This is a genomic window from Gluconacetobacter aggeris, from assembly GCF_014174395.1.
GTDB lineage: Bacteria > Pseudomonadota > Alphaproteobacteria > Acetobacterales > Acetobacteraceae > Gluconacetobacter > Gluconacetobacter aggeris.
The window spans coordinates 56321-113991 of sequence record NZ_JABEQD010000011.1; the positions used below are offsets into that span (position 1 = coordinate 56321).

Genomic DNA, 57671 nt, shown 5'->3' on the forward strand with positions numbered 1-57671 from the left:
GCAGGGGGCGCCCGCTCCGTAATCGCCTGAAAAGCTTCGATCTTGGAAAAAATGCACCGCAAGCCAATTTTCCTGCATCGGGTGGGTTGCGTCCCCTCTCGTGATGTCATAGAAGCTGCCTCGTCCAACGTCCCGTTCGTCTAGAGGCCTAGGACACCGCCCTTTCACGGCGGTAACACGGGTTCGAATCCCGTACGGGACGCCATTCTCATGGCAAAAAAATAAGATCGGGCTGCTGGCCGGCTCCGGTCCTATTGTTGGATATTTGTAATATCCTTGATAAATATAGTCTCACGCTCATGGTGCGAATGTGCACTTCAGGATACTGCCAGTCTTTTCCGCTCTCTTTCCTGTAGATCGTCGACGGGACGTCGATGGGCTACGTGGGCTGGCTGTTTTGCTGGTGGTCCTGTTTCATGCGGGATGGCTGCGCGGCGGTTTTGTCGGAGTTGACGTTTTTATCGTAATTTCTGGATATTTCATGGGGCGTTCAGCCCTGTTTCAGGTGCCCTTTCGGCCTGTCGATTTTATTTGCCGGCGTGTCTACCGCCTGTTGCCCGCTCTGCTTGGTATGATTGTTGTGGTTTCTGCAGCAATGTTGTGGTGGGTTCTGCCTAGCGATCGTGCTGACATTGCGCTCAATGGCGCTTATGCGCTTGTATATTTGTCAAATATTTTTGCGGCCAGGCATGTTGGGTATTTTGAGGGGCAGAGTATTGCTTACCCGTTCCTGCATACTTGGTCTTTGTCGCTGGAGATGCAGTTTTACACCATTATATTTCTGATGGCGCTTTTCCTGCCATATGTAAGGCATCGTGGCTGGGCAATCGTGGGTATTTTTATTCTGTCCCTCATTTTTGATGTGGCTGAGCATCTGCATGGGGGCGGAACGGCATATTATAATATTTTCGACCGGATGTGGCAGTTCCTGCTTGGAACGATGATCTGGCTTTTGCCGCCGTTGCGTTTGTCTTCCCTTGTCGCAAATCTGGTCGCTGCCGCGGCTTGCCTGACGATCGTTCTGGCGGGGATATTCTATTCCATCAGCTTTGCTTGCCCATCTCCTCTGTCGATATTGCCCTGTGTGGCGACTGCGGCGTTAATCGTCATGCCTCAGACCTTGGTCTCGCGTCATGCCTTGCCAATTCTATCTCCGCTCGGTGTGATGTCCTATTCCGTCTATCTATGGCATTGGCCGGTTATTGTTTTGGCTAATTATGTAACGGCTTTTTATGTGCATGGATGGGTGATGGCCGGTGTGCTGATCCTGTCGCTGGTTGCAAGTTTTTTCAGTTATGTCTGTATCGAGCGTGTAGGGCTGGTATATGAGAAGCGCGCCTCTCCCGAAACGAGGCTGCGTAAGCTCGTAATGTTGGTGGGAAAGAGTGTGCTTATTGCTTTTGGACTGTTCATCGTATCGGCGGTTTCACGTATTCGGTGAGATCGTTTGGCCGCTGGCGGTGTTTTTTATCATTATTTGAATGGTGTGCAGGCGGCCCGGGCGCGCGGGAAATTTTCTTTTATGGCATGGACTGTAAAATCTCTTTCAGGGTTGGGTAGGCATTGCCGAGGTTTGTATATAGCTTAACCGTGTCATTCTGCGATTATATGGCCTCAAAACATGACCCTTTCCCTCGCCCGGCGCCGCTTGTTTCAGACGATTGCCGGTGGGCTGAGTCTTCCTCTCGGCAGTGCGGGCCGGGCAGCGACGCCGGATGACTGGTCGTTGTATTGTCAGCGCTTTGTTGCATCGGACGGCCGGGTTACTGACAATGGCAATGGTATGCAGTCCCACAGCGAAGGGCAGGGATATGGACTGCTGTTCGCTCAGGCCTTTGACGACCGTGCCACTTTCGACCGTATGTTCGTGTGGACTGAGCAGACTTTGAAGCGTCCGGATGATGCGTTGCATGCATGGCATTATCTGCCTGATGCTTCGCCTCATGTTCCGGACCAGAACAATGCCACGGATGGTGATCTGCTGATCGCCCTGGCACTGGTGTTGGCGGGCCGGCGTTGGGGGCGTTCCGACCTGATCGAATCCGCTCGAGCGATCTATGCTGCGCTGCGGGCGCAGGTCGTGGTCACGGTCGGGCATCGCATGCTGCTTCTGCCCGGGCTTTATGGATTTTCGTCGTCGAATCATGTGGTTATAAACCCTTCTTATTATATCATGCCCTCGTTGATGGCTGCGTCGGATCTGGATGATCATGATATCTGGCAGCGGGTTATCCATGATGGGCTGGATCTGCTTCGGCAGGGGCGGTTTGGGCGCTGGAACCTGCCGCCGGATTGGATGCAGGTGACGAATGAAGTCGTCACGATTGCCCGCGGTCATCCGGCGCGTTTCTCCTATGATGCAGTGCGTGTGCCGCTTTATTTGCAATGGGCCGGATTATTGGACGCGGATTTAAGAAGCGGGTTTATGCGCTACTGGAATGCCTGGGGGGTGGGGGGAATGCCGGCCTGGGTGGATCTGCGTAGTGGTATGACTGCGCCCTATAATGCGCCACCAGGTTTCTATGCGGTTGGAATCGCTAGTGGTCTTTTGGATATGCCCGGTGCCGGAAATGTGCCTTTCCCTGCCTTGGCTGCGAGTTCGAACTACTATTCGGCTTCGCTGACGCTGTTATCTTCGCTGATTTTGGGCGGCTTGGCATATGGTGTCGTTCAGCAGAAGGGCGCGTTCTGAGGGGGTGTCGGGAAATGCGGATCGCCGCCTGCGCGCATTTGCAAACAGGCTCTGAGCGATTTTCAGCGACGGGTATTCAAAATCTGTGATCGTTATGAGGGTAGGGTCAAGCGAGGGTCAAGCGCGGTTTACCTTTCTCACATGGCGTATTCTCTGGTTGTTCTGAAATATTTTGTAGCAGACCGAGGTGATCCGGGCGGACAGCCTGTCGGCTGAAGCATGCGGGCATTCAGCTTTCTCGGGTACGGTTGCCAATCTTCGTGCCATGCTGGCGAACAATTTTTTTGTTGCATTCAAAACGGATAATTTTTTTGCGTTTTCTGTGAAGCGTCTGCTTCGGCTTTATTGTCTAATTCTTTCTTTTTTGATGAATTTTGGTGCACGCCATTTGATTTTCTTGGTATAGAAAAGTCTTGATCGGCGACGTGACGAAATTTCATAAGCATGAGATAGTCGGGTTTGCCCCATTGTAGCGAAGCTGGGAGAGGGTGGGATGACTAGTGACGCAGGGCCTGAATTCCCTCTGATTGCCGATGCCATGCCCAAGGTTCGGGAGGGGCATAGGGATGACGGTGTCGATATTCCCGGGTTGCGGGCCGCAGTCGATTCACCGGGGCTGCCATATTGGTCGTTTGATAATATGGATCGGATTCCCGGCCGTTCGATGGCCTCCGGTGTGACTGACAAGGTTGTGTCGGAAGAGCAAGGCGCGCCCATGGCCTTTTCCCCGGCCAGCCGTGTTGCCGTCGATGGTCTTTCCGGACGGTCCGCGCCTCGGCCATCTTCCGCGCCATTCTCGTTGTTTGGCGGCGCTTTCACGACGCCTTCGCCCTCTGCTGCGCCGATGGACTCAGGTAAAGTGCCTTCGGCCGCCCGGCAGGAATCTGGTGATGATTTTGCAGCCTTTCGTGCGGCCCCGCAGGTGGGTATAGCGTCTGTTCCCATGTCGGCATCGGAGGCGCGTCGTATGCGATTGGCCGACATGTTTAGGGTGCTTGGCGGCGTAGCCACGGGCCGTCAGGCAGGATCGGGCCTGCATGGTATATTCCGCTGACAGATAATTCCGGGACAGATAGATTTTTTCATGATCGGCCATGCTGTGACTGACGCCTTTCGATGCCCCTGATCTGTTGCGTTTCGCCGAAGGGCGGCGTGGGTAAAAGCACGATAGCTGCCAATCTGGCGGTTAATTTGGCTCGTCTGCGCTCCCATCGCATCATCGCGGTGGATTTGGATCCCCAGAATATGCTCCGGCTTCATTTGGGTGTGCCGCTGGGAGAGGGGCGGGGTTTCATGCAGATGCTGCGTCAGCCGCAATTGTGGCAGCATGCTCTGCAGGACACGGCAGAGGGCGTCATGGTGCTGCCATACGGCACAATGGATATGGCGACTTCGCTTCATGCCTCGGCGGAACTGGAGAATTTTCCGGAGCTGTTGGCCGAGCCCCTGCGCCAGATCGCAGCCGATCCTCACGCTCTGGTTATTGTTGATACGGAACCGGGCCCTTCTGCTGCATTGCGGGCGCTTCTTCCGCGCATTGACCTGCTGTTGACGGTGCTGGCGGCGGACGCGGCTTCGATGGCGTTATTTACAGACATCGAGTCCGGCAGAGCCTACGGGCTGGGGCACGGTGGGCGCCAATGTTTTGTTATCAACCAATTCGATCCGATGACCCGCCTGGGGCCGACGATCGTGCGCAATCTAAGTGCACAGATGGGTAACCGGCTGGTGGGGGTGGTACATCGGGATGAGCATGTCGGCGAGGCGCTGGCTGCACAGAAGTCACTGGCCGCTTATGCCCCGCGGTCGCAGGCCAATCATGATCTGACCTTGATCTCGCATCGTCTGACCGCCCTGGTGAGGAGTTGATAAGCATGGTGAGCGGCATTCTTTCGGGTGCTCGCGCGCGGATGGATGCGATCGGCCGGGCCTGTCAACCTGTCATAGAAGGACGATATAGCCACGCCATTCTTGGTAGCTTCGTGGTGCTGGGCGGGGCTTGTCTGGCAATGGCCAGCATGGCACTGCTGTCCGACGACGCGCAATTGATTGTCGCGGTGGCGGGCATTGCGTTGTTCTTCTTGGTCAGTCGTTTTCCGGGCCGCGAGGCGACGCTGTTTTTGCAGGTCATGTCGCTCGTCGTCTCCGCGCGCTATCTAACATGGAGACTGACGGAAACGCTCGCATTCAGTTCTCTGTTCCAGATGATTCTGGTTCTGACTCTGTGCGGCGCGGAACTTTACGCTCTGATGATGCTGCTGCTCAGTTATTTCCAGACGATACGGCCGCTCAACCGCAAGCCGGTACCGATGCCTGCCGATTTGGCATGCTGGCCCATAGTCGATGTCTATGTTCCGACATATAATGAGGATCTGGATATCGTCCGTGCTACCGTGCTGGCCTGTATAGGAATGGATTGGCCGGCGGGAAAATTGAACGTGTACATCCTGGATGATGGACATCGTGACAATTTTCTTGAATTCGCGCGCGAGGTCGGGGTCGGCTATATTTCCCGACCTAATAATATACATGCCAAGGCCGGCAACCTGAATTATGCGATGACGCAAACAAGTGGTGAATATATTGCCATCTTCGATTGCGACCATATACCTGTGCGGGCGTTTCTGCAGGCGACGATAGGATGGTTTATAGTCGATCCGACCCTGGCCATGATGCAGACGCCGCATCATTTCTATTCTCCGGATCCTTTCCAGCGGAATCTCGCCAACGGACAGAACGTGCCGCCTGAAGGCAATATGTTTTACGGCTTGCTGCAAAATGGAAATGATTTTTGGAACGCGACCTTTTTTTGTGGATCTTGTGCCGTGCTGCGGCGCACCGCATTGGAGCAGATTGGCGGGATCGCGACTGAAACGGTAACCGAGGATTGCCATACGGCGCTGAAACTACAGCGCCGGGGATGGTCCACGGCATTTCTGGCCATGCCACTTGCCGCGGGTCTGGCAACCGAACGGCTCATTCTGCATATCGGCCAGCGCATGCGGTGGGCGCGTGGAATGTTGCAGATTCTGCGGCTGGATAATCCGCTGTTCGGACCCGGTCTGAAGGTTGCTCAGCGGCTATGTTATTTTTCTGCCATGGCGGGATTTCTGTTCGCTATTCCGCGTCTGATCTTTCTGGTCTCCCCACTCGCCTATTTGCTGTTCAACCAGACCCTGATCGCGGCATCACCCGAGGCGCTGCTGGCCTATGCCTTTCCGCATTTTTTTCATTCGATCGGGACGTCGGCGCGCGTGCAAAAGAACTGGCGCTATTCGTTCTGGAACGAGATTTACGAAACGGTGCTTGCGCTCTTTCTTGTGCGAGTGACCATTATTACCTTGCTGTTTCCCAAGCACGGTAAGTTCAATGTGACCGAGAAGGGTGGAACGCTCCAGAGTGCATATACGGATTGGCGGGCTCTTTACCCGAATATTCTCCTTTGCGCGGCCTTGGTAGCAGGTCTGGCATGGGGACTGCTGCGCTTGGTCCTGATGCATAATGACATCATAACATTCAATGCATTGTGGATGAACGAACTGTGGATTTCAGTCAGCACGATAACCGTGCTTGCTGCTATCACCGTGGGGCATGAGACGCGCCAGTTACGCCGCAACGCGCGCATTCATGCCGTACTCCCCGTGACGATAGGCCGTGATGACGGGCGGCTTGTCAGAGGGATGACGGTTGATCTCTCGCGCGGAGGATGCCGAGTGTATCTGGATCCTGCGGATGTGAAGTCGTTTAGAACTGGTGCAGAAATAAAAGTGCACGTCGAATTACATGAGGGGCCTATTCCTGCCCGGGTTGCGACAGTGCACGACGGAGTGATGAGCTTGGAATGGCAACCCGCTACGCTTCGTGATGAAGCACGGAGCATCCGCTTCGCCTTCGGACGTGCCGATGCATGGGTTAACTGGTCCGACTATCCCCCCGACCGTCCGCTCCGCAGTCTGTGGCTTGCGGTCAGTTCCATTCGCAACCTGAGGGTTCGACGTGACAAGCCGGCGAGCGCCCAGCGCCATAGGGAGGCGATCGCGGCGCGGCTGCGCGCCAGCCAAGCCGTGGGCAGAAATGAGCGGCGCGCCGTAAGCCTGAGACCGCGTAAGACTAACATTACGATGATCGGCTTGCTCGCCCTGGGTTTAAGCATCAGCGGGGCTCAGGCTCAGACTTCTCCTCCGTCTTCGGACGTGCCTGCGACGGGAGGTGGGGACGACACGCTGCCCTTGCCGAATGCGGGAGAGCATGCCGCAAATCCTTCGGTTGGTGGGGCTCCGCTGATCATGGGTATCCCCAGACCGACAGCCACAGCATCCACTGCCGTCGGAAATGTAGAACTTCCCGGCACGTCTACGCGGACATGGACCTTGCAGGAACTGGGCGCTCCCGCATCCCTGCGCATGACGCCTTTTGCCTCGATCCAGGGCCTCGATTTCGACCTGCCGCACAGCCAGCTTGTGACCGACGCTCATGTCACGTTCAGCGGTGCTTTGTCGCCTTCCTTGCTGCCGCAGAGCAGCAGTATTACGATCCGACTAAATGATCAGTATGTTGGAACGATTCCTGTCAATCGCGATCATCCGGAATTCGGGCCGCTGACTTTTGCGGTTAATCCGGCCTTTTTCATGGGCAAGAATACGCTCAACTTTACCTTTGCAGGCCAGTATTCGGAAACGTGCGGTAACGAAATCAGCCCTGCTCTATGGGGTGAGATTTCGGGGCAGTCTACCATCAGCATTACGACAGCTCCTTTGCCCGCGCGGCGCATCCTGTCCGCTCTGCCTGCGCCGTTTCTCGATACGGCGATGAACGAGCGCGCCGTTGTTCCTATCATCATGCCCGCAAAGCTCGATACGTCGTCGCAGCAGGACATTGCGGTGTTGAAAGCGGCATCCGTGGTTTCGTCCTGGTTCGGCAGGATCGTGGACTTCCATCATGTCACCTTTCCGGTTTCGGAGGAGGTTCCGCTGGGGGGAAATGCGGTGGCGATCGGTGTGCTCAACCGCCTGCCGCCCGTAATAGCCAAAGCCGTAAATGTTGTTGGCCCCACGGTGGCGGAAATTGCCAATCCGAGCGACCCGTTCGGTACAATCCTGGTGGTGAGCGGAAGGAATGAAGCAGAACTGCTGACCGCGGCGCGCGGGCTTGCCTTCATGTCCAACACATTTGGCGATATATCGAGCCTGACGGTTGCCCCTGTCACCTTGTCGCATCGGAAACCATACGACGCGCCAGCTTTCCTGCCGACTGATCGGTTGGTCCGGTTTGGCGAGCTGGTCAACTTTGGCAACCTGCAGGGCCATGGTTATGTTCCGGGCACGCTGGCGATACCTTTCCGGATCTCCCCGGATCTCTATACATGGCGCGGCAGATCCTTCGAGGCCGATTTCCAGATTCGGACGCCGCTGGGCAGCATAATCGACATGGCCCAGTCCCGAGTGGATGTAAGCCTGAACGACGTTTATCTGCGCAGCTATTCCTGGGCTTTGCCGGATCGTCTGCCGAGCTGGATCAGCCGGTTTCTGCCACATGCTTCACAGATCCATAAGGATAAGGTGAACCTGCCACTGTGGAGCGTTTATGGCCAGAATCAGTTGAAGTTCTATTTTGACGGACGCCCGTTGGCGCGGCGGGACTGCAGTGCGATTCCGCAAGATCTGACCGTTGGAATCGATCCGGATTCAACTCTGGATTTCCGGCGGGCCTATCATTTGGCGACGATGCCCAATCTGGCCTATTTCGCGAATAGTGGCTTTCCCTTTACCCGCATGGCCGATCTATCGCAGACAGCGATCGTATTGCCTTCCCGGCCTGGGACCGCATTCCTGACCGCCTATCTGGACTTGATGGGCATGTTCGGTTCCTTCACCTGGTATCCGACCGAAGGGATAACGATCGTGGGACCAAATGGCCTGGAGGCGGTGCAGGATGACGATCTGATCGTCATGGCTACGCTGCCAGGCAGCGATATGGTGTCATCCATTTTGGCGGGTACACCATATCGGCTCGAAAATGGCCAGCTACGCCTTGCGGAACATTCACTCCTGGACGGCATTCGCTATGCTTTTCCCGAAAGTAAATCGTCCCAGCCCGATACGGCGGCGCTGGAGGGGTCAGCATCATTGGGCGGAGGTGGCGCGCTGATCGGTGCCCAGTCGCCCTTTGCGGCCAATCGGTCTGTCGTAATGATGCTAGGTGGTACGCCGCAAGGGTTGGAGGACCTGATTCATACGATACAGGATACCACCCTGCAAAAAGGGGTGCAGGGCGACCTTACCGTCGTCAACGGGCAAAAGATCATCGCTTCACGCAGTGGCAAGACCTACACGATCGGTTCATTGCCCTGGTGGCTATGGTCCGACTGGTTCCTGCGCGAGCACCCTTTGCGCGTGATCTTTCTCTCTATCGCGGGTTCGCTGGTCGTCGGTCTGTCACTGCATAAGGGATTATCGTTGCGCGCGGCGCGGCGGCAGGCCTATCTGGATGCAAGTGGCAGCGGGAAGAATGCATGACGGTTAGCGGTCGTCTAACTGTTCGCCTGGGGCTGCTGCTGATAGGCGGCGGGACGGTTGTGTCCGTGCCGGTTCACGCCCAGGTTCAGAATGCGGGGCAAGGGGGCGGGCTCCCGCCGCCGCCGGCCGCAAGCTCGGCCGCGGCAGGTGCTTCGGCCGGGTCGTTGGTGTCGTTGCTGATCCAGCGGGCGCAATATTGGTATGATCAGGGGCGTTACGGCAACGCGCAGGATGCGCTGAGCCAGGTCAAGCAAATCGCCCCCAATGATCCTCGCGTTATGGCGTTGACCGGCCAGTGGGCTCTACGGCAGGGGGACATTGGCGGGGCGCAGCGCGTCGCGGCTTCCCTTCGGATATTGGCTCCGGACGCGCCCGAAACCATACGGCTCGATCAGGCGCTCCATTTGCAAGATACGTCGCAGGGTGAATTACCCGCGATCCGTGCCCTGGCACAGGCAGGACGAACGGCTGCGGCTGCGGCTGGCTACCGGCGCCTGTTTCCTAACGGGCCGCCTCCGCAATATGCCGTGGAATATTATCAGACCCTCGCTGGAGCCGTGGGGTATCGTGATCGGGGGCGCGAGGGGCTTCGTGCGCTGGTTGCGGCCAACCCGAACGATATGGCTGCCCAACTCGCCTATGCGCAGGCTTTGACATGGCTCCCCGCCACCCGTCAGGACGGGCTGGCGCGCTTAACGAAGCTGGCATCGATATCCAGTCTCTCCGCGGATGATCTCGCGGCCGTGCGGCGAGACTGGCGGGAGGCGTTGCATTGGCTGCCCGAGGTGCCGGAAAGCACCCCTTATTTCGATGCTTGGCTGAAGGTGAATCCCAGCGATAATGAAATCAGCCGTCTGCGGCAGCGGGCATCGGCTGCCGAATCCGAACATGCGGTGCTGGAGCGCACTCAAGCCTATCAGGACCTGTCCGCCAGTGAAATCACGGACGCCGACAAGCATTTCAGCAATGCTCTAGCTCAGGCGCCGAACGATGCTGATGCTTTGGGCGGACTGGGATTGGTGCGTATGCGCCAGGGGCAGATGGCGCAAGCCCGGGATCTACTGGAAAAGGCAATGCAAGCCGATCCCTCTTCGGCGGCAAGGTGGCAAAGCGCGCTGAATGCCACGAAGGTTTCCGGCTCATACGAGCAGGTGCGTCGACTGATGGAGCAGGGGCAGTATGATGCCGCAGGCCGGGCAGTCGACGCTGCCCTGCAAGTCGATCCATCACAAACCATGCTGGTGGCGCTGCGAGGCGAAATCGCACGGCGGCGCGGCCGGACGGCAGAGGCTGAAGCGTCATATCGTCAGGCGATACGCACCGAGCCTGACAACGTGGTGGCGCTGGAAGGTTTATACCAGATCCTGCGCGAATCCGGCCGCACGCAGGAAGCTGATATGCTGATCGCCCGGATACGGCGTCTGTCACCGGCATTCGAACAGCAGATGGCGGGGAACGAGCTGATCGCACAGGCGGAACGGGCGACGACGCTTGACGACCGTATTTCCCTGTTGCGGCAGGGGCTGGAGGACCGGGGGAATGATCCCTGGCTGCGCCTCCGCTTGGCGCAGGCTCTTCTGCAGGCCGACCAGCGGACCGAAGCGCGAGAGGTGATGGCTCCGCTCTTGTCGCCAGGTAGAGCGGCGTCCGTGGCGGAATTGCAGGCTGGGATCTATTTTGCCAACCAGGCGAATGACTTTTCTGCCGTGCGACAATTGCTGCAGCGGCTGCCGCGCGGGAGCCGTACGCCCGATATTCGGCGCATCGCGGACAGGGTTGAGGAACTGCAACTGGTCCAGGACGCGCCACCGAATGCGGAAGAGGCCCGATTGTATTTCATGCAGATCGCGCGCCGCGGCAATGATCCTGATGGCGAGCGAGGCCGGATGATCGCCACTGCTCTGCTGGATCGCGACGATCCAAAAGGAGCGAGCGCTGTCTTGCAGACTTTCATGAACGCAGGTTCGCTGACATTTCGCCAGCGGATTGCCTATGCTGGTTTGTTCATGCGCATGCAGGAACCGGAGCGCGCGCGCCATCTCCTTGAAAGGATAGAAGGTTCCAGCCTGACCTCGGATGACAGCGTTGCGCTGCGGAATATCCAGGCAGGGCTTGCGATCATGACGGCCGATCGCCTGAATGCCGAAGGGCGCCGTGCCGATGCGTATGACGCGTTGGCACCGGCCCTGACGACCGACCAGCCGGATCCGGCGGCGCGCCTGGCGTTGGCGCGCCTCTATCAGTCGGCGAACCAGACGCGTAAGGCGCTGTCGATCGCCCGTGCGGTCATCACGCGATATCCTAACGATCTGGATGCCCGGCTGGCAGTGGTGCGGCTGGCATTGCAGAACGATGGCTTCGCATTGGCTGAAGAGCAGCTTCGCTTCATGACGGAGGAGGCGCCCGCCGATCCGCGTACCTGGCTGGCTTCAGCGACGCTTCATCGTGCGGGCGGTAACTGGACTGCCAGCCTCAGCGACCTTGCCAGAGCCCGTGATCTGAGAATGCAGCAAATCGGCAATCAGGAGCGGGCGGGGGGCGGACACGATGGCGGCGTGTTGATCGACGGCGAGAGTGCCCGGATCAATCCCTTCCGCAACACGGCACAGGCCACGACAGATGGCGGAGTCGGAACGCAGGATCCAATCCTGCGTAACATTGATAGCGATATCGCGAGCACAACGCAGGAATTCGCTCCCTTCGTTGATGCTGGACCGATCTTTCGGGGACGTTCCGGCACGGGCCTGAACCAGTTGACCGAGGGTGATCTGCCGATCACAGGCTCCTTTGCGCTTGGCACAGGGCGGATGTCGCTGAATGTGACGCCGACCGTTCTGGCATCGGGTGTTGGCAGCATGGATTACGTGGAGGGGCTGCGTGAAATCGGGACTGCGGCGCTAACGAAGGAATATGGCGCCGTGGCCAACCGCTTCCACGCTGTGGGCGTGGGAACAAATCTGGCCTATGCATGGAAATGGCTGAAGGTGGACGTTGGATCGTCTCCCCTGGGTTTCCGTGAGACGAATGTACTGGCCGGGGCGGAGGTCAGCCCGCAGATCACTAACCAGCTGCGTATTCGGGTCGCCGCCGACCGGCGGGCAGTGACCGATAGCGTGCTGGCCTATGCTGGCCTGCATGATGGTTTGAAGGGCAGCAATTGGGGAGGGGTGGTCCGCAATCGTTTGAACGGGCAATTGGAATACGGGGATCCGCTGCTCAATTTCTATGTTCGTGGAGGCTTCGCCTATATCCAGGGGCATAACGTCCAAGACAATGAGGAATATGAATCTGGCGCTGGTGGCAGCGTTTCGGTTTTCAAGGATACGACAAACGAGGTTCGGCTGGGCGTGGACCTGACCTGGTTTAAATATAACAACAACCAGTATCTGTTCAGTCTCGGCAATGGTGGATATTTCTCTCCACAGTCTTATTTCGCGCTGCTTGTGCCGGTGCGCTATTCGGGCCACTCCGGAAATTGGCTGTGGAATGTTAATGGTTCGATCGGTTATCAGTCCTATAGTTCGCGTTCCTCGTTGTTCTATCCGACCAGACCGGAGTTGCAGGAGCAGTTGGATATTGCTGATCCGACTGCGGCCGTAGCAGGGGGCGTATCCGATTCCGGTTTGGTCGGCGGTGCGAGCGGTCACCTGTCTTATCAGGTGACGTCGGCGCTGCGCGTTTCCGGTGATTTTCAGTATCAGAAGGCGGGGCCGTGGAACGAGACGACCGCCGGCCTTTCGCTTCATTACTCTCTGCTTGGGACGCCATGATGTTTTCTGACGTGTTATTTCTTCGGACATTTGCGGGTAGTTTCGACGAGCAGGTGGGGGAGGTGGCGCGTGACCGCTTCCTGCGTGTTGTCGGTACCCGGATGGCCGAACGGCTGTTGCTTCCCCCCTGCGCGACGATCGAGGCATTGGAACTTGAGTTGAACGCCGCGTTAGCGCTGATACAGTGGGGCACGGCCTCGCTGCACATGGATCGGGACAGTCGGCGGCTGCTGATCCGTCATGCAGGGCTGCCCAAGGTTGGTGGATTGGGTGCGCCCGCCGGGACCTGGCTTCTGGCGTGCCTTGCCGGGCTATATGAAACGTGGATTGGGCGACAGCCCGATGCAACGCCTGGTTGCGTGATTTCGTGGGATGCCGGTCAGGATTGCAGCGACGGAACTATTGTTCTCGAATATGGAATGGCGTAAAAATAATCCTTCGCAGTACGGTGACGGCTGCGCCATAAGATATGGAAACGGATCGGTGCGCCCACCTTTCTGTCATTGACCTTGTGAAGGAAAGTTTCTTTGGCGCCGCTTCTTCTTGGTTTGACCATTCTGCTGGTTGGCGATAGCCACGTGACGTTTAAAAACACGCTTCTGGCCACGCTTCCGGACGAACTGACGCGCCAGGGGGCCAAGGTCATCAGCTATGGCCTCTGTTCTTCGAAGCCGGAGGACTGGGTGGATGAAAAACCGACCAACACGTGTGGATCCACCATGCGGGTTGGCGTCGAGCCCATTACCCTGTCGATGCAGCCCGGGGATGTGCCGCCCAATATTCCGGCCCTGCTGGAAAAATGGCATCCCAATGCGGTGATCGTCGTCTTTGGCGACGCGATGGCCGGGTATGGGCAGAAGGATATGCCGACCAATTGGATTGACGATCAGGTCCATGCATTGGTCGATCAGGTCGGTTCAACCAACTGCATATGGGTCGGGCCGACTTGGGGGGCGTATAACCCCCGTTACGGCAAGACCGACCAGCGGACGCTTCAATTGGCTGCTCTTTTGAAAAAAGACGTTCAGCCTTGTCATTACATTGATTCGACAACCCTGATGTCTCGCGGGCATGTTGAAACTGAAGACGGTATCCATCTGACAACCACCGAATATCAGAAATGGAGCGCCGCCCTGTCAGCCCAGATCATACCGCTATTAGTTCATAAATCCTGATCCAGCCCCCGCCATGCCACGAGGCCTTGCAGATAGTGCAAGGCCTCGTGGCATTTCGTTGCGATCTGTTGTTCGCACCGGACGGTAATCACTCGGAGTGTCTTCCCTAGGGCGGCCCATTACGTGCTTCACGCGGGCATAAGATAATATTGTATTCTTGATATCCGGGCCAGCCCCGTTGCCTAGGAACGATAACGCGGCGGTGGAGACTATTTCGCCCTCCCATGACACCGGATGGCGACGATCAGTCTATCTGAGGCGTTATCCGAAGTCATATCAAGACTTTAGCGTTTGGCTGCTGAACGTCATGACGATGAACTTGTCGGGTGGAGGTCCCCCCCGTTCGGATTGACCAGCAGAAACAGGCCAAGCGAGTCGCTTAATTTATATGGCTTATCCTTGGGCGCAGCCTTCCGGGCCGCGACGTCCGTCAGCATGGATACCCCCACGCCTGGCTTGATACCCCCATATCTACCCCACCTCTACCTGCGCTTCATGGGGTATCGCGGCGAAAACATCGGAACACCCCGCGTCCCACAGGGGCCGGTTTTCCTCAGTTTCGTCAATACATGCGATCATTGGTGAATATCTGGTGGAGGTCCGGGCGGGAATCGAACCCACATTCGCGGATTTGCAGTCCGCTGCATCACCATTCTGCCACCGGACCCGACATGGTGCGTTGGCTATATCCACGCTCTTGCGGTGTTGGTCAAGCCGTTGTGTGCAGGGAGCCTGCTAGGCAGATGGTGCGCGGGGACATAAAACGGGCTCAGGCTAGGGAAATGCCCCAGGGAACCACCGAAGATGGGGCCCGTGCCGGGGGTTACGTTGCGAAGGGAACGCCATGAACCAGTCCGCGCCTGGAGATGCCATCCTCGATTACGATGCCGCGCGGCAGCGGATGGTGGATGCCCAGATCCGCCCCGTGCAGATCAATGATCCGCGAATCGTTGCCGCCATGCGGGTGCTGCCGCGCGAATCCTGTGTTCCGGCTTCGCTGCGGACCATCGCCTATGCCGACCAGAGCCTGGATCTGGGCCGCGGCCGGGTGCTGACCGAGCCGCGCATCGCCGGCCGCATGGTCCAGATCGCCGAGCCCGTGGCCGGGCAGCGCGCGCTGGTGGTGGGGGCGGGGACCGGATACATCGCGGCCCTGCTGGCGCGTCTGGGCCTGAAGGTCGTGGCGCTGGAGTCGGATTCGGCCCTGAGCGCGATCGGTAAGGCATTCTGCGCTGCCGAGGCGCCGGATGTGGTGTGGCGGGACGGCAAGCTGGCGGCGGGCGCGGCGGGCGATTCGCCGTTCGACCTGATCCTGATCGACGGCGCCGTGCGTGCTGTGCCGCCGGCCCTGGTAGATCAGCTTGCACCGCATGGCAGGATTGTCTGTGTGATCTGGCCCGAAGGTGGCGTGGCGGCGGCCAGCATCGGGGAAGCCTCCGCCACCGGGCTGGCGACGCGGCCGGTGTTCGATGTCGCGCTGCCGCTGCTGCCCGAACTGGAACCGGCGCCGGCCTTTGCGTTCTGAACCCTGACACCGTTTGATATATTCTTTACCTGGAAATGCGATACCCAACCCTGGGTAGCATTTCCGGGGAGAGACGAATGAAGCGCGGGTGCGGAATTGGGGCTGGGATGGCTGCCCTGTTGTGCAGTTCGGCCGCGTGGGCGCAGCGCTATGACGGCAGCGGGTCGCCGACCTTCGTACCCCATACGTTGCAGGAGGCCCTGGCCGCGGCCTACCTGACCAATCCCACCTTGCAGAAGGAGCGCGCGACCCTGCGCGCGACCGACGAGCAGGTGCCCACCGCGCTGGCCGGCTGGCGGCCCACCGTGACCAGCAATGCCGGCATGACCTATTTTTCCGGCGTCAGCACCATGGCCGCGCAGAACGGCTATGCCGGTTACAGCCGCAAATATGATGTTCCCGGCTATACGGCTGGCGTCACGATCTCGCAGCCGCTCTATTCCGGCGGGCGGACCACGGCCAGCACCCATAAGGCAGTCAATGCCGTGATGGCCGAGCGGGCGCAACTGATCGCGACCGAACAGCAGGTCTTCAGCGATGTCGTCAGCGCCTATGTCGGCGTGATCGAGAACGAGCAATTACTGCAGCTCAATATCAACAACGAAAAAGTGCTGCAGGAACAGCTGCGTGCGACCTCGGAGCGATTCCGGGTCGGCGAGATTACGCGGACCGATGTGGCTCAGGCCGAGGCCGCGCTGGCCAGCGCCCGTGCCTCCCGCCAGGAGGCCGAAGGCACGTTGCAGACGGCTCAGGCGACCTATGCCCAGATCGTCGGCATGTCGCCGCCGCCCAATCTGGTGCCGCCGCAGCCGCTGGTGCTGCCGGCGCGTTCGCAGAACGAGGCGATCGCCCAGGCGGTGCAGAACAATCCGAACGTCATCGGTGCCCTGTTTACCGAGGCATCGCAGAAGGACGCGGTGGGCGTGGCCATGGCCGCGATCATGCCCCAGATCTCGGCCGAGGCGAGCTACGAGCACGGGCTCAACCAGAGCAGCGGCCGCTCCCTGATGGACGACAAATATGCGACGGTGAACATCCAGTTCCCGCTCTATCAGGGCGGGTCGGAATATGCCGCCGTGCGGCAGGCGCGCCAGCAGGTATCCGAGGCGCATCGCGCGGTGGATATCGCGCGCCGCGCGGCGATGCAGCTTGCCTCGTCCAACTGGCAGCAACTGGTGGCCTATACGGCGGCGATCAAGAGCAACCGGATCGCCATTGAATCGAACATCGTCGCCCTGGATGGTGTCGAACGCCAGGCGATCGTCGGCACCAGCACGACGTTGGAAGTGTTGCAGCAGCAGCAGACCCTGCTTCAGGCACAGGTGGCGCTGGTGCAGAGCCTGAGCAACCTTGTGACCGCATCCTATGGGGTGGCGGCCGCCATCGGCCGGCTGACGGCGCAGGATCTGAAGCTGGATGTGCCGCGCTATGACGAGACCGCCTATTACAAGGCGGTCAGGGACCGGCTATGGGGGATAAGCGACCAGGCGGAGAACCAGCCGGGGCGCTGATGTCATTCCGGCCTCTGCCGGGCAACGGTGACCAGGGGGCGAAATGGCCAGGATGGTGTGCCGAAGCATGCTCTTGCTGGTGCTCGTGATGCCGGCGGCCCCAGGGGCGGTTGCCGCGCGGCCCGCCCATCGTCCCTTCGATACCAATATCTATGTCGCCATTCCGCCGCAGGCCGTGCCGGCTTCATCGTCCGTTACGGCCACGACGTTGCCGGATGGCGGGGGAGAACGGCTGGACGTCGTGGGCAAGCGGACGGTTTACGCAGCGGCGCCGGTGCCGGATCATCGGGTCCGCAAGCCGGCGGGGGACGATGGTTTCGACATTCCGCTCGGTCCGCTGGGGAAATTCCGTCTTGGGGGCGGTGGGGGGCCGGACCCGCATCATGATCCGGTGACGGGGACCTACCTGGCGCCGTTCGGCGAGGCGTATGAGGGATCGAGCCCCCTGATGACCCGCTGACGCCATTCCCGCCCGCGCGGCGTTTCTTTCGGGGCGAAGTTCGCTATAAGCGGCAGACCGTAAGGGCTCGCCCTGTCGGGCCGATTTTCCTTCATGCTCAGGTCTGGTTTTGCGATGCTGAACAAGTCTTTCTCGCCCGGCGAGATCGAACCCGCCCTCTATGCGGAATGGGAGCGCGAAGGCGCGTTCTCGGCCGCGCCGGGCAGCAACGCCCAGCCTTATACCATCATGATCCCGCCGCCGAACGTGACCGGCACGCTGCATGTCGGCCATGCGCTGACGATGACGTTGCAGGACACGCTGATCCGCTGGCGGCGGATGCAGGGCCGCGACACGCTGTGGCAGCCGGGCACCGACCATGCCGGCATCGCGACCCAGATGGTGGTGGAGCGCACCTTGCAGAAGGAGGGCACCAGCCGGCAGGCGCTGGGGCGCGAGGCCTTCGAACGGCGCGTGTGGCAGTGGAAGGGCGAATCCGGCGGCGGCATCACCACCCAGCTTCGTCGCCTCGGCGCCTCGCTGGACTGGCCGCGCGAGCGTTTCACCATGGATGAGGGCCTGTCCAAGGCGGTGCTGGAGGTGTTCGTCACCCTGTATCGCGAGGGGCTGATCTATCGCGACCGGCGGCTGGTGAACTGGGACCCGGCGTTCCGTTCGGCGATTTCGGACCTCGAAGTCGATAACCGCGAGGTGCAGGGTAGCCTGTGGTATATCCGCTATCCGGTCGCCGACGATGCGGAAGGGCGGACCATTACGGTTGCGACCACGCGCCCCGAGACGCTGCTGGGTGACATGGCGGTGGCCGTGCATCCGGAGGATGAACGCTATACCGGGCTGATTGGCCGGTCGGTCGTCCTGCCGCTGACCGGGCGGCGGATTCCCATCGTGGCCGACAGCTATTCCGACCCTGAGAAGGGCAGCGGCGCGGTCAAGATCACGCCCGCGCATGATTTCAACGATTTCGAGGTCGGTCGCCGGCACAGCCTGGCGATGCCCAGCGTGCTGGATGAGGACGCTCGGGTGACGCTGGCGGAGATTGCCGACGATCTGCACGCGGTGGAGGGGCTGGCGGACCCGGCCTTCACGCGCGGGCTCGAAGGCCTGGGGTGTGACGAGGCGCGCAAGGCAGTGGTGGCCGAGCTGGAGCGGCTGGGCTGGCTGGAGAAGATCGAGCCGCACCGCAACCAGGTGCCGCATGCCGAGCGCAGCGGCGCGGTGGTCGAACCGCGCCTGACCACGCAGTGGTATTGCGATGCCGCCACCCTGGCCGGCCCCGCCATCGCGGCGGTGGAGACGGGGCAGGTGCGCTTCGTGCCCCAGCAGTGGGAGAACACGTTCTTCGCCTGGATGCGCGATATCCAGCCCTGGTGCATCAGCCGCCAGCTCTGGTGGGGGCATCGCATTCCGGCCTGGTACGGGCCGGACGGGCATGTCTTCGTGGCGCATGACGAGGCGCAGGCCCAGGCCGAGGCCCGGGCGCATTACGGGCGGGACGAGGTGCTGACCCGCGACGAGGACGTGCTGGATACATGGTTCTCGTCCGCGCTGTGGCCGTTCTCGACGCTTGGCTGGCCGGAGAAGACGGCGGACCTTGCGCGCTACTACCCGACCGACGTGCTGGTGACGGGCTTCGACATCATCTTCTTCTGGGTGGCCCGGATGATGATGATGGGCCTGCATTTCATGAAGGATGTGCCGTTCCGTACTGTGTTCATCCATGGGCTGGTGCGCGATGAGCGCGGCCAGAAAATGTCCAAGAGCAAGGGCAACGGCATCGATCCGCTCGACATGATCGAGCAGTACGGTGCCGATGCCATGCGCTTTACCGTATGCGCGCTGACCGGGCTGGGACGTGACGTCAAGCTGGGCCAGAAGCGGATCGAGGAATACCGGTCGTTCGTGACCAAGATCTGGAATGCCGCGCGCTTCTGCGAAATGAATGGCGTGGCCCCGGTTGCGGATTTCCGGCCCGAGAGCGTGACCTCGCCGCTGGGCCGCTGGCTGCTGGACGAGGCCGCCCGTGCGGCGGCCGATGCCGATGCGGCGCTGGAGGCCTATCGTTTCGACGAATATGCCGCTGTCTGCTACCGGTTCGTCTGGAACTGCTTCTGCGACTGGTTCCTGGAATTCGCCAAGCCGGTCTTCACCGGCGCGGATGAGGCCCTGGCGGCGGAGATCCGGGCGGTGGCGGCGCATGTGCTGGGACTGATCCTGCGCCTGTTGCAGCCGGTGATGCCCTTTGTGACCGACGAATTGTGGGTGCAGTTCGGCTTCGGTGCGCGTGGCAGCCTGATGACGGCGCCGTGGCCGGTGCCCGAGCGCCCGGCGGATGCGGTCGACGCGGTGGCGGAACTGGACTGGGTGATCCGTTTCATCTCCGCGATCCGGACCGTGCGGGCGGAAATGAACGTGCCGCCTTCGCGCCTGGCGCCGGTGCTGCTGCGCGATGCCGACGCCCGGACCATCGCGCGGGCGACCCGCTGGGCGGAGGCGATCGGCCGCATGGCGCGCGTATCGGCGGTCGAGCCGCTGACCGGCGAGATGCCGCGTGGTGCCGCCCAGCTTGTGGTGGACGAGGCGACGCTGGTGATTCCGCTGGCGGGCATCATCGATCTGGATCAGGAGCGGCAGCGGCTGGAGAAGGAGCGTGGCCGGCTGGATGGGGAGATCGTGAAGGTCGAGCGCAAGCTGGGCAACGCGGATTTCGTCGCCCGAGCCAAGCCTGAGATCGTCGAGGAAAATCGCCAGCGGCTGGCGCAGTTCCGGGATGAGCGCGTGCGTGTGGAGGCGGCGCTGGGATACCTCGCCTGAGGGGCAGACCGAAACACGCGTCGGATTGGCGTCCGGCGGGCATGTTCGGTCAGGCTCCGCGGGTGGTCACGTTCCCTCCATCACGATCGCTTCTCTTTCAATCCCTGGCGGAGCATCACATCTTCGAACGGTGCGGTGCGAATCCGCAGCAGGAGAGATGAGATGACGAACGGAACGAAGGGGCGTGACCCATCCTGGCAGACCGCCTATCTGGCGGGTGGCTGCTTCTGGTGTACCGAAGCCGCCTTGCGCGAACTGGCGGGGATCGAGGACGTGACGCCCGGCTATGCCGGTGGTGATGTCCCGAATCCGAGCTATGAGCAGGTATGCACCGGCCGGACCGGCCATGCCGAACTTGTCCGCGTGACGTTTGACCCGAATGTGCTGTCCTATGCCGATCTGTTGCGGATCTTCTTCACGATTCACGACCCGACGACCCTGAACCGGCAAGGAGAGGATGTCGGCACGCAATATCGCTCGGTCATCTTCTACGCGACGCCGGAGCAGGAGCGGGTGGCGGGTGAGGTGCGGGACGAGATCACGGCGACGCAGCTGTGGCCCGATCCGATCGTGACCGAGATCCAGAAGCTGACGCAGTTCTACGAGGCAGAGGCCTATCACCACGATTATTTCGCCAAGCACCCGGAGCGCGGCTATTGCGCGGCGGTGATCGCGCCCAAGGTGGCGAAGGTGCGGCGGATTTTCTATGACCGGCTGGCGCTGGCCCGCCAGTAACGGGGGATCATTCGGTCTCGTCGTCCAGAAAGAGCTGGTCCGCTTCCTCGTCGTAATCGAACAGTTCGGCGTAGCGGGCCCAGCCGATCAGGGTTTGCAGGGTCTGTTTGGCATAGTCGGGAGACATGCTGTCTTCCAGTTCCTCGCGGAACCGTTCGGCGCTGGCGCGGTGGTTGGGCCGTTCGTCCAGCACGGCGCGGATCACGCGCACCAGCGGGACATTGTGCAGCAGGCTATGCCAGAGGATCTGCCGCCGTTCGTCGTGGCTGCTCTGGACGAAGCGGGCGCCTTCGGCCGTCAGCAGGATGTCGCCATCTTCCAATTCGGCGAATTCCAGCAATTGCAGCGATTCGCCCAGCGGAAACAGATCGTCCAGCGCCAGTTGCAGGCGTGAGGCGAGGAGCGGCAGGTCGGCGCGCCCGTCCAGCGGATCGGCGGCCAGGGTTTCCATCATCCCCACCATCGTATTCATCGGCAGTTCGGGCAGGGCGACCTGTACCGGTGCCGCCGCCTGTGGCGCGGCCTCGCCGAGGGGGAGTTCGGCCTCGGACACGATCGGTGCCCGGCGGGTCATCAGGGCGTAGATCTGGTCGACCAGTTGCCGGAAGGCCGGGTCCTCGCGGTTGCGGGGGTGGGCGAAGGGAACCGCGAGTTCGTGCGCCACGCGGCCTGGATTGGATGAGAAGACCAGGATGCGGTCGCACATCAGCACCGCTTCCTCGATATTGTGGGTGACCAGCAGCATGGATTTGACCGGCAGCTTGCGCTCGGCCCACAGCTCGATCAGGTCGGTGCGGAGGTTTTCGGCCGTCAGCACGTCCAGTGCCGAGAAGGGCTCGTCCATCAGCAGCAGGTCGGGCTGAACCACCAGCGCCCGCGCCAGCCCCACGCGCTGGCGCATGCCGCCCGACAATTCCTTGGGATAGGCGTTCTCGTAGCCGCCCAGGCCGATCAGGTCGATCGCGTCCTCGGCCAGACGGTCGCGCTCGGCCGCGGCGATGCCCTTGGCTTCCAGCCCCAGTTCCACGTTCTTCTGCACGCTCAGCCAGGGGAACAGGGCGAAGGACTGGAACACCATCGCAATGCCGGGCACCGGTCCCGAGACCGGGTTGCCCTTCCACAGGATGCTGCCCTCGGTGGGGGGCAGCAGGCCGGCCACGATGCGCAGCAGCGTCGATTTGCCCGACCCCGACCGGCCCAGCAGGCCGACGATTTCGCCCGAGCGCAGGGTCAGGTTCACGTCGTCCAGCACCACCAGGTCGGCGGCGCCGCCCTTGTGATAGGCCTGGCGGCAGCCGGTGACGCGGATCAGCTCTTCCTGGTCTTCGATCTGGGAGGAAGGCGAGAGGGTCATGGCGCGGTCCCGAACGGTGATCAGACGAAGGCGAAGTGGCGGCGGGCGTAATCGGCCAGCGGGCGCCACACCGCGCGATTGAACAGCAGCACGAAGGCCGCCATGACCGTCATGCCCAGCCCGACATGGGCGGTGTCGCCCGCGACCGTGGCGCGGGCGATATAGGCGCCCAGCCCGTGGGCGGCCAGATGGTCGTCGCCCCAGCTTGCGACCTCGGCGGCGATGGCGGCGTTCCACGCGCCGCCGGAGGCGGTGATGGCCCCGGTGACGTAATGCGGCAGGATGCCCGGCAGGGCGACCCGCAGCCACCAGAGCGGGCCGCGCACCTGCAGGCTGCGCGCGACCTCCAGCAGGTCGGCGGGAAAGGAGGACGCGGCGGCCACGACGTTGAACAGGATATACCACTGGGTGCCCAGGATCATCAGCGGGGTCAGCCAGATATCGCTGCTGAGGCGGAAATGGACGATCAGCACGACGAAGATCGGGAAGAAGAGATTGGCGGGGAATGCGGCCATGAACTGGGCGACGAATTGCGTGCGCCGGGCGCGCACCGGATCGAGCCCCAGCCAGATGCCCGCCGGTACCCAGACCAGCGAGGCCAGCAGCACCATGGCGACCACCCGCAGCAGCGTCAGCCCGCCCAGCCCGACGACATGCAGCAGTTCGCGCAGCGAGAAGGTGGCGTGTGCGTAGAGCCATACCTGCCACAGGGCGAGCAGGCTCAGTCCGGCCAGCAGGGTGCTCCATCCCAGATCGAGCAGGCGGGACGGCACGACGATACCGCGTCGTGCCTCGTGCGGGCGGCGGCCGAGGGGCAGGCCGCCGATGGCGGTCAGGCCCTCGCCGATGGCGTCGGTGATGCGGCGCAGCAGGGCGGTGCGCCGCAGCAGCACCAGCATCCAGGGATCGGAGGCCGGCGCGCTATCGGACGATGCGGTGCCGAAGCGCGCGGACCAGGCGACCAGCGGCCGGAAGAGCAGTTGGTCGTATGCCAGGATCACCACCAGCATCGTCAGGATGGCGTAGAGAACCGCCCACAGATCGCGCTGCGCGATGGCGGTGCCGACATAGGAGCCGATGCCGGGGAGCAGGATATCGGTGTTTCCGACCGTGATCGTCTCGGAATAGACCACCATGAACCAGCCGCCGGACATCGAGACCATGGCGTTCCACACCAGGCCGGGCACGGCGAAGGGCACGTCCAGCCGCCAGAATTTCTGCCATGCCGTCAGGCCGAAGCCGCGCGCGACCTCTTCCAGGTCCGGCGGCACGGCACGTAGCGACTGGTACATGCTGAAGGCCATGTTCCAGGCCTGGCTGGTGAAGATCGTGAAGATCGCCGCCAGTTCGGCCCCCAGGATGCGCCCGGGGAACAGGCCCATGAAGAAGACGACCGTGAAGGTGAGGAATCCCAGGATCGGCACCGATTGCAGCACGTCCAGCACCGGCACCAGGATCAGCGCGGCGCGGCGGCTCTTGGCGGCCCAGACCGCATAGGTGAAGGTGAACAGCAGCGACGCGCCCAGGGCCGCGAACATGCGCAGGGTCGTGCGCACCGCGTAGCCGGGCAGCCAGGCGGGATCGAGATGGATCACGGCGGCGTTCGGCGCCGCGATGGGCGCCAGCATGTGGCGCCCGGCCGTGGCCAGCAGCACGGCCAGCCCCAGCATGCACAGCAGGGCGGCCAGATCGAACAGGTTAGGCCGGCTGTCGCGGGATAAAAAGGCGGGAAGCCAACGCGCCGTCATGACCCTCTTTCCTGTCTGCCCAATGCCTCCGGCCCGTCAGGCGGTGCCGGTGCTGCCGAAGCCGCCGGACGCGCGGGCGGTCTCGTCCAGGCTCTCGGCCTCCTGCCACGCGACGCGGACCACCGGGGCCAGCACGGCCTGGGCAATACGCATGCCGCGCGTGATCGCCAGCGGGGCGTTACCCGTGTTCAGCAGGATGATGCCGATTTCGCCGCGATAATCCTCGTCGATCGTGCCGGGCGTGTTGGGCAGGGTGATGCCGTGCTTCAGCGCCAGGCCGGAGCGGGGGCGGACCTGCAGTTCATAACCGGGGGGCAGGGCGACGCACAGGCCGGTGGGCACCAGCATGCGGGCGCCGGGTGCCAGTTCGACCGGTTCCTTTACCGCCGCCAGCAGGTCCATGCCGGCGGCGCCCGCGGTGGCGTAGCCGGGCAGCGGCAGGTCGGCCGCGTGGGGCAGGCGGCGGACGGCGACGGAAACGATGGGGGCGGTCATGAAATACTCCGGCCGGAAGAGAAATCGGGGGTGAAGAAGGTGGCGATCCGATCGGCCAGATGCGCGGCCACGTCCTGCTTGTCCATGCGGGGCCACTGTTCGGCGCCGTCGCCGGTGATCAGGATGATTTCGTTTTCCATGCCGCCCATGATGCCGGTTTCCGGCCGTACGTCATTGGCGACGATCCAGTCGCAGCCCTTGCGCTGCCGCTTGGCCGCCGCGTGCTGCGCGACCGTATCGGTTTCGGCGGCGAAGCCGACGACCAGGGCGGGGCGATTGGGGCCGGGGGTGGACAGTTCGGTCAGGATATCGGGGTTGGGGACCAGCGTGAGCGTCGGCGGCGGGGCGCCGGCCGTCTTCTTGATCTTGCTGGTCGCTTCCCCCGCCACGCGCCAGTCGGCGACGGCGGCGGCGCAGACGGCGATGTCGCAGGGCAGGGCGTCGCGGCAGGCGGCCAGCATCTGCCTGGCCGTTTCGACCCGGCGCAGGGTGACGCCCGTGAGCGGAGGCAGGTCGACCGGTCCGCTGACCAGGGTGACGCGCGCGCCGAGGGCGGCGAGGGATTCGGCGATTTCGTAGCCTTGCCGGCCGGACGAGCGGTTGGCGAGATAGCGTACCGGGTCGATCGGCTCGTGGGTCGGGCCGGCGGTGACGAGCGCGTGCCGGCCGGCGAGCGGGCCGGTGGCGGGGACGACGGGGGCCGGGCCGGCGAGGTGGCGGAAAATCGCCTCGGCGATCACGGGCGGTTCGGCCAGGCGGCCGGGGCCGGTCTCGTTGCAGGCCATCAGCCCGATTTCGGGGCCGACCACCATGACGCCGCGCGTGCGCAGGGTGGCCAGATTGGCCTGGGTGGCGGCGTGGTCCCACATCCGGACATTCATCGCCGGGGCGATCAGGACCGGCTTGTCGGTGGCCAGCAGCAGCGTGCTGGCCAGGTCGTCGGCCAGTCCGGCGGCCATGCGGGCCATGATGTCGGCCGTGGCCGGGCAGACCGCCAGCAGGTCGCCGGACCGCGAGAGCGCGATATGGCCCATCTCGTTCTCGTCGGTCAGCGAGAACAGATCCTCATACACTTTCTCGCCGGTCAGGGCCTGGAGGCTGAGCGGGGTGACGAACTGTTTGCCTGCCGCCGTCAGCACCGTGCGGACACGCAGGCCCGCCCCCGTGAGCAGGCGGATGAGTTCGAGCGTCTTGTAGGCGGCGATTCCCCCGCAGACGATCAGCAGGACCGTGCGGCCGCCGACCGGGGCGGGGGCGGCATGCATCGTCAGATCCGCCAGCCGGAATGGATGGCCGCGATGCCGCCCGAGAGGTTGCGGACCGTTACATGTTCCAGCCCGGCATTGCGCATCATGGTGGCCAGGGTCTCCTGGTCGGGGAACATGCGGATGCTCTCGGCCAGATACTGGTAGCTCTCGCGGTCGCCGGCGATGGCGGCGCCCATGCGCGGCAGCACATGGAACGACCAGGCGTCATAGATCGGTGAGAGGGCCGCGACCTGCACGCGGGAGAATTCGAGGCACAGGAAGCGCCCGCCGGGACGCAGCACGCGCCGTGCCTCGCGCAGGACGGCGTCCTTGTCGGTGCAGTTGCGCAGGCCGAAGGCGATCGACACCCGGTCGACCGAACGGTCGGGCAGGGGAATGGCCTCGGCATCCATCACCGCGAAATTCAGGCTGGAAATCAGCCCGCGCTCCAGCGCCCGTCCGCGCCCGACGGACAGCATGCTGGCATTGATGTCGGAAAGGATGGCCCGGCCGCCGCCGGCGCGCAGCCAGCCGAACGAGATGTCGCCCGTGCCGCCCGCCAGGTCCAGCAGCGTGAGGTCCGGATGGGCGCCCAGCTCGGTCACGAAGATTTTCTTCCAGGCCCGGTGGATGCCCAGCGACATCACGTCGTTCATGATGTCGTAACGGGTGGCGACGCTGTCGAACACGGCGCGCACCATGGGCTTCTTCTCGGCCAGGGGCACGTCGCGGAAGCCGAAATCGGTCGTCTCCGCGCCGGAGGGGAGGGCGACGGCGGCGGCGTCGATGGCGGAGGGCGTGGTATTGTCGGTCATGGTTCAGGGATATAACCTCAGATCCACTCATGCCGGAACTCCCTGAAGTCGAAACAGTGATGCGTGGGATGCGGTTGCATCTCGACGGGAAGACGATCGCCCGGGTGGCGGTGCGTCGCGACGGCATGCGCACGCCCTTTCCGACCGACCTGGCCAGCCGGCTGGAAGGCGCGCGGATCAGCGGTTTTGCCCGCCGTGGGAAATATATCCTGATGCGGCTGGACCGGGGCGAGACCATGCTGCTGCATCTGGGCATGTCCGGGCGGGTGCTGCTGTCGCTGCCCGGCCAGGCGCCGAAGCCCGGCCGGCATGAGCATCTGTCGTTCGAAACAACGGACGGCACGCATTTCGGCCTGATCGACCCCAGGCGCTTCGGTACCGTGGACCTGATGCCCACGGTGGATGAGGAAAAGCATCGCCTGCTGGCCCGACTCGGTCCCGAGCCGCTGGGGAACGGATTTTCGCAGGACTGGCTGCATCATGCCCTGGCGCGGCGGCGGACCTCGATCAAGGCGGCGCTGATGGACCAGTCGGTGGTGGCGGGGATTGGTAACATCTACGCGTCCGAGGCGCTGTTCCGTGCCGCGATCCATCCGGCCCGGATGGCCTGCGGGCTGGATGGGCCCGAGGAGGCGCGCCTGGTCGAGGCGATCCGCGTGGTGCTGGAGGAAGCGATCGCGGCCGGTGGATCAAGCCTGCGCGACTATGCCCAGCCGGATGGGGAACTGGGCTATTTCCAGCATGCCTGGCGCGTCTATGGCCGTGCGGGGCAGGGGTGCCCGGATTGCCCCGGCGGCAAGGCCTGCGGCGGCGTGGTGCGGATCGAGCAGGCGGGGCGCTCGACCTTCTTCTGCCCTCTGCGCCAGGTCCATCCGGCCGGCGCGCCGACGGCGGCCGGGTGACCGGCATGGCGGTATTTCCAGCCGTGCGGAAGAGTTGTCTTGACGGGGGTGGAAGGCTTGGACTAGATCGCCACCCTGATCTGGATGTCCGAGGCCTGCTGGCGACGGACCTCGTAACCATATTTTTTTGAACTGAGAACCATGGCGAACACTGCTTCCGCGCGTAAGCGCATCCGTCAGAACGAGCGCCGCAACGCGCGCAACACGGCGCGCGTCTCGCGCATGCGCACCTTCGTGAAGAAGGTCGAGGCGGCGATTGCCTCGGGCAACAAGGAAGAGGCGACCAGCGCCCTGCGCGCGGCCCAGCCGGAAATGCAGCGCGCCTCGGGCAAGGGTGTGATCCACGCCAACACCGTTTCCCGCAAGATTTCGCGTCTGTCGGCCCGCATCAAGGCCCTCGTCGCCGCCTGACCGGCCGGCGCCGGCCGGTATTGCTTCAAGGCCGGCAAATAGACGTACAGAACTAGGCAGAAGGTCGTTTCTCTCGTTCAAGGAGAGGGGCGGCCTTTGCTTTTATTGTGCGGGTTCCGCCTGACTGCTTCAGGTTATGGTGACTGGTCGTGTTGCGCGTGGCGCCGGATTTTCCCGGCCCCGCCGACCCAGTTTTCCGTTGCCTCGGTCGGGTCGGTGACCTATCTTCGGCTTCTTCATTTCGTGACGACTGAGCAGGACATAGTGGCCGCGCCTTTTTCGGTGTCGGGCAAGGGGAGGCGTGTTCTCCTTGCGTGACGGCTGGTGGCGGGTGGATTGCGCGGGCGTTCGGTATGAGGGGGGCGGAAAACGTAGGGATGGATCTTCCGCATTGTCGGGAGGTTACCGTCTCCAGGGGGCCGGGATTGAGCATGACGGGCGAACTGAGTGGATATGATGCCGTCGCGGAAGCCCGCTCGGTCCGGAATGTTCTGGACATCCACTGGTCGCGGATCTGTTCACGCCTGCAGACCGAGGTTGGCGAGGTCGAATATCGCACCTGGCTGAAACAGATCAGCATCGGCCCGGTCGATGGCGACGAGATCACGCTCAATCTGCCCACACGCTTCCTGCGCGACTGGGTGCGCACCCAGTATGGCGACCGGCTGAGCGCGCTGTGGAATGCCGAGCTGCCGTCGATCCGCCGTGTGGAATTGCAGGTGGGCCGGCCCGAGCCGGTTGCCGAGCCCGAGGGGGCAGCGGATGACGAGGTCGGTTCGGCCGATGCAGCGCCCGCCGCTGGCGCGGTGGACGAGCGGGTGGCCGAGGCGCGGAGCGAACTGAACCGTCACGATCTGGCCGCGCCGCTGGACCCGCGCTTCACCTTCGATACGTTCGTGGTCGGCAAGCCGAACGAATTTGCCTATGCCTGCGCCCGCCGGGTGGCGGAGCGGCCTTCCAGCCCTGGTTTCAATCCGCTGTTCCTGTACGGTGGCGTGGGCTTGGGCAAGACGCATCTGATGCATGCCATCGGCTCGGAGCTGACGCGGGGCGGCAAGGTCTCGGTCGCCTATATGTCGGCCGAGAAGTTCATGTACCGCTTCATCGCCGCGATCCGCTCGCAATCGACGATGGAGTTCAAGGAGCAGTTGCGGTCGGTCGACGTGCTGATGATCGACGATCTGCAGTTCCTGATCGGCAAGGACAACACGCAGGAAGAATTCTTCCATACGTTCAACGCACTGGTCGATGCCGGGCGGCAGATCGTCGTGTCGGCCGACAAGTCGCCGTCCGACCTGTCGGGGCTGGAAGACCGGCTGCGCACGCGTCTGGGCTGCGGCATGGTGGCCGATATCCACGCCACGACCTTCGAATTGCGGATCTCGATCCTGGAATCGAAGGCGGCGGCGTCGGGTGTGCCGGTGCCGGCCAAGGTGCTGGAATTCCTGGCGCACAAGATCACGTCGAACGTGCGTGAGCTGGAAGGCGCGCTGAACCGCCTGATCGCCCATGCCAACCTGTTCGGCCGTCCGGTGACGCTGGAAGCCACGCAGGACGTTCTGCACGATATCCTCAAGGCCCATGACCGGCGGGTGACGATCGAGGAAATCCAGCGCAAGGTGGCCGAGCACTGGAATATCCGGCTGACCGATATGTCCTCGGCCCGGCGCGCGCGCGCGGTGGCGCGCCCCCGGCAGGTCGCCATGTATCTGGCCAAGCAGCTGACCAGCCGGTCCCTGCCGGAGATCGGGCGCAAGTTCGGCAACCGTGATCATACGACCGTCATGCATGCCGTGGCGCGGGTGACCGAACTGATGGAGCGGGACAGCGCGTTTGCCGAAGACGTTGAACTGCTGCGCCGCATGCTGGAAAGCTGAGGGGCGGGTTCCAGCGGCCTGTATGGCGTTGCAGCCCGGTGGGCCTTTGCGCCCCCTGCGCGGGCTGCTAAAATCACGGGACCGAAGGTCATATCTGGCGGTCCGGGCGTATGGCCGGGGCGGCCATGATCCCGGTGGCGAACGCCGGGCAAGGAGAGTCTGTACCTATGAAGCTGAAGGCTGACCGCGCGACGTTGCTGAAGGCTCTGGCGCATATCCAGAGCGTCGCCGAGAAGCGGAACACCATTCCGATTCTCGCCAACGTCCTGATCAATGTCGCGGATGGTCGGCTGACGCTGACGGCGACCGACATGGAAATCGCGGTGGTCGAGGAAATCGGCGCCGAGACCGCCCGCAATGGTGCGGTGACCGCGCCCGCCGCCGTGCTGCACGAGATCGTCCGCAAGCTGCCCGACGGGGTGGCGGTCGAGCTGGATCACGCGGGTGGCGATGCGCCGCTGGCCCTGCGGGCGGGGCGCTACACCACCAGCCTGAATGTGCTGGATGTGGACGATTTCCCGTCGATGACGGCGGGCACGCTGCCCAACCATTTCACGGTGCCGGCGGCCGTGCTGCGCGGGCTGATCGACCGCACGCGTTTCGCGATCTCGACCGAGGAGACGCGGTACTACCTCAACGGCATCTACCTGCATGTTGCGGCCGGGGACACCGGGCCGATGCTGCGCGCGGTGGCGACCGACGGCCACCGCCTGGCGCGGGTCGAGACCGAGGTTCCGTCGGGGGCCGAGGAGATGCCGGGCGTGATCGTGCCGCGCAAGACCATCGCCGAGTTGCGCAAGCTGCTCGACGAGGGGGCGGAAGACGTGGTGGTGGGCCTGTCCGATACCCGCATCCAGTTCTCGGTCGGGCCCGTCACGCTGACCTCGAAGCTGATCGACGGCACGTTCCCGGAATATGACCGCGTCATCCCGCGCGGCAACGACCGTATCCTGCGTGTGGGCAAGAAGGATTTCTCCGATGCCGTGGCACGCGTCGCCGCGATCAGCCAGGAACGCTCGCGCCCCGTCAAGCTGTCGATCGGCCGCAACCTCCTGACGCTTTCGGCCGTCAGCCCCGACCAGGGAACGGCGAAGGAGGAACTGGACGAAAACCATGTGACCTACGACGCCGAACCGATGGAGATCGGCTTCCAGGCCCGCTATCTGAACGACATCACCGATCAGATCGAGCGCGACGTGGAATTCGCCTTTTCCGACAGTTCCGCCCCGACCATCGTGCGTGATGTCGCCAGCCCGTCGGCGCTTTACGTGCTGATGCCGATGCGGGTCTGATCGCGGAGACGCTGGCCGCATCATGGCGCGCCTCGAGCGGCTGGCGCTGACGGATTTCAGGAACTATGCGCGTCTGGTCTGGCGGCCGGACGCGCCGGTCAATGTCATCACCGGCGAGAATGGTACCGGCAAGACCAACCTGCTGGAAGCGCTGTCCCTTCTGGTGCCGGGGCGGGGACTGCGCGGTGCGCGCGGTGCCGAGATGGCGCGGTACGGGATGCAATTATGGGGTGTGGCCGCGCGCTTCATCGCTCCGGATGGCACGCCGTCCGACCTGTCCACCGGCAGTGACCCGGCGCGGCCCGAGCGCCGGGCCTTCCGGCGCGATGGCGAGGCCGTGCGCGGCCGGGGGGCGCTGGCCGATTCCCTCTCCGCCGTCTGGCTGACGCCGCAGATGGACCGGCTGTTCCAGGACGGCCTGCCCGGGCGCAGGCGGTTTCTGGATCGGCTGGTGCTGGCGCTGGAGCCTGGACATGCGCGGGAACTGGCGGCCCATGACCAGTCGGTGACCCAGCGCAACCGGCTGCTGGCCGACGGGCGTGCCGATGCGGGGTGGCTGGCGGCGCTTGAGGATTCGATGGCGCGGCATGCCGTCGCGGCCACGGCGGCGCGGCTGGTGCTGACGGACCGGCTGAATGACGAGGGGGCGCTGGGGGCGCCCGAGGGTTTTCCTTCCGCGCGGCTCGAACTCCTGTGCCCGATCGCGGAGCAGCTGCGCACCCGCCCGGCGCTGGCGGTGGAGGATTGGCTGCGCGACCGGCTGGCGGCAGGGCGGGCGGCGGATGCGGCGCGCGGCGGAGCGGGCATGGGCGCGCATCGGGCCGACATGGCGCTGTCGGACCGGGCCAGCGGCCGACCGGCGGCGCAGGCCAGTACCGGCCAGCAGAAGGCGCTGCTGCTGGGCGTGGTGCTGGCCCATGCGGCGCTGATGACGCGGCATCGGGGCGAGGCACCGGTGATCCTGCTGGACGAGCCGCTGGTGCATCTGGACGAGCGGCGGCGGGAGGCGCTGTTTCGCAGTCTTGAGGGATTTGACGGCACGGTGCTGATGACCGGCACCGATGCCGACCTGTTTCACCCGCTGCGCGATCGCGCGGCGTTCTGCACGCTGTCGGACGGAGTGCTTCGGCCCAGTGGGGGAATTCCCCCGGCCGATGCTGGTTCGATGGACCCGAAGCCTGTATGATCGCGGCGTTCGACCACGATCCCTGTCTGGAGCATCTGCCCGGTATGTCCGATCCATCCAATCCCGTTCAGAAACAAGATGCGGACATGAGCGGGACCTTGCCCGACGATTCGGACTATGACGCCGCTTCCATTTCCGTCCTGAAGGGACTGGATGCCGTCCGCAAGCGGCCTGGCATGTATATCGGCGATACCGATGACGGGTCCGGGCTGCATCACATGGCCTTCGAGATCATCGACAACGCGGTCGATGAGGCGCAGGCCGGATTCGCCACCAGCTGCATCGTGACGCTGAATGGCGATGGCAGCGTGACCGTGCGCGACAACGGACGCGGCATCCCGACCGACATGCATGCCGAGGAGGGGGTCAGCGCGGCCGAGGTCGTGCTGACCAAGCTGCATGCCGGCGGAAAGTTCAACCAGAATTCCTACAAGGTGTCGGGCGGCCTGCACGGCGTGGGCGCCGCGGTGGTGAACGCCCTGTCCGAGTGGATGGAAGTGCGGATCTGGCGCAACGGGCAGGAGCATATGATCCGCTTCCAGCATGGCGAGCGCGATGCCCCGCTGGCGCTGATCGGGCCGAGCGACGCGCCGCGCGGTACGCAGGTCACCTTCAAGCCCAGCATCGGGACCTTCACGAAGATCGAATTCGAGTTCGCGATCCTGGAACGACGGATGCGGGAACTCGCCTTTCTCAATTCCGGCCTGGAGATCATCCTGCGCGACGAGCGGCATACGCCGACGCGCGAGGAGAATTTCCACTATGAAGGCGGTCTGGCCGCGTTCGTGTCGTGGCTGGATCGGGGCAAGACCTCGATTGTCGATCCGCCGATCACGGGCAGCCTGCAGAACGAAGAGAACGGTATCAAGGTCGAATTCGCCCTGTCGTGGAACGACAGTTTCCACGAGACCATGCTGTGCTTCACCAACAATATCCCGCAGCGCGACGGTGGCTCGCACCTCGCCGGTTTCCGGCAGGCGCTGACCCGCGTGGTGGGCAAATATGCCGAGAGCAACGCCAGCAAGAAGGACAGCCAGGCGTTGGTTGGCGAGGACATGCGCGAAGGCATGACGGCCGTGCTGTCGGTCAAGGTGCCGGACCCGAAATTCTCGTCGCAGACCAAGGACAAGCTGGTTTCGTCCGAAGTGCAGCCGGTGGTGCATGCGGCGGCGGCCGACATGATCGCCCACTGGTTCGAGACCCATCCGAAAGAGGCCCGTGGCATCGTCGCGAAGGTGATGGACGCGGCGGCGGCGCGCGAGGCGGCGCGGCGCGCGCGCGAGCTGACGCGGCGCAAGGGCGTGCTGGATGTGTCGTCGCTGCCGGGCAAACTGGCGGATTGCCAGGAGCGCGATCCGGCAAAGTCGGAACTGTTCATCGTCGAGGGTGACTCGGCGGGCGGCACCGCCAAGCAGGGACGTGACCGGCGCTTCCAGGCGATCCTGCCGCTGAAGGGCAAGATCCTGAACGTGGAGCGTGCGCGCTTCGACCGCATGCTGGGTTCGGCCGAAGTCGGCACGCTGATCACTGCGCTGGGCACCGGCATCGGCCGCGGCGAAGTCGATCAGGGCGGGTTCTCGATCAACAAGCTGCGCTATCACCGCGTCGTCATCATGACCGACGCCGATGTCGACGGCTCGCATATCCGCACGCTGTTGCTGACCTTCTTCTTCCGCCAGATGCCCGAACTGATCGAGCGCGGACACCTGTATATCGCCCAGCCGCCGCTCTATCGCGCCAAGCGGGGCAATGACGAACGCTATCTGAAGGACGATGCGGCGCTGGAGCAGTATCTGCTGGACAAGGCGCTGGCCAACGCATCGATGCGCTATGCCGACGGGCGCGCGCTCCAGGGCGAGGCGCTGGCGGCCGAGGTGATGTTCATCCGCGATGTGACGCGGGCGATTCAGCGCCTGTCGGTTCGTGCGCCGATCTGGATTCTGGAACAGGCGGCGGTGACCGGTGCGCTGAGTGCCGACACGCAAGTGGTGCAGGGCCGGGTTGCCGATCTGCAGGCGCGTCTGGATACGGTGTCGCAGCCGAACGAGCGGGGCTGGAAGGTCGCGGCCACGGCCGAATCCGGGCTTGAGATGGCGCGCAGCGTCCGGGGCGTGGGCGAGGTCTATCGTCTGGACCCGGCCGCGCTGCGCAGTGCCGAGGTGCGATGGCTGGCCGAGCGCGCGGAGCGGCTGGGGGCCGATTTCGTCACCCCGGTCGAGCTGACCCTGGACGGGACGACGCGTTCCGCCGCCGGCCCGGCCTCGTTGTACGAGCGCATTCTGGCGCAGGGACGGCGGGGCCTGTCGATCAACCGCTTCAAGGGGCTGGGCGAGATGAACGATGCCCAGCTCTGGGAGACGACGCTGGACCCGGCCATGCGCACGCTGCTGCAGGTGAAGGTCGGAGATGTCGAGAATGCCGAACAGGTGTTCTCGACCCTGATGGGCGATGTCGTCGAGCCGCGCCGTGATTTCATCGTCGGCAATGCGCTCAAGGTTGCCAACCTGGACGTCTGAGACCCTGGCTGGAAGGGGGGGCGGCGGCGCGTTCGCTCGCCAGCCCGCGTTCAGCCAGGCTCCGCCCCATCGGCCGGCTTCCCTTTTCCCCGTTTCGTGGAGAGCAGTGATGCGTCTGTCACGCCGATTCCCGGCATTGGGATTTTCCGCGCTGGTGCTGGCGGCCATGCTTGGCGTGTGGGCGCCCGTGGCGCGGGCGGCGAACGATCCCGCGCAGATCGTGCATGTTTATGGCGTCTATAATCACGGGTTCCGCGCGCTGACGATTGCCGCGCGCTATGCGGTGACGCCGAACGGTTATGCCGTGCGGTCGACGATCCGCAGCGGGGGCCTGCTGGGGCTGCTGGTGCGCATGAACATCACCTCCCAGGCGACGGGGCAGTTCCTGCCCGATGGGGTGCGGCCGCTGACCTATGACAGCGCGGGTTATTCGCGCGGGGCGGACCGGCATGTGGTGCTCGATTACAGTGGCGGGCAAACGCACATCGCCCTCCAGACTCCACCGGAGCCCAGTCGTGACCCGATTCCCGCTGCCGATCTGGCGCCGGCGATGGATTCGCTCAGCGCGCTGATGCGGTTGCAGCAGACGGTGCGGAGCCATCATCAATGTGACGGATCGGCCACCGTGTTCGACGGGGCGCGCCTGCTGCGGATGGATGCGCACACGGTCGGCATGCAGGACATGGCGAGCGATTCCCGTCAGCCCTATCGGGGGGCGGCGTTGCGCTGTGATTTCAGCGACGTGCAGATCGCCGGGTTCCGCAAGACCGATGGGCCGGATTCGGCGGCACGCAAGCCGATTAGCGGTTCGGTCTGGTTTCAGGACGTGCCGGGTGACGGGCTGACGATCGTGCGCATCGCCTTCGACCATCCGAAGCTCGGGCACCTGACGGTGCTGCTGCTGCCGAATGCCGCGTAGGGCTAGGCTGCACTCCGGAACCTGACCGGACGCGCGCGCTGGCTTGCCGCCAGCGCGCATTTACGGACAGGTTCTCAGGCGGGGATTAACTGGTCGGCCAGATGCGGGATTTCGGCGATCGAATCGCCTCCCGCCGTCGCGCCGGCTTCCATGTCCGGGCGGCCATAGCCCCAGCGGGCGAAGATCGCGCGGACGCCGGCTCCTTCGGCGGCCGCGATATCATTGTGATGATCGCCGACCATGACGGCGCGTATGGGCGTTCCATGCGCCTGCTGAATGGTGCCGAGCAGGTGGATGGGGTTGGGCTTGCGGGCGGGGAAACTGTCGCCGCCGCCGATCGTATCGAAGATGCCCGCCAGCCCCAGCGCGTCGATGATGCGGGTGGCGGCGGCGACCGGCTTGTTGGTGCAGATCGCCAGCCGCCAGCCCTGCGCCCGCAGCGTGTTCAGCGCGTAATCCGTGCCGGGGAAAAGGCGGGACTGCTCGGTGGAGCGGGGCGTGTAATCGGCCATGTAGCGCTCCACGGCCTGATGCGTGTCGATCGCGGATGCCTCGGGGCCGGCATGGGCCAGCAGGCGGCGCACCAGCGCGGCCACACCGTCGCCCACCATGGCGCGCACCAGTTCCGGCGCGATGCCGGGCAGGCCGTAGCCTTTCAGCAGCCGGTCGGCGCTGGCGGCGAGGTCCGGCAGGCTGTCCAGCAGCGTGCCGTCCATGTCGAAAACGGCGAGGCGGGGGAGGGTGTCTGATGGCATGGGCTTCTCCTGGAAGCGGTCCTGTCGGCCTGGATGCAGTAATTCGTAAACCTAAGTGATGGCCTGCGATCACCCCTCTATTTGACAGGGCCGATGCTCGCCCGCTACCCGCATGACATGAATGCCCAGTCTCTGTCCGCGACGCCAGCGGACCCTGCCGCCCGTCGTCCCGCCACGGCCGTCATCCTGGCGGCGGGGATGGGGACGCGCATGAAATCCGACCAGCCGAAGGTGATGCACCCGCTCGCCGGCCGGCCGATGCTGCGTTACCTGCTGGATCACGCCGCCATGGTGTTCGACCGGATCGTCGTCGTCGCCGGTCCGGGCATGGAGCAGGTCGCGGCCCTTGCCGCGCCGTATCAGGTCGTCGTGCAGGCCGACCGGCTGGGCACCGCCCATGCCGCGGCCCAGGCGGCCGATCTGTTCGGCGACGGCGATGTCGCGGTGCTGTATGGCGACAATCCGCTGATCACGCCCGAGAGCATGCGCAACCTGGTGGCCTGCCGGGCAACCCCCGGCGTCGGGCTGGCGCTGATGGCGATGCGGCCCCGTGACCCGGGCCGTTATGGCCGCATCGTCAGCGAGGACGGGCTGGTGCGGCGGATCGTGGAATGGGCGGACGCGAGCGAGCAGGAACGGGCGATCGACCTGTGCAATGCCGGCGTGCTGTGCGCCGAGGCCGGCAGCTTCCGGCGCTGGCTGTCCATGGTGCGCAACGACAATGCGCAGGGCGAATATTATCTGGGCGACGTGGTGGCCCTGGCCGTGGCCGAAGGGCAGCAGGTCCGCGCGGTGGAAGCCCCTGAGGACGAGCTGCGCGGCATCAATTCCCGCGCCGAGCTGGCCGAGGCCGAGGCCTGCGTCCAGAAGCGGCTGCGCGCGGCGGCGATGGATGCGGGCGTGACGCTGGTGGCGCCGGAGACAGTCTTCCTCTCGGCCGATACCGTTTTCGAGCCCGATGTGCTGGTTCAGCCCCATGTGGTGTTCGGGCCAGGGGTGCGCGTGCGTCGCGGGGCGGAGATCCGTGCCTTCAGCCATCTGGAAGGCTGCGTGGTCGGGCCGGGGGCGCTGATCGGGCCCTATGCGCGGCTGCGGCCGGGCAGCGATGTCGGGGCGGCGGCCCATGTGGGCAATTTCGTCGAGCTGAAGGGCACGACCCTGGGTGCCGGGGCGAAGGCCAACCATCTGGCGTATCTGGGTGATGCGGCGATCGGCGCCGGCACCAATGTCGGGGCCGGAACGATCACCTGCAATTACGACGGTGTGTTCAAGCATCGTACCGAGATCGGCGCGGATTGCTTCATCGGGTCGGACGCGATCCTGGTTGCGCCGGTGGCGATCGGCGATGGGGCACTGATCGCGGCGGGCAGCGTTATTACCGAGAATGTGGAGGCCGGCGCGATGGCATTCGGGCGCGCGCGGCAGGAAAACAAGGACGGACGGGGGGCGGCGCTGCGCGACGCCCTGCGCAGGAAGAAGGAGCAGGGGTGATGTGTGGCATAGTCGGCGTCGTCGGCGGCAGGGACGCTACACCGATCATCTTCGACGCCCTGAGGCGGCTGGAATATCGCGGATATGATTCCGCCGGAATCGCGACGCTGGTGGATGGGCGGATCGAACGGCGCCGGGCAGCCGGCAAGCTGGACAATCTGGCCTCCGTGCTGGCGCGCGCGCCGCTGGCCGGGGTGACGGGGATCGGCCACACGCGCTGGGCCACCCACGGCGCCCCGACCGAGAACAATGCCCATCCGCACGGCACACCCCGCGTGTCGGTGGTGCATAACGGCATCATCGAGAATTTCGAGGCGTTGCGGCGGGAGCTGGAGCAGGCGGGCTACGTCTTCGTGACCGAGACCGACAGCGAGACCGTAGCGCAACTGGTCGATTTCCATCTGGCGCGCGGCCTGTCGCCGCGCGAGGCGGCGTTCGCCACGCTGCGCCGGCTGGAGGGGGCCTATGCGCTGGCGATGATCTTCGCCGGGCATGACGACCTGCTGATCGGCGCGCGACATGGGGCGCCGCTGGTGGTGGGTTATGGCGAGAACGAGATGTTCCTCGGCTCCGACAGCCTGGCCCTTGCGCCGCTGACGCGCCGCATCGCCTATCTGGACGATGGCGACTGGGTGATGGTGACGCCGGAGGGCGCGGAATTCTTCGACGCCTCGGGCGAGCGGGTGGAACGCGCGGTGCGCACCACCGCGCTGATCGCCGGTTCGGTCGGCAAGGATGGTTATCGCCACTACATGGACAAGGAACTGCACGAGCACCCGGTGGTGATCGGGCAGACCCTGCAGCGGCTGATTGACCCGGCGACGCGGCGGGTCGTGCTGCCGGACCTGCCGTTCGACCTGGCGTCGCTGCCCCGTGCGGCGGTGACGGCCTGCGGCTCGGCCTTCTATGCCGGGTTGATCGGCCGTTACTGGCTGGAGGCGGTGGCGGGCCTGCCGGTCGATATCGATGTGGCCAGTGAGCTGCGCTATCGCGATCCGCCGCTGACGCCGGGCGGGCTTGGCCTGCTGATCTCGCAGTCGGGCGAGACGGCGGATACGCTGGCCGCGCTGCGCGGCATGCGGGCACGCGGGCAGCATATCCTGTCGGTCCTGAATGTGGAACAGAGCACGATGGCGCGCGAGAGCGATGTCGTGCTGGGCACCGTCGCCGGGCCTGAAATCTCCGTGGCCAGCACCAAGGCCTTCACCGCGCAGCTTTCGGTGCTGGCGTGCCTGACGATCGCGATCGGGCGGGCACGCGGCACGCTGTCGCTGACGCAGGAGCAGGAACTGGTGGCCGAACTGCTGGACCTGCCCAGCCGTGCGAACGAGGTGTTCGACCAGGCGCCCGCCATCCGTGCGATGGCGGCGGTCGTCGCCGAGGCCCGCGACGTGCTGTATCTGGGGCGTGGGTCGGCCTTTCCGGTGGCCATGGAAGGGGCGCTGAAGCTGAAGGAGGTCTCGTATATCCATGCCGAGGCCTATGCGGCGGGCGAGATGAAGCATGGCCCCATCTCGCTGATCGACAGCACGGTGCCGATCGTGGCCACGCTGCCCTCGGGCCGGCTGTTCGAAAAGACGCTCTCCAACCTGCAGGAAGCCCGTGCGCGGGGTGGCCGTCTGCTGGTCTTCACCGATACGCAGGGGGCGCCGCGGCTGCGCGATCTGGCCGAAATCGTGGTTGCGCTGCCGACGGTGAGCGAATTCACCGCCCCGGTGCTGCAGACGATTCCGGTGCAGATGCTGGCCTATGAAGTGGCCCTGCTGAAAGGGACGGATGTGGACCAGCCGCGCAACCTGGCCAAGTCGGTCACCGTCGAATAGTCGATTGCCCCGAGGGGGAGCGGCTCTGGCCCATCCCTGCAGGGTGTTGTCTTCGGTCGCTGGAGGCAACATCCTCTCGCCGGCTATACGCCGGGCCTGCCCGGCGGTGGGAAGGGAGCGATGTCCATGACGAAGGTGGCAACCGGTGTGCGGCCGCGGGTTCTGGTACGGGGGGCCGGCGTTGCGGGCCTGACCAGCGCGGTGACGCTGGCCGAGCGCGGCGCCGACGTGGTGCTGCTGGAGGTCGGCACGCGCGAGGGGGCCGGGGCGTCGTGGATGGCGGGCGGCATGCTTGCGCCGTGGTGCGAGGCCGAATCCGCGCCGCCTGAGGTGACGCGCGATTCGATCGAATCGGTCGATTGGTGGGCGGCTCATGTGCCGGACGTGGCGCGCAATGGCACGCTGGTCCTGGCCCCGCCGCGCGACGTTGCTGATATTACGAGATTTTCCCGGCGGACCAGCCATTTCGACCTGGTGGATGGCGATCGTATTGCCGAACTGGAACCTGATCTGGCCGGCCGGTTCGACAAGGGGCTGTTCTTTCCCGAGGAGGGGCATCTCGACCCCCGTAAGGCCCTGGCGGCGTTGCGCGAGCGGTTGATCGCGCTGGGGGGCACGGTTCAGCTCAACGCGCCGGCCGATCGCATGGCCGGTGATCCGTGGCATGGGGCGCGGCCCGACTGGGTGGTGGATTGCACCGGGATCGCCGCCGAAAAGCGGTTGACCGGATTGCGGGGCGTGCGGGGCGAAATGGTGCTGCTGCGCTGCCATGAGGTGACGCTGCATCGCCCCGTTCGCATGCTGCATCCGCGTATTCCGGTTTACATCGTGCCACGGGCGGACCATCTGTTCATGGTGGGGGCGACGATGGTCGAGAGCGAAAGTTTCGCCAGCATGACCCTGCGCTCGATGGTGGAACTGCTGACTGCAGCCTATGTGCTGCATCCGGCCTTCGGCGAAGCCGAAATCGTCGAGACCGGGGTTGGCGTGCGGCCCGCCTATCCGGACAATGTGCCGGCCGTGACCGTCGAGGGGCGCACGGTCTATGTGAACGGCATGTATCGCCATGGTTTCCTGCTGTCGCCCTCGCGGGCGCGGCGGGTGGGCGACATCGTGTTCGGTGCCTCTGCCGCCTGACGTTCCGGACGGAGCGATGTGCGTTATGCGGGGGCAGGGAGGAATGACATGAGGATACTGGTGAACGAGGAGCCGCGCGATATCGCGACGGCGACCCTGGCCGGCCTGCTGGACGAGCTGGGCTATGGCGACGCCAGGGTGGCGACGGCGGTGAATGGTGCGTTCGTGCCGGCAGCGCGGCGCGGTTCATTGACGCTGGACGAGGGCGCGCGGGTCGAGATCCTGGCGCCGATGCAGGGGGGATAGACCCATGCTGTTCTATGGTGCCGAACTGTCATCCCGGCTGATGCTGGGCACCGCCCAGTATCCGTCGCCCGAAATCCTGGCCGATTCCGTGCGGGCCGCCCAGGCGGGGGTGGTAACGGTGTCGCTGCGGCGCGAGTCGATCGGTAGTCGCGCCGGACAGGCCTTCTGGTCGCTGATTCGTGACCTCGGCGTGCCCGTGCTGCCCAATACGGCCGGTTGCCATACGGTGAAGGAGGCCGTGACGACCGCCCACATGGCGCGCGAGGTCTTCGAGACCGACTGGATCAAGCTGGAGGTCATCGGGGAATCGGACACGCTGCAGCCCGACATGTTCGCGCTGGTCGAGGCGGCCCGAATCCTGAGCGAGGACGGGTTCAAGGTCTTTCCCTACATGACCGAGGATCTGGTCGGCGCCGAGCGGCTGATGCGGGCGGGCTGCCAGGTGCTGATGCCCTGGGGGGCGCCGATCGGGTCCGGCAAGGGGTTGAACAATGTGTTCGGCCTGCGGGCATTGCGGGCGCATTTCCCCGATGTGCCGCTGGTGGTGGATGCGGGGATCGGCCTGCCGTCCCACGCGGCGCAGGCGATGGAACTGGGCTATGACGCGGTGCTGATCAATACCGCCGTGGCGCAGGCGGGCGATCCGGCCCGGATGGCGATGGCGTTTCGCCTGGCGGTCGAGGCCGGGCTGATCGCCCGCGCCGCCGACCCGATGGAACAGCGCGACATGGCCGTGCCATCCACCCCCGTCCTCGGCCGGGCGGTGCTGGCATGAGCCTGCCATCGCGGATCTATCCGGTCGTCGACCGGGCGGAATGGGTCGATCGGCTGGGTGGGGCCGGGGCACGGCTGATCCAACTGCGGATCAAGGATCTGGAGGGCGCTGAGCTGCTGGCCGAAATCCGCACGGCCCGAGCATGTGCCGCGCGCCATGGCGTGTGCCTGGTGCTGAACGATTACTGGCAACTGGCACTGGATGAGGGGATCGATTTCATCCATCTGGGCCAGGAGGATCTGGACGAGGCCGATCTGCCCGCTATCCGGGCGGGGGGACTGCGGCTGGGGGTCAGCACCCATTCCACGGGCGAACTCGACCGGGCCCTGTCGGTCGGCCCTGATTATGTCGCCCTTGGCCCGGTCTGGCCGACGAAGCTGAAGCAGATGCCCTGGGGGCCGCAGGGCGTCGAGCGGCTGAGCGAATGGAAGCGGCTGGTCGGGTCGGTGCCCCTGGTGGCCATCGGCGGGATCACGCTGGGGCGCGCCGCGTCCTGTATCGCGGCAGGGGCGGACTGCGTTTCCGCCGTGTCCGACTTCATCGGCCAGCCGGACCCGGAAGGCCAGGTCCGGGCATGGCTGGCGGCCACCGCGGATGGTGCCGTGTTTCAGAACGGCAGCATAACGTGACCAGCCGGAGCCGTTGCCGCTAGGCAGCCGGTATGCTTTTTCGGGGCAGTGGCACGGGCGGGGGAGAGTTGCCGCGTCGCGGGGCCACGGCCATCGGAAGGTCATACTCTCATGCCATGATGGCCGGCGTGGGATGACAGAGAGGTGTTGACGGATGGCGGTGACAGGTCTGGCAGCGGTTCTTCTGGCGATCGCCGCACTTCTGGTGGTCGTCAGCGCGGTGCAGCCGGTCGCCCGACGTCTGGAGATCTCGGAGACGGTGCTGCTGGCGCTGGCGGGCATCGTGCTGGGCGGCAGTGCCGACCTTGTGCTGCGCTCGTCCTATACCGACCTGTTCAACGGCGCCGCCGAGACCCTGCTGGACTTTCCGCTGAACAGCGAAGCCTTTCTGCTGATCTTCCTGCCGGCGCTGGTGTTCCAGGGGGCGCTGGCCATCGATGTCCGCCGCCTGGCCCATGAGACGGCGACCGTGCTGCTGCTGGCGGTGGTTGCGGTGGTGGTCTCGACCGCGACCATCGGGCTTGCCCTGTTTCCCTTCGCCGGCCTGCCGTTGTCAGTCTGCCTGCTGCTGGGGGCGATCGTGGCGACCACCGATCCGTCGGCGGTGGCGGGAATCTTCCGCGATATCGGGGCCAGCAGCCGGCTGACCCGGCTGGTCGAGGGCGAGGCGCTGCTGAACGACGCGGCGGCGATCTCGATCTTCTCGCTGCTGCTGGCGGCGGTGACATCGCATCACCGCATTGCGCCGGGCAGCGCGCTGCTGGAGTTCCTGGTCTCGTTCACTGGTGCCATCGTCATGGGGGTACTGTTCGGACGGCTGACGCTGCTGATGATCACCACCATCGGCGCGGCGCCGGCGGCCGAGATCACGCTGACCGTGGCCCTGCCTTATATCGTCTATATCCTGTGTGACGAATTCCTGGGCTTCTCGGGCGTGGTTGCCGCCGCGTCGGCGGGGCTGACCATGTCGGTCTACGGGCCGTCGACTTTCCGGCCCCAGACATGGCGCTTTCTCAACGAATTGTGGCAGCAACTGGTGTTCTGGGCCGGGTCGCTGGTGTTCGTGCTGGCGTCGATGCTGGTGCCGCGGCTGCTGGTGGGCATGACGCGCTGGGATTGCGTGCTGATCCTGCTGGCGACGGGGGCGGGGTTGCTGGCGCGCGGCGCGGTGGTGTTCGGCCTGCTGCCGCTGCTGGCGGCCACGCGCCTGTCGCCGCCAGTGCCCACGCCCTTCAAGGTGACGATGGTCTGGGGCGGACTGCGGGGGGCGATCACGCTGGCGCTGGCGCTGGCGGTGACCGAGAACCATCATGTTACGACCCCGGTGGCGCATTTCATCGGCATCATCGCCACCGGGTTCGTGCTGATCACGCTGTTCGTCAACGGCACCACGCTGCGTTATCTGGTGCTGTTCCTGAAGCTCGACCAGCTTTCGCCGATCGATCAGGCCCTGCGGCACCAGGTGCTGGGCATCGGGCTGGGCGAGGTGCGCGATCGCACCAGCGAAGTGGCCGAGGAACTCGGCTTCTCCCGCGCCGTGTCGGACACCGTCATCAGCCAGCTTGGCCGGCAGGTGGAGGAAGAGGAGCAGGCTAATACCTTCGATACCGCGCTGGGCGACCGGCAGCGGGTGACGCTTGCGCTGATCGTGATCGCGAACCGCGAACGCTCGATCCTGCTGGACCTGTTCCGCATCCAGGGCCTGTCGCGGCCGGTGATGGAGACGCTGCTGCGCTCGGCCGAGGCGATGGTCGACGGTGCCCGGCTGGAAGGTCGATTCGGCTATGTGCGCGCCCTGCGCCGGCGCCTGCGCCCGTCTCTGCGGTTCCGGATTGCGCAGGCGATCCATCATCGCTTTCATTTCGACCAGCCGCTGATGTCCTGCATGAGCGAGCGGTTCGAGATGCTGATGATCAGCTATTTCGTCTCGCTGTCGCTGATCCGCTTCATGCGCACCCGCATGGAGCCGACGCTGGGCAGTCGCATCGGCGAGATCGTCGGCGAGGTGCTGGAACGGCAGCGCAAGCTGCTGAACGAGGCGCTGCAGACGCTGCGGCTGCATTACCAGGGCTATTCGGAGGCGCTGGAAATGCGCCTGCTGCAACAGGTCTCGCTGCGGCTGGAAGGCGAGGAATATGATTCCCTGCTGTCGGAATCGCTGATCAGCGACGAACTGCATCGGGAGCTTCATCGCGATGTCGAACGGCGGCGCGGGCATCTGGGCGCCCCCCTGACATTCAATATCAAGGCCGGGATCGAGGCGCGGATGCGTGCGCTACCGGTCTTCCGAGGCCTGTCGGACGAGGTTCTGCATACGCTCGCCCCGCAATTGTCGATCCATTTCACCTCGCCGGGCGAGCGGCTGTACCGGCGCGGGCATCGGGTCCGGGCCGTCTATTTCATCAGCGCGGGTCTGGCGGAGACCCATTACCCCGAACATGACGTCCGGTTCGGTTCCGGTGACGTGATCGGTGCGGAGGAGGCCCTGTCGCGCATGCCGGCGCGGGCGGTCACGCGGTCATTGCAGTTCGGCCAGTTCCTGAGCATGAGCCCGCGGCGTTTCCGCCGGCTGGTGGCGGATTATCCGGAAATCCTGGCCAATCTCGATGAGCTGACCCGGGCGCGGCACACATCGGAACGGTCCGGGGTGACGCTGTTGCCGGGCGAAAGCGCGGTTCTGAAACCGTCCGACGATGCGATTGCGCTGGCGACGGCCGATCTGTCGGATGCGCTTCCCGTATCGACCGAGGAGCAGGAGCACCGGCCGGTGCCCCCATCCTGAACGAAGGGGCTGGCGGCGGGGCATGGTCGGTTCGATACTGTTCTGATATCGGTACTGCGGGCTGGCGGTGGACTGCCTGCCCGCGACCCGGTTTGTCTGGTCCGGAGGGTTTGTATGCTGACATTGCAGGTAAACGGCGCAGCGCATCAGGTGGATGTTCCCGATGACATGCCGCTGCTGTGGGTCCTGCGGGATGTCCTGGGGCTGCCGGGCACGAAATTCGGCTGCGGTATCGGCGAATGCGGGGCCTGCACCGTCCATGTCGATGGCAAGGCCGTGCGGGCCTGTTCGCTGCCGGCCTCTCTGGTGGGCGACCGGCCGGTCACGACGATCGAGGGACTGGCCGAGGACGAGGTGGCGACGGAGGTCACGAAGGCCTGGCTGGATATCGATGTGGTGCAGTGCGGCTATTGCCAGCCCGGCCAGATCATGGCCGCCATCGCGCTGTTGAAGGGCAACCTGCATCCTTCGGATGACGAAATCGACCAGGCGATGTCGGGCAATATCTGTCGTTGCGGCACCTATCGCCGGATCCGCGCGGCTATCCGTAACGTGGCCGGAGCGGTCTGATGCCTGTCGGAACGATTGCGATTTCGCGCCGCCGCGCCCTGCTCGGGGCGGGCGGCCTGCTGATGGCGGCGATGGTGCCGCTGGAGCGATCGCGGGCCGCGACGCGGATCGTCGAGGACCAGACGGGTCCGTTCGCCCCCAACGCCTTCGTGCGGGTCGCGCCGGATGGCAGCATCACGCTGATCCTGCCGAATGTCGAAATGGGGCAGGGGATCTATACGGGTGAGGCGATGCTGATCGCCGAGGAACTGGACGTGGGGCTGGACCAGATCCAGATCGAGGCGGCGCCGCCGGACGATGCCTATATCACCAAGGCGCTGGGAACGGAGGCCACCGGCGGATCGACCTCGACGATCGCGACCTGGACCAGCCTGCGCGAGGCCGGCGCCGTGGCCCGCACCCTGCTGGTCCGCGCGGCGGCCAACCGCTGGATGGTCGATGCGGCATCGTGCCAGACCGAGGCCGGGATGGTGCGCCACGGGCCCTCCGGGCGCACCCTGAGCTATGGAGAACTGGCGATCGAGGCCGCTGCCCTGCCGGTTCCGGCCGGCCCGGTCGCGTTGCGCGATCCGTCGACCTTCCGCCTGATCGGCCATGCCCAGCATCGGCTGGACGGGCCGGCCAAGGTCGCAGGCACGGCGACCTTCGGCATCGACATCCGGCAACCGGACATGAAGGTCGGTACCGTCGCGGCCTGCCCGGTGATGGGCGGCGTGCTGCTGCATGTCGATGACAGTGCCGCGCGGAAGATTCCCGGCGTGCGGGACGTGCTGACGATCGGCAACGCGGTCTGCGTGGTGGGCGACCATTTCTGGGCCGCGCGCAAGGGGTTGGAAGCCCTGGCGATCACCTGGGACGAGGGCGTCAATTCCACCGTCTCCACTGAGACGGTCTATCGCGGACTGCATGAGGCCCTGCAGGGGCCGGCCATCGTCGCCCACACCAAGGGCGACGCCAAGGGGGCCATTGCCGGGGCGGCGACGCGGGTGGAGGCGGTCTATCAGCAGCCGCTGCTGGCGCATGCGCCGATGGAGCCGATCAACTGCACCGTGCATGTGACGCCCGAGCGATGCGATATATGGGTGGGCACCCAGGTGCCGATGCGGGCCCGCGATGCGGCGGCCGAGATAACGGGCCTGCCGAAGGACAAGGTCTTTCTGCATAACCAGTATATCGGCGGCGGCTTCGGACGGCGGCTGGAGCATGAATATGTCACGCAGGCGGTGCAGTTTGCCCGCCAGGTGGCGTACCCGCTCAAGATCGTCTGGAGCCGCGAGGAAGACCTGGCGCTCGACCGGTACCGTCCGGCCTATGTCGACCATCTGGTGGGCGGGCTGGACGCGCATGGCAAGCTGGTCGGGTTGTCGCACCGCATCGTCGGGCCGGCGGTGGTTGCGCGCTGGGCGCCCGAGGCGCTGCTGCCGAATGGTGTCGATGACGACCTGCTGGCCGCGACGGTCGAGACGCCTTATGCGATCCCCGCGAGGTTCCTGGATTATGCGCGGCGCGAGGCGCCGGGGGTCGTGACCGCCTGGTGGCGCGGGGTGGGGGGGACGCGCGGCGTCTTCGTCATTGAGAGCTTTATCGACGAACTGGCGGCCAGCGCGAAGGTCGATCCGGTGGAGTTCCGCCGCCGCATGACGGGCGACCATTCCCGCGCTCGTGCGGTGCTGGACCTGGCGGCCGAGAAGGCGGAATGGGGCAGCAAGCTGCCGGAGGGCGTCGGGCGCGGCGTGGCGCTGCAATATGTCTTCGGCTCGTACCTTGCCACCGTGATGGAAGTCGAGGTCTCCCAGATGGGCACCGTGCGCGTCCGCCGTGCCGTCGTCGCCGTGGATTGCGGACGGGTGGTCAATCCCGACCAGGTCGTGTCGCAGATCGAGGGGGGACTGATCTTCGGCCTGAGCGCCGCCCTGTTCAACGAGGTTACGCTGGAGAAGGGGCGGGTGCAGGAAAAGAATTTCAATACCTACAGGGTCCTGCGCATGAACGAATCCCCGGCCATCGAAGTGCATCTGATCGACAGCACCGAGGACCCGGGCGGCATCGGCGAAACCGGGACGGCCGCCGCCGCTGCCGCCGCGGCCAATGCGATGGCCGCCGCCACGGGCCGGCGCTATCGCCGGTTGCCTCTGACGGGGGCGCAGGCATGAGCCGCCCGATCATGATGCGCCTCGGGCGCCGGGCCGCCGGCATGGCCGTTCTGGCCGGGATGGTGCTGACCTGCGTTGCCGCGCGGGCACAGGATGCCGATCTGGCGCGGCGCGGCGCCTATCTGGAACAGGCGGCGGATTGCGAGGTCTGCCACACGAAGCCGGGTGGCATCCCCTTCGCCGGGGGGCGCGCGTTCGATCTGCCGGGGATCGGCACCATCTACGCGCCCAATATCACCCCGGATCATGAAACCGGGATCGGGCGCTATACCGATGCGCAGTTCGATGCGGCCGTTCGTCGCGGCGTGGCGCCCGGATGGCGGCATCTCTATCCCGTCATGCCCTATGCGTCCTATGCCAGGATGACGGAGGGGGATGTTCGCGCCATTCGCGCCTATCTGATGACCCTGCGGCCGGTCCATGCGCCGGCACCGGCCAATCAGGTGCGCTTTCCCTATAATATCCGGCTCGCGATGATCGGATGGAACCTGCTTTATCGCCCGTCGGGGCCTCTGGCGGACGATCCGGGGCGTTCGGCGGCGTGGAACCGGGGGCGCTATCTGGTCGATGCCGCGGGCCATTGCGGCGAATGCCATTCGCCCCGCAACATGCTCCAGGCGCTGTCGGTGACGAAATCCTATGCCGGGGCGCCGATCGATGGCTGGCTGGCCTATAATATCTCGTCGGATGTCGATAGCGGCATTGGCGCGTGGAGCGACCCGCAACTGGCGGCCTACCTCTCCACCGGGCATGCCGACGGGCGTGGTACGGCCGTAGGGCCGATGGCGGAGGTGGTCAGCCACAGTCTGCGTTATCTGACGCGGGAGGATATCGCGGCGATGGTGACCTATCTGCGCAGCCTGCCCGCGCGGCGCTCGGACGAAACCGTTGGTGTCGTGTCACCGGAGACCCTTGCCCAGGCGGGCCCGAATCACAGCAATGGCGGGCGGCTGTTCGCCGGTGCGTGCGCCGGATGCCATCTGACGGATGGGTATGGGCGGCAGGTCGATTTTGCGGCCTTGTGGGGCGCGCGCAGCCTGGGTGAGATCGACGGGCGGAATCTGGTCCGGACCATGGTGGAGGGCGTGACGCTGCAAAGCGCGCATGGGGCGATGATCATGCCGGCGTTCGGGCCCGAATATCGCAACCAGGATCTGGCCGACATTGCGAACTATGCCATCGGTCATTTCGGGAACCGGGTCGGCCATGTGACGGCCAAGGACGTCGCCGCCACCCGGGCAAGCGTCCCGCCATCCTGAGCGGGACGAACTCACGACGACGGCTCAGGGCCTGCTCTGTGCGGGCCTGCCGGATCGTCTATAGAAGGTGGAAAGACCGACCGATGGTAGCGGCGGACGGATTTGAACCGCCGACCAAGGGATTATGATTCCCCTGCTCTACCGCTGAGCTACGCCGCCATCGTGTCGGTGACGTGGGAAATATCCCCCCGTCCGGGTAAAGTCAACCCACGGATCGTGTTTGAAGTGAAGGCTCCCATCATGGTTAAAGAAGCGCCTCGTCCCCATTGATATGACGCCATTCATGCCGTCGGCATTCCGCATTGCCCCTACGGAAAGAGTGAACCCGGATTCGTGAAAAGCACCTTCATCGACCTCCTGACCCAGATTCGCGAGTCCTTCGACTGGCTTCCCGCCACCGTGGCCTCGGTGCTGATGCTGTGCGCGGCGGTGCTGATGGCCGAGATCTGCAGCCGGATCATGACCAAGCTGGTGCTGCGCATTCCGGGGCAGAAGAGGGGCGCGTTCGTCCGGTCGTTCACGACGGCGATGCAGCGCCCGGCGCGGGTGATGCTGGCGATTATCTTCGTTGGGACCGCGCTGCCGGCTTCGGGTTTTTCCTATCGTACGATGCAATGGACCGGCCATGGGCTGCTGGTGCTGTTCGTGCTGATGGTGGGCTATGCCGCGATCGTGGCCATGCGCATCCTGTCCGATGCCTATCTGGCGCGGATCACCGGCAAGGACGACCGCGACGATATCCTGCTGCGCACGCACATGACCCAGGTCCGCGTGCTGCGGCGCATGGCGGATATCCTGGTGGGGCTGCTGACGATCGGATCGGCGCTGATGACGTTCGAATCGGTGCGGGAATATGGGTTGAGCCTGTTTGCGTCGGCGGGCGCGGCCTCCGTGGTGGTCGGCCTGGCGGCCCGTCCGCTGCTGACCAACCTGATCGCGGGCATGCAGATCGCCATGACGCAGCCGATTCGCATGGAAGATCTGATCATCATCAATGGCGACTGGGCGTGGGTGGAGGAAATCACCGCCACCTATGTCGTGCTGCGGGTCTGGGACTGGCGGCGGCATATCGTGCCGATTTCCTGGTTCCTGGAAAATCCGTTCCAGAACTGGACCCATAATTCGGCGGCATTGATCGGGGTGGTGTTCCTGTATGTCGATTTCCATGCGCCCATGGACCGTATCCGCGTGCGCCTGCGTGAGATCGTGCATGCCAGCCCGCTGTGGGACGGCAAGGTGTTCGATGTTCAGGTGGCCGATTGCAGCGCCCAGGTCATGACCGTGCGGATCATCGCCAGCGCGCGCTCGGCGATGGTGAGCTGGGATCTGCGGTGCGAGATCCGGGAAAAGATCATCGTCTTTCTGCGGGACGAGTGCCCCGAGGCCCTGCCGCGCGAGCGGCTGGCCCATGTCTCGTCCCTGGCGGGGCAGGAGGCCCTGATGGTGGCGCCCCTGATCGATCGGCCCCCGCCGGGAGCCTATACCGGCCCCTCCGGCCCGTAAGCGCCAATCCATGCGCTATTCAGGCTTTTAAACGATTGCCGTGCTGTCTTCCCGGCCCAGGCGCGAGTGGGAGTGGCCGTAGAGCGTGTAGCTGAGGATGCCCAGTATCACATAGGTGCCCAGCAGGATCATCGGCAGCGGGTTGCCGTTGAACAATGCGCGGACCATGTCCACGAATAGCGGGCCGGCCATGATCAGGCAGAACAGGATGCCCAGCGCCGGCGCCACGCCGATCCACACGCCGCCGACCCGGATGCCCCCGAGCGGCACGCTGAAGGGGCGCGGAAGATCGGGCCGTGCGTTGCGCTGCCAGATGACCGTGAAGCAGACGATGCCGAAGGCGGCGGCGGTGCCCAGGCTGACCAGGTCGCTGATGATGTCGATCGGCAGGGTTGCCGTGGCGATCGCCACGATCGCGCCCAGCACCATGGTCCCGACCCACGGCGTGCGGAAGTTCGGATGCAGGCGGCAGAAGATCGGCGGCAGCAGCCCGTCGCGGGCGATGGTGAAGAAGACGCGGGTCTGGCCATAGAGCAGGCCCAGGATCACCGAGCAGAGGCCGACCACGGCGCCGACCTTGATCATCAGTGCCAGCCAGGGCTGGCCGATCGCGTCGACGGCGATGGCCAGCGGGTCGGCCACGCCCAGCTGGCGGAAGGGAACGACCCCGATCAGCACCGTTGCGACGCACATATAGACCAGCGTGCAGAACACCAGCGAACCGATGATGCCCAGCGGCACGTCCCGCTTCGGGTTGCGGGCTTCGGCCGAGGCGGTCGACACGGTCTCGAACCCCACATAGGCGAAGAAGATCACCGAGGCGGCGCGAAAGATGCCGGGCACCCCGAAATGAAACCCGCCTTCGCTGGGCGGAATGAAGGGCAGCAGGTTATGGGGATGGACGTAGCGGATGCCGAAGACCAGGAAGAGCATCAGCACGCCGACCTTCACGAATACGATCAGCGTGTTGATCCGTGCCGATTCCTCGATGCCGAGAACCAGCAGCCCCGTGACCACGACCACCGACAGGGCGCCCACCAGATCGAGCCTGGGGGCCACCAGCAGGCTGGCGCCGTGGGCCGTGGGCAAGGTCTGGACCAGGGTGGTGCTCAGGAACGCGGGTACATGGACGCCCAGATCGTGGAGCAGGCTGGTGGCGTATCCGGAAAAGCCTGCCGCCACGCCGGCGCAGGACACGCCATATTCCAGCAGCAGCAGCCAGCCGACCGCCCAGGCCGCACCCTCGCCCATCGAGACATAGGCATAGCTGTAGGCCGAACCGGAGACCGGCATCGTGGAGGCCAGTTCGCCATACGACAGCGCGGTGAACAGGCAGGCCAGGCCGGCGACGAGGAACGAGAGCAGGATGGCCGGGCCCGCGTAATTGGCGGCGGCGGTGCCCGTCATGACGTAAATTCCGGCGCCGATGGTCGACCCGATACCCAGCATCATGAGCTGGATGGGACCAAGGGTGCGCCGTAACCCGTGGTTCTGGCTCTCGGATTCGATTTGCTGGATGGTTTTGCGAAGCCGCAGGCGGCTGGTAGACGCTGGAGGGAGAGACATAAAATTCACAATATCAGATCGGGGAAAGCCTGTATCGTTGCAAAAGCTGTTTCCGCGCAAGATGGCAGGCAACACGCGCAGGATCGTCGCCGGCGCGCGTGGCCAGGCCCGCTTAGTGGCGATGGTCACCCAGGATCGTGGCCACGCTCGGCTCGATGATCCGTGCGATCTCCTGCTGTGCAGCCGCCGTCGGGTGGAGCGGCGGGTCGGGCGGGGTCAGGTGCGGGTCCAGGAAGCGTGACGGGTCGGGCGCGCCGTTTGCTTCCACGGCCGCTCCGGCATCCTGCAGGTGCAGCCACGGACGGCCCCGGCGGATATCCGCCGCCAGCATGCTGTTCAACTGCCGGGTGTTCGCGCTGACCCAGGCCGAGCGGATCGAAGGCAGGACCTCCAGCAGCAGGACCTGCGTGGTCGGGAAGCGGGCATGGATTGCATCGGCGATGCGGGTGATGCCGGGATAGGTATGGGCCGCGTCGGTATGGACATGGCCGAAATTATTGGCACCGATCATGACCACGAACAGGCGCGGACGGGTGCGGAAATCCAGCTCGCCATGGGCCAGCCGCCACAGGACATGGCAGGTGCTGTCGCCCTTGAAACCCAGATTGATGGCGTGCCGGTCGCCGTAATAATGCTGCCAGACCGGTGCGAAATCGCGCCAGGGTTCCGGCCCGTTGCGCTCCCAGTTCTGGGTGATGGAATCCCCCAGCCATACCAGATCGTAACGGCCGCTGGCGATTGCCGCCTGCTTTTCCGCGAAGCGCTGGTGCCACCACGGCGTATCCATGCGCGAGACCTGTTCGACGGCCAGATTGGCGGTTGCGGCCGGTGCGGCGGCGGGTGCGGCGAGGGCGAGCAGGGCGGTGATCGCCAGAAGGGGGCGAAGAGAGCGTGTCATGATATCCGGAATGCTATGAGGCCGTGCAAACGGCCTCTTAATGGCCGAGGACGAAATAGGCGACGGCACCGGCAATGATGCAGTAATAGCCGAACGGGCGCAGCGCCCACTGCTCGTGCTGGCGGAAATAGCGCATCAGGAAGGCGGTGCTGGCCAGGGCGGTTACGGCTGCCACCACCGCGGCCACCGTGGCCAACTGCATCTGTCCGGGCGCGAGGGTGACGTGGCGCATGTGCGCGGCCTCGCGCACCGCGGCGCCGATGATGACCGGCTGGGCCATCAGGAATGAGAAATGCGCCGCGCCTTCATGGTTGAGCCTGCGGAACAGGCCGCCGACCATGGTGGCCCCCGAGCGGGAGATGCCGGGGAAGAAGGCGAGGCACTGCCACAGGCCGATGATCAGGGCGTCGGCATAGGTGAGCGAGGCGATGGGGCGCCCGAGCTGGACGGCTTGGCTGCCGCGCAGCCGATCCGCGATCAGCAGCAGGAAGCCGTTGAGGACGAGGAAGATGGCGGCATAGCGGGCGCTGCCGAACAATGCGCGCAGCCAATGTTCCAGCAGCCCGCCGATGATGACGGCGGGAATGGTCGCCACGACCAGAAGGGCGAGGATGTGGATGCTCTCGGCCTGTCGCTGGCTGCCGTAGCGGCCGGTGATGCCCTGGAAGATGGCCATCCAGTCGCTACGGAAGAAATACAGCAGCGCGACGGCCGTCCCCAGATGCAGCATGACCAGGAAGGGGAGGAAGATTTCCCCCTGCGGGTCGAACACCCAGCCGAGCAGGGCGGGGACAATGACGGCGTGGCCCAGGCTGCTGACCGGAAAGAGTTCGGTCGCCCCCTGGAGGATCGCGATCATGATGGCTTGGAAAACTGTCATTGTCCGGCTGTCCATGGCGATTTAAACTGGCGTGGTGCCCATTTTTCATCAGTTCGGCAAGCACTTGCCGGACAGTGTGGCGAATTGTGGGCCGACGGGAAGAGGAGAGGGGCATTTGGTGCGGGAAAAAGGAAGCGCGATCGTCTTCAGCAGCCTGGTCCTGCTGGTGGCGGTGGTATTCTACGTCTACGCCCGGGCCTCGCAGACCGACCTGAGCCATGAACGCTATCCGCTGACGGCGCGGTTCATTTCGGCCAATGGGCTGCATGTGGGGGCGGATGTCCAGTTGGCCGGCGTGCCCGTGGGACGTGTGACCGACATCGTCCTGGACCCCGTGATGGCGGTGGCGAATGTGCGCTTTACGGTGGATCGGGCGCTGTCCCTGCCGGCCGACAGCGGGGTGATGATCGGCAGCGCGACCATGACCAGCGACGATTCGCTGATGATCCAGCCCGGCATGGCGAAGGACCGGCTGGCTCCGGGGGCGGTGATTACCAACGCGCAGGAAGCTGTCAGCCTGGAGCAGCAGGTCAGTAATTACATCTTCGGGAATGGCGGCCTGTCCTCCGATTCGACGCCGTAGCGCCTGCCGGATTGCCCGGTGCGGCGCTGCTGAACCGGCTCTCAGTCATTAAGCGGATAGGAGGCCAGGAGTTTCTTCTGGCGACGCCAGTAACGCAGCATCGTGAAGGCCCCGGCTGACCGCCAGCCGGCCTTCTTCTTCTTTGCGCCGATGCGAAACGTTTCGCGGTAATGCATGAACTGCGCGGCATAGGCCTCGCGCAATGTGGTGCGCGAATCCCAGATATGGGTCGCCTCGGACCCCACGCCGTTGATTTCGATGATCTCGAACCCACGACCGAGTCGGAGTGCGGCTACCGATTCGAATTTCAGGTCGATTCGCCCGAAATGGAAATCCGGTATGTCGTGCATGATCCGGTCGATCTGTTCCGTCAGGGCCGGGGTGACGTCGTCGGCGCCGTTGCGGAAGATCGACCCCTTGCAATGATTGCCGGCGAAGACCAGGCGCATCGTCTCGCCCGCCGGCAGGATGTCATGCACCCGCGTACCGAGCCGGGGCAGGTAGAGATGCGGGACCAGGTGGGTGCGGGCATCGGCGTCGATCAACTGGCGGACGGTCGAGCGGCCATCCCCGACCAGAACCGGTGCTTCCTTGTAGGTCACCGAGGTGATCCGGCCCCGCTCTTCGTCCGGATGGCGGATGTAGAAGATCCCGGCCTCGTGCTCGTAGGGGATCAGGCGCTGCATCACCAGCCGGATTCCGGCGGGGAACAGGGCCAGGGCCGTGGCCAGTTCTTGGGGAGTCGTGACCAGCTTCACGCCCGTGCCGTTGCATCCGATATCCGGCTTCAGGACCACCGGCAGCGTCAGCCCGGCCCGTGTCAGGGCCGCGGTCGCCGCGGCCTCGTCGTCGGTCGAGCCGGTGGTGACGGTGGTGTAGGGCGCGATCCACTGGCGCGCGACGTCGCCGGCCATGTCCAGGATGTCGGTCTTGCTTTCGCCGCACAGCCCGCCGGTTTCGATCCGTGGATTGGCGGCGGTGGGCAGGCTGAGGTCGCCATGCCGCAGCCCCATCAGGATCCAGTAGAGGACGATGGGGGTGTAGAAGGCCCAGCCCGGCCAGAATTCGAACATCGACAGCGGGGAGGGCGGCCGGGAGGCGCCGGCCCGGGGCGCGGCGGCGGTGGGGGCATGGGTCATCGGGACGGACTCCGCACATTGGCCACGATCCGGCCGACGAGAAGGATGGTCAGGGCGAATCCTCCCATTCCGGCCCATTTCCATGCACCCAGATGCGTGATCAGGAAATGGCCGACCTGTAGCGACACCGCGAAGAGCAGTGTTGTCCAGATCAGGGTTGCCAGGATGGCCGCAAGGGCGAAGCGACGCACCGATGCGCCGAAGAACCCGCACGCCGTATAGAGCGGCAGTCGGGCGCCAGGGATGAAGCGGCTGATGAACACGATGCGGAACACGTTCCGGCCGAACCAGTTTCCGCCATTCTCATCCTGGGGGACCTTGACCCACCGCCGGGCCGCCGGCCACAGGGCCGCAAGCCTGCCCAAGCCGTACAGGCCCAGGTCGCCGGCCACGATCCCGACATAAAGCGCGAGTAAGGCAACGGGCAGCGCGACCTGGCCGGTCTGGACCTCCATGGCGGTCAGGATGGTCGCGGCGTCTTCGAGGATGAACGTGCCGATGATGATGACCAGCGCCTGGATTGCGGGCGCGGCACCGGCTTTGGCGAACAGGGCGGAGAGTGAGGGAAACATGACCGTGGCGCCGCCGTTCAATCCCGGAACGGCAGAAAGAAGCGGGTCGGAATCCTCACGTCGTGAACCTCTTGCCCATGGAATCCGTTCCGCGCGGCCGCCGGACGGGCCAGCCGGGGCGGCGCCCGGATTGGGGACCTTGTGGCATGCTTCGCCACCACCGCCAAATCGCCTGCCGCCAGCGGCGAGGATTGAAAGCCCCCGGCGGATTGTGGCACAGCTTTCCTCATGATCGGACGCCGTGATTTCCTGCTGTCGGCCTCGGCCGCTTTCTTCGCCGGCGTGCCCACGGCGCGCGCGGCGGAGCAATCTTATGCCGCGTTTCTGGCCGGCGTGCGGGCCGAGGCGGTGGGGCATGGATTGTCGGCCACGATCATCGATCGGGCCCTGGCCTTGCAGGCGCCCAATGCGCGAGTCCTGGAGCTGGACCGCCACCAGCCTGAATTCACCCTGACCTGGGCCCAGTATCGCCAGAAGGTGCTGACGCCGAAGAAGATTGCAGACGGGCGTGCGGCGGCGGGCGCGCGCACCGCGCTGCTGACGGAGGTCAGCGGGCGGTACAGCGTCGATCGCCAGCCGCTGGTGGGGATCTGGGGGCTGGAATCGGCTTACGGCACGCGGATGGGGACGTTCCATGTCGCGGACGCGCTGGCCACGCTGGCCTATGACGGGCGGCGGGCGTCGTTCTTTCGGTCGGAGCTGATGAATGCGCTGCGCATTCTGGACCATGGGGATGTCGAACCCGATTCGATGCTGGGCAGCTATGCCGGCGCGATGGGGCAGCCCCAGTTCATGCCCAGTGCCTATCTGCGTTACGCGGTCGATTTCACCGGCACCGGCCGCCGCGACATCTGGAACAGCGAGCCGGACGTGATGGCGTCGATCGCCAATTACCTGGCCCGTTGCGGCTGGGTGGCGGGCGAGCCCTGGGGGCAGGAGATCACGGTGCCCGCG

The 57671-nt window shown here is 64.7% G+C and carries 44 protein-coding genes and 3 tRNA genes (2 of these 47 running past the window's edge); 34 read left to right on the top strand and 13 right to left on the bottom strand.

Features of this window, described 5'->3' with window-relative positions:
* From HLH36_RS14565 to HLH36_RS14605, 9 genes are all read left to right on the top strand, one after another.
* Positions 1-22: the end of a hypothetical protein gene (locus tag HLH36_RS14565; RefSeq protein WP_182987065.1), read on the top strand. 374 nt of this gene lie to the left of the window's left edge; 22 of the gene's 396 nt are visible here — the last part of the coding sequence; its start codon lies beyond the left edge, outside the window; its stop codon occupies positions 20-22.
* Between the two features lie 107 nt (positions 23-129).
* A tRNA-Glu gene (locus HLH36_RS14570) sits at positions 130-205 on the top strand.
* Between the two features lie 105 nt (positions 206-310).
* Entirely contained in the window at positions 311-1441 is a 1131-nt protein-coding gene (locus HLH36_RS14575; protein ID WP_182987066.1) for an acyltransferase family protein, read from the top strand.
* A gap of 180 nt (positions 1442-1621) precedes the next feature.
* Positions 1622-2692: a glycosyl hydrolase family 8 gene (locus tag HLH36_RS14580; protein ID WP_182987067.1), complete on the top strand. Its 1071-nt coding sequence runs from the start codon at positions 1622-1624 to the stop codon at positions 2690-2692.
* Positions 2693-3808: 1116 nt separating this feature from the next.
* A complete protein-coding gene (gene bcsQ / locus HLH36_RS14585) occupies positions 3809-4561 on the top strand; it encodes a cellulose biosynthesis protein BcsQ (RefSeq protein ID WP_182987068.1) in 753 nt (250 codons plus the stop codon).
* Positions 4562-4566: 5 nt separating this feature from the next.
* On the top strand, positions 4567-9207 hold the full coding sequence (bcsA, locus tag HLH36_RS14590) for a UDP-forming cellulose synthase catalytic subunit (protein ID WP_182987069.1): 4641 nt from the start codon (positions 4567-4569) through the stop codon (positions 9205-9207).
* Positions 9208-9374: 167 nt separating this feature from the next.
* Positions 9375-12977: a cellulose synthase subunit BcsC-related outer membrane protein gene (locus tag HLH36_RS14595; RefSeq protein ID WP_182987070.1), complete on the top strand. Its 3603-nt coding sequence runs from the start codon at positions 9375-9377 to the stop codon at positions 12975-12977.
* On the top strand, positions 12974-13405 hold the full coding sequence (gene bcsD, locus HLH36_RS14600) for a cellulose biosynthesis protein BcsD (RefSeq protein WP_182987071.1): 432 nt from the start codon (positions 12974-12976) through the stop codon (positions 13403-13405). Before HLH36_RS14595 ends, bcsD begins: the two co-directional genes overlap by 4 nt.
* Positions 13406-13504: 99 nt before the next feature.
* The gene (locus tag HLH36_RS14605; protein WP_182987072.1) at positions 13505-14152 is read left to right on the top strand and encodes an SGNH/GDSL hydrolase family protein; all 648 of its coding nucleotides are present in this window, start codon (positions 13505-13507) and stop codon (positions 14150-14152) included.
* A gap of 593 nt (positions 14153-14745) precedes the next feature.
* Here HLH36_RS14605 and HLH36_RS14610 read toward each other — a convergent pair.
* Positions 14746-14819: transfer RNA gene (locus HLH36_RS14610), tRNA-Cys, on the bottom strand.
* Positions 14820-14996: 177 nt separating this feature from the next.
* On the opposite strand from HLH36_RS14610, the gene HLH36_RS14615 reads away from it, so the two are divergent.
* From HLH36_RS14615 to msrA, 5 genes are all read left to right on the top strand, one after another.
* Entirely contained in the window at positions 14997-15677 is a 681-nt protein-coding gene (locus tag HLH36_RS14615; protein WP_182987073.1) for a protein-L-isoaspartate O-methyltransferase family protein, read from the top strand.
* Between the two features lie 77 nt (positions 15678-15754).
* On the top strand, positions 15755-17188 hold the full coding sequence (locus HLH36_RS14620; RefSeq protein WP_182987074.1) for a TolC family outer membrane protein: 1434 nt from the start codon (positions 15755-15757) through the stop codon (positions 17186-17188).
* A 67-nt stretch (positions 17189-17255) separates the two neighbouring features.
* Positions 17256-17648: a hypothetical protein gene (locus HLH36_RS14625; protein ID WP_182987075.1), complete on the top strand. Its 393-nt coding sequence runs from the start codon at positions 17256-17258 to the stop codon at positions 17646-17648.
* A 114-nt stretch (positions 17649-17762) separates the two neighbouring features.
* Positions 17763-20459, top strand: coding sequence for a valine--tRNA ligase (locus tag HLH36_RS14630; RefSeq protein WP_182987076.1), 2697 nt, complete (start codon positions 17763-17765; stop codon positions 20457-20459).
* A gap of 162 nt (positions 20460-20621) precedes the next feature.
* Positions 20622-21194, top strand: a complete 573-nt coding sequence (gene msrA / locus HLH36_RS14635; protein WP_182987077.1) for a peptide-methionine (S)-S-oxide reductase MsrA — start codon at positions 20622-20624, stop codon at positions 21192-21194.
* A gap of 7 nt (positions 21195-21201) precedes the next feature.
* Here the strand turns inward: msrA and HLH36_RS14640 are convergent, their stop codons facing one another.
* From HLH36_RS14640 to HLH36_RS14660, 5 genes are read right to left on the bottom strand one after another with little or no spacing between them, the layout of a single operon-like run.
* Positions 21202-22548, bottom strand: a complete 1347-nt coding sequence (locus HLH36_RS14640) for an ABC transporter ATP-binding protein (RefSeq protein WP_182987078.1) — start codon at positions 22546-22548, stop codon at positions 21202-21204.
* 20 nt (positions 22549-22568) lie between these two features.
* Positions 22569-24296 (bottom strand): ABC transporter permease, encoded by a 1728-nt coding sequence (locus tag HLH36_RS14645; protein ID WP_182987079.1) that lies wholly within the window; start codon positions 24294-24296, stop codon positions 22569-22571.
* A gap of 36 nt (positions 24297-24332) precedes the next feature.
* Positions 24333-24791, bottom strand: coding sequence for a dUTP diphosphatase (gene dut / locus HLH36_RS14650; RefSeq protein WP_182987080.1), 459 nt, complete (start codon positions 24789-24791; stop codon positions 24333-24335).
* Positions 24788-26056, bottom strand: coding sequence for a bifunctional phosphopantothenoylcysteine decarboxylase/phosphopantothenate--cysteine ligase CoaBC (coaBC, locus tag HLH36_RS14655; protein ID WP_182987081.1), 1269 nt, complete (start codon positions 26054-26056; stop codon positions 24788-24790). Before coaBC ends, dut begins: the two co-directional genes overlap by 4 nt.
* A gap of 2 nt (positions 26057-26058) precedes the next feature.
* Complete coding sequence (locus HLH36_RS14660) at positions 26059-26853, bottom strand: class I SAM-dependent methyltransferase (RefSeq protein WP_182987082.1); 795 nt, start codon at positions 26851-26853, stop codon at positions 26059-26061.
* Between the two features lie 29 nt (positions 26854-26882).
* Between HLH36_RS14660 and mutM the strand changes: the two genes are divergently transcribed.
* The 7 genes from mutM to HLH36_RS14695 all read left to right on the top strand — a co-directional run bounded on the left by mutM (position 26883) and on the right by HLH36_RS14695 (position 35956).
* A complete protein-coding gene (gene mutM / locus HLH36_RS14665) occupies positions 26883-27755 on the top strand; it encodes a bifunctional DNA-formamidopyrimidine glycosylase/DNA-(apurinic or apyrimidinic site) lyase (protein WP_182987083.1) in 873 nt (290 codons plus the stop codon).
* 141 nt (positions 27756-27896) lie between these two features.
* Positions 27897-28166: a 30S ribosomal protein S20 gene (rpsT, locus tag HLH36_RS14670; protein ID WP_114728253.1), complete on the top strand. Its 270-nt coding sequence runs from the start codon at positions 27897-27899 to the stop codon at positions 28164-28166.
* A 431-nt stretch (positions 28167-28597) separates the two neighbouring features.
* Complete coding sequence (gene dnaA, locus HLH36_RS14675; RefSeq protein WP_182987084.1) at positions 28598-30043, top strand: chromosomal replication initiator protein DnaA; 1446 nt, start codon at positions 28598-28600, stop codon at positions 30041-30043.
* Positions 30044-30210: 167 nt separating this feature from the next.
* Positions 30211-31335, top strand: coding sequence for a DNA polymerase III subunit beta (gene dnaN / locus HLH36_RS14680; RefSeq protein WP_182965803.1), 1125 nt, complete (start codon positions 30211-30213; stop codon positions 31333-31335).
* Between the two features lie 22 nt (positions 31336-31357).
* Positions 31358-32521, top strand: coding sequence for a DNA replication/repair protein RecF (gene recF, locus HLH36_RS14685; protein ID WP_182987085.1), 1164 nt, complete (start codon positions 31358-31360; stop codon positions 32519-32521).
* Between the two features lie 86 nt (positions 32522-32607).
* Entirely contained in the window at positions 32608-35037 is a 2430-nt protein-coding gene (gyrB, locus tag HLH36_RS14690) for a DNA topoisomerase (ATP-hydrolyzing) subunit B (RefSeq protein WP_182987086.1), read from the top strand.
* A 109-nt stretch (positions 35038-35146) separates the two neighbouring features.
* Entirely contained in the window at positions 35147-35956 is an 810-nt protein-coding gene (locus HLH36_RS14695) for a DUF3108 domain-containing protein (RefSeq protein WP_246376888.1), read from the top strand.
* Between the two features lie 74 nt (positions 35957-36030).
* Here the strand turns inward: HLH36_RS14695 and gph are convergent, their stop codons facing one another.
* Positions 36031-36711, bottom strand: a complete 681-nt coding sequence (gene gph / locus HLH36_RS14700; protein WP_182987088.1) for a phosphoglycolate phosphatase — start codon at positions 36709-36711, stop codon at positions 36031-36033.
* A 117-nt stretch (positions 36712-36828) separates the two neighbouring features.
* Here gph and glmU point away from each other — a divergent pair, with 117 nt between their 5' ends.
* The 10 genes from glmU (at position 36829) to HLH36_RS14750 (ending at position 49576) form a co-directional block, all read left to right on the top strand.
* Positions 36829-38202 carry a bifunctional UDP-N-acetylglucosamine diphosphorylase/glucosamine-1-phosphate N-acetyltransferase GlmU gene (glmU, locus tag HLH36_RS14705; RefSeq protein WP_182987145.1) on the top strand — a complete coding sequence of 458 codons (1374 nt, stop codon included), beginning with the start codon at positions 36829-36831 and terminating at the stop codon, positions 38200-38202.
* Positions 38202-40025, top strand: a complete 1824-nt coding sequence (glmS, locus tag HLH36_RS14710; RefSeq protein ID WP_182987089.1) for a glutamine--fructose-6-phosphate transaminase (isomerizing) — start codon at positions 38202-38204, stop codon at positions 40023-40025. The genes glmU and glmS overlap by 1 nt, the downstream gene beginning before the upstream one ends.
* Before the next feature lie 120 nt (positions 40026-40145).
* A complete protein-coding gene (locus tag HLH36_RS14715; protein WP_408871903.1) occupies positions 40146-41162 on the top strand; it encodes an FAD-dependent oxidoreductase in 1017 nt (338 codons plus the stop codon).
* Positions 41163-41210: 48 nt separating this feature from the next.
* A complete protein-coding gene (gene thiS, locus HLH36_RS14720) occupies positions 41211-41408 on the top strand; it encodes a sulfur carrier protein ThiS (protein WP_182987091.1) in 198 nt (65 codons plus the stop codon).
* Between the two features lie 4 nt (positions 41409-41412).
* Positions 41413-42183, top strand: coding sequence for a thiazole synthase (locus HLH36_RS14725; protein ID WP_182987092.1), 771 nt, complete (start codon positions 41413-41415; stop codon positions 42181-42183).
* Positions 42180-42812, top strand: a complete 633-nt coding sequence (locus tag HLH36_RS14730) for a thiamine phosphate synthase (RefSeq protein WP_182987093.1) — start codon at positions 42180-42182, stop codon at positions 42810-42812. Before HLH36_RS14725 ends, HLH36_RS14730 begins: the two co-directional genes overlap by 4 nt.
* Before the next feature lie 154 nt (positions 42813-42966).
* Positions 42967-45594: a cation:proton antiporter domain-containing protein gene (locus HLH36_RS14735; RefSeq protein ID WP_182987094.1), complete on the top strand. Its 2628-nt coding sequence runs from the start codon at positions 42967-42969 to the stop codon at positions 45592-45594.
* Between the two features lie 114 nt (positions 45595-45708).
* Entirely contained in the window at positions 45709-46164 is a 456-nt protein-coding gene (locus HLH36_RS14740; RefSeq protein ID WP_182987095.1) for a (2Fe-2S)-binding protein, read from the top strand.
* Positions 46164-48317, top strand: a complete 2154-nt coding sequence (locus tag HLH36_RS14745) for a molybdopterin cofactor-binding domain-containing protein (RefSeq protein ID WP_182987096.1) — start codon at positions 46164-46166, stop codon at positions 48315-48317. Before HLH36_RS14740 ends, HLH36_RS14745 begins: the two co-directional genes overlap by 1 nt.
* On the top strand, positions 48314-49576 hold the full coding sequence (locus HLH36_RS14750; RefSeq protein WP_182987097.1) for a cytochrome c: 1263 nt from the start codon (positions 48314-48316) through the stop codon (positions 49574-49576). The genes HLH36_RS14745 and HLH36_RS14750 overlap by 4 nt, the downstream gene beginning before the upstream one ends.
* A gap of 84 nt (positions 49577-49660) precedes the next feature.
* Here the strand turns inward: HLH36_RS14750 and HLH36_RS14755 are convergent.
* Positions 49661-49735: transfer RNA gene (locus HLH36_RS14755), tRNA-Met, on the bottom strand.
* A 174-nt stretch (positions 49736-49909) separates the two neighbouring features.
* Here HLH36_RS14755 and HLH36_RS14760 point away from each other — a divergent pair.
* Entirely contained in the window at positions 49910-51079 is a 1170-nt protein-coding gene (locus tag HLH36_RS14760) for a mechanosensitive ion channel domain-containing protein (protein WP_182987098.1), read from the top strand.
* Positions 51080-51106: 27 nt separating this feature from the next.
* On the opposite strand, the gene HLH36_RS14765 is transcribed toward HLH36_RS14760, so the two are convergent.
* The 3 genes from HLH36_RS14765 to HLH36_RS14775 form a co-directional block, all read right to left on the bottom strand.
* On the bottom strand, positions 51107-52645 hold the full coding sequence (locus HLH36_RS14765; protein WP_182987099.1) for an APC family permease: 1539 nt from the start codon (positions 52643-52645) through the stop codon (positions 51107-51109).
* A gap of 112 nt (positions 52646-52757) precedes the next feature.
* Positions 52758-53543, bottom strand: a complete 786-nt coding sequence (locus HLH36_RS14770) for a GDSL-type esterase/lipase family protein (protein WP_182987100.1) — start codon at positions 53541-53543, stop codon at positions 52758-52760.
* Positions 53544-53580: 37 nt separating this feature from the next.
* Entirely contained in the window at positions 53581-54423 is an 843-nt protein-coding gene (locus tag HLH36_RS14775) for an undecaprenyl-diphosphate phosphatase (protein ID WP_182987101.1), read from the bottom strand.
* A 115-nt stretch (positions 54424-54538) separates the two neighbouring features.
* Between HLH36_RS14775 and HLH36_RS14780 the strand changes: the two genes are divergently transcribed.
* Positions 54539-55006: an MlaD family protein gene (locus tag HLH36_RS14780; RefSeq protein WP_182987102.1), complete on the top strand. Its 468-nt coding sequence runs from the start codon at positions 54539-54541 to the stop codon at positions 55004-55006.
* 41 nt (positions 55007-55047) lie between these two features.
* Here the strand turns inward: HLH36_RS14780 and HLH36_RS14785 are convergent, their stop codons facing one another.
* Together HLH36_RS14785 and HLH36_RS14790 are read right to left on the bottom strand one after the other, a co-directional pair.
* On the bottom strand, positions 55048-56145 hold the full coding sequence (locus tag HLH36_RS14785; RefSeq protein ID WP_182987103.1) for a D-alanine--D-alanine ligase: 1098 nt from the start codon (positions 56143-56145) through the stop codon (positions 55048-55050).
* On the bottom strand, positions 56142-56717 hold the full coding sequence (locus HLH36_RS14790) for a DedA family protein (protein ID WP_182965765.1): 576 nt from the start codon (positions 56715-56717) through the stop codon (positions 56142-56144). The genes HLH36_RS14785 and HLH36_RS14790 overlap by 4 nt, the downstream gene beginning before the upstream one ends.
* Before the next feature lie 228 nt (positions 56718-56945).
* Here HLH36_RS14790 and HLH36_RS14795 point away from each other — a divergent pair, with 228 nt between their 5' ends.
* Positions 56946-57671: the 5' portion of a lytic murein transglycosylase gene (locus HLH36_RS14795; RefSeq protein WP_182987104.1), read on the top strand. Its footprint extends 246 nt past the window's final position; 726 of the gene's 972 nt are visible here — the first part of the coding sequence; its start codon is at positions 56946-56948; the stop codon falls past the right edge of the window.

What these genes read in the sequence shown, in the direction of transcription:
- bcsA (WP_182987069.1), top strand. Translation starts at nt 4,567, where the DNA reads ATGGTGAGCGGCATTCTTTCGGGTGCTCGCGCGCGGATGGATGCGATC.
- rpsT (WP_114728253.1), top strand. Translation starts at nt 27,897, where the DNA reads ATGGCGAACACTGCTTCCGCGCGTAAGCGCATCCGTCAGAACGAGCGC.
- HLH36_RS14785 (WP_182987103.1), bottom strand. Translation starts at nt 56,145, where the DNA reads ATGACCCATGCCCCCACCGCCGCCGCGCCCCGGGCCGGCGCCTCCCGG.
- glmS (WP_182987089.1), top strand. Translation starts at nt 38,202, where the DNA reads ATGTGTGGCATAGTCGGCGTCGTCGGCGGCAGGGACGCTACACCGATC.
- HLH36_RS14615 (WP_182987073.1), top strand. Translation starts at nt 14,997, where the DNA reads ATGAACCAGTCCGCGCCTGGAGATGCCATCCTCGATTACGATGCCGCG.
- HLH36_RS14660 (WP_182987082.1), bottom strand. Translation starts at nt 26,853, where the DNA reads ATGACCGACAATACCACGCCCTCCGCCATCGACGCCGCCGCCGTCGCC.
- gyrB (WP_182987086.1), top strand. Translation starts at nt 32,608, where the DNA reads ATGAGCGGGACCTTGCCCGACGATTCGGACTATGACGCCGCTTCCATT.
- dnaN (WP_182965803.1), top strand. Translation starts at nt 30,211, where the DNA reads ATGAAGCTGAAGGCTGACCGCGCGACGTTGCTGAAGGCTCTGGCGCAT.
- HLH36_RS14625 (WP_182987075.1), top strand. Translation starts at nt 17,256, where the DNA reads ATGCTCTTGCTGGTGCTCGTGATGCCGGCGGCCCCAGGGGCGGTTGCC.
- HLH36_RS14725 (WP_182987092.1), top strand. Translation starts at nt 41,413, where the DNA reads ATGCTGTTCTATGGTGCCGAACTGTCATCCCGGCTGATGCTGGGCACC.
- gph (WP_182987088.1), bottom strand. Translation starts at nt 36,711, where the DNA reads ATGCCATCAGACACCCTCCCCCGCCTCGCCGTTTTCGACATGGACGGC.
- bcsQ (WP_182987068.1), top strand. Translation starts at nt 3,809, where the DNA reads ATGCCCCTGATCTGTTGCGTTTCGCCGAAGGGCGGCGTGGGTAAAAGC.
- HLH36_RS14740 (WP_182987095.1), top strand. Translation starts at nt 45,709, where the DNA reads ATGCTGACATTGCAGGTAAACGGCGCAGCGCATCAGGTGGATGTTCCC.
- HLH36_RS14695 (WP_246376888.1), top strand. Translation starts at nt 35,147, where the DNA reads ATGCGTCTGTCACGCCGATTCCCGGCATTGGGATTTTCCGCGCTGGTG.
- HLH36_RS14730 (WP_182987093.1), top strand. Translation starts at nt 42,180, where the DNA reads ATGAGCCTGCCATCGCGGATCTATCCGGTCGTCGACCGGGCGGAATGG.
- HLH36_RS14645 (WP_182987079.1), bottom strand. Translation starts at nt 24,296, where the DNA reads ATGACGGCGCGTTGGCTTCCCGCCTTTTTATCCCGCGACAGCCGGCCT.
- HLH36_RS14775 (WP_182987101.1), bottom strand. Translation starts at nt 54,423, where the DNA reads ATGACAGTTTTCCAAGCCATCATGATCGCGATCCTCCAGGGGGCGACC.
- coaBC (WP_182987081.1), bottom strand. Translation starts at nt 26,056, where the DNA reads ATGCATGCCGCCCCCGCCCCGGTCGGCGGCCGCACGGTCCTGCTGATC.
- HLH36_RS14750 (WP_182987097.1), top strand. Translation starts at nt 48,314, where the DNA reads ATGAGCCGCCCGATCATGATGCGCCTCGGGCGCCGGGCCGCCGGCATG.
- HLH36_RS14580 (WP_182987067.1), top strand. Translation starts at nt 1,622, where the DNA reads ATGACCCTTTCCCTCGCCCGGCGCCGCTTGTTTCAGACGATTGCCGGT.
- HLH36_RS14640 (WP_182987078.1), bottom strand. Translation starts at nt 22,548, where the DNA reads ATGACCCTCTCGCCTTCCTCCCAGATCGAAGACCAGGAAGAGCTGATC.
- HLH36_RS14765 (WP_182987099.1), bottom strand. Translation starts at nt 52,645, where the DNA reads ATGTCTCTCCCTCCAGCGTCTACCAGCCGCCTGCGGCTTCGCAAAACC.
- recF (WP_182987085.1), top strand. Translation starts at nt 31,358, where the DNA reads ATGGCGCGCCTCGAGCGGCTGGCGCTGACGGATTTCAGGAACTATGCG.
- thiS (WP_182987091.1), top strand. Translation starts at nt 41,211, where the DNA reads ATGAGGATACTGGTGAACGAGGAGCCGCGCGATATCGCGACGGCGACC.
- glmU (WP_182987145.1), top strand. Translation starts at nt 36,829, where the DNA reads ATGAATGCCCAGTCTCTGTCCGCGACGCCAGCGGACCCTGCCGCCCGT.
- bcsD (WP_182987071.1), top strand. Translation starts at nt 12,974, where the DNA reads ATGATGTTTTCTGACGTGTTATTTCTTCGGACATTTGCGGGTAGTTTC.
- HLH36_RS14745 (WP_182987096.1), top strand. Translation starts at nt 46,164, where the DNA reads ATGCCTGTCGGAACGATTGCGATTTCGCGCCGCCGCGCCCTGCTCGGG.
- msrA (WP_182987077.1), top strand. Translation starts at nt 20,622, where the DNA reads ATGACGAACGGAACGAAGGGGCGTGACCCATCCTGGCAGACCGCCTAT.
- mutM (WP_182987083.1), top strand. Translation starts at nt 26,883, where the DNA reads ATGCCGGAACTCCCTGAAGTCGAAACAGTGATGCGTGGGATGCGGTTG.
- HLH36_RS14715 (WP_408871903.1), top strand. Translation starts at nt 40,146, where the DNA reads ATGTCCATGACGAAGGTGGCAACCGGTGTGCGGCCGCGGGTTCTGGTA.
- dnaA (WP_182987084.1), top strand. Translation starts at nt 28,598, where the DNA reads ATGACGGGCGAACTGAGTGGATATGATGCCGTCGCGGAAGCCCGCTCG.
- HLH36_RS14770 (WP_182987100.1), bottom strand. Translation starts at nt 53,543, where the DNA reads ATGACACGCTCTCTTCGCCCCCTTCTGGCGATCACCGCCCTGCTCGCC.
- HLH36_RS14620 (WP_182987074.1), top strand. Translation starts at nt 15,755, where the DNA reads ATGAAGCGCGGGTGCGGAATTGGGGCTGGGATGGCTGCCCTGTTGTGC.
- HLH36_RS14735 (WP_182987094.1), top strand. Translation starts at nt 42,967, where the DNA reads ATGGCGGTGACAGGTCTGGCAGCGGTTCTTCTGGCGATCGCCGCACTT.
- dut (WP_182987080.1), bottom strand. Translation starts at nt 24,791, where the DNA reads ATGACCGCCCCCATCGTTTCCGTCGCCGTCCGCCGCCTGCCCCACGCG.
- HLH36_RS14630 (WP_182987076.1), top strand. Translation starts at nt 17,763, where the DNA reads ATGCTGAACAAGTCTTTCTCGCCCGGCGAGATCGAACCCGCCCTCTAT.
- HLH36_RS14790 (WP_182965765.1), bottom strand. Translation starts at nt 56,717, where the DNA reads ATGTTTCCCTCACTCTCCGCCCTGTTCGCCAAAGCCGGTGCCGCGCCC.